The sequence below is a fragment of the Pseudohongiella nitratireducens genome, from assembly GCF_001642735.1.
GTDB classification, from domain to species: Bacteria; Pseudomonadota; Gammaproteobacteria; order Pseudomonadales; family Pseudohongiellaceae; genus Pseudohongiella; species Pseudohongiella nitratireducens.
This window is the reverse complement of record NZ_LWHM01000005.1, coordinates 57,672-110,489: the sequence shown is the minus strand read 5'-3', so window position 1 is coordinate 110,489 and position 52,818 is coordinate 57,672. Positions and strand designations below refer to the sequence as shown.

45 protein-coding genes and 1 tRNA gene (1 of these 46 cut by a window edge) are annotated in these 52,818 nt (G+C 52.0%); 32 read left to right on the top strand and 14 right to left on the bottom strand.

What is annotated here, in order from left to right:
* Positions 1–8 precede the first annotated feature (8 nt).
* Positions 9–1,207 (bottom strand): IS3 family transposase gene (locus PSCS_RS02940; protein WP_106387068.1). Its coding sequence is split into 2 segments (ribosomal slippage): positions 9–937 and positions 937–1,207, totalling 1,200 coding nucleotides; the frame shifts between segments, so codons are not numbered across the junction.
* 55 nt (positions 1,208–1,262) lie between these two features.
* On the opposite strand from PSCS_RS02940, the gene PSCS_RS02930 reads away from it, so the two are divergent.
* Positions 1,263–3,293 carry a prolyl oligopeptidase family serine peptidase gene (locus tag PSCS_RS02930; RefSeq protein ID WP_188619154.1) on the top strand — a complete coding sequence of 677 codons (2,031 nt, stop codon included), beginning with the start codon at positions 1,263–1,265 and terminating at the stop codon, positions 3,291–3,293.
* On the opposite strand, the gene PSCS_RS02925 is transcribed toward PSCS_RS02930, so the two are convergent.
* Both PSCS_RS02925 and PSCS_RS02920 read right to left on the bottom strand, forming a co-directional pair.
* Positions 3,290–4,561 carry a serine hydrolase domain-containing protein gene (locus tag PSCS_RS02925; protein WP_068810306.1) on the bottom strand — a complete coding sequence of 424 codons (1,272 nt, stop codon included), beginning with the start codon at positions 4,559–4,561 and terminating at the stop codon, positions 3,290–3,292. The genes PSCS_RS02930 and PSCS_RS02925 overlap by 4 nt on opposite strands.
* A 107-nt stretch (positions 4,562–4,668) precedes the next feature.
* Positions 4,669–5,325 carry a DsbA family oxidoreductase gene (locus PSCS_RS02920; protein WP_068810305.1) on the bottom strand — a complete coding sequence of 219 codons (657 nt, stop codon included), beginning with the start codon at positions 5,323–5,325 and terminating at the stop codon, positions 4,669–4,671.
* A gap of 473 nt (positions 5,326–5,798) precedes the next feature.
* On the opposite strand from PSCS_RS02920, the gene PSCS_RS16405 reads away from it, so the two are divergent.
* Positions 5,799–6,128, top strand: a complete 330-nt coding sequence (locus PSCS_RS16405) for a Fic family protein (protein ID WP_229694690.1) — start codon at positions 5,799–5,801, stop codon at positions 6,126–6,128.
* A gap of 29 nt (positions 6,129–6,157) precedes the next feature.
* Positions 6,158–6,421, top strand: coding sequence for a hypothetical protein (locus PSCS_RS16045; protein ID WP_068810303.1), 264 nt, complete (start codon positions 6,158–6,160; stop codon positions 6,419–6,421).
* Positions 6,422–6,495: 74 nt separating this feature from the next.
* Here PSCS_RS16045 and PSCS_RS02905 read toward each other — a convergent pair whose 3' ends face one another.
* The 3 genes from PSCS_RS02905 to PSCS_RS02895 form a co-directional block, all read right to left on the bottom strand.
* Positions 6,496–6,849, bottom strand: a complete 354-nt coding sequence (locus tag PSCS_RS02905; RefSeq protein ID WP_068810302.1) for a hypothetical protein — start codon at positions 6,847–6,849, stop codon at positions 6,496–6,498.
* 139 nt (positions 6,850–6,988) lie between these two features.
* Entirely contained in the window at positions 6,989–7,447 is a 459-nt protein-coding gene (locus tag PSCS_RS02900; RefSeq protein WP_068810301.1) for an ATPase, read from the bottom strand.
* Positions 7,448–7,547: 100 nt separating this feature from the next.
* Entirely contained in the window at positions 7,548–8,297 is a 750-nt protein-coding gene (locus tag PSCS_RS02895; RefSeq protein WP_068810300.1) for a cytochrome b/b6 domain-containing protein, read from the bottom strand.
* Positions 8,298–8,525: 228 nt separating this feature from the next.
* Here PSCS_RS02895 and PSCS_RS02890 point away from each other — a divergent pair, with 228 nt between their 5' ends.
* From PSCS_RS02890 to PSCS_RS02810, 17 genes are all read left to right on the top strand, one after another.
* Positions 8,526–9,908 carry a Fic family protein gene (locus PSCS_RS02890; RefSeq protein ID WP_068810299.1) on the top strand — a complete coding sequence of 461 codons (1,383 nt, stop codon included), beginning with the start codon at positions 8,526–8,528 and terminating at the stop codon, positions 9,906–9,908.
* Between the two features lie 158 nt (positions 9,909–10,066).
* Complete coding sequence (locus tag PSCS_RS02885; RefSeq protein ID WP_068810298.1) at positions 10,067–10,405, top strand: helix-turn-helix transcriptional regulator; 339 nt, start codon at positions 10,067–10,069, stop codon at positions 10,403–10,405.
* Positions 10,395–11,678 carry a type II toxin-antitoxin system HipA family toxin gene (locus PSCS_RS02880; RefSeq protein ID WP_068810297.1) on the top strand — a complete coding sequence of 428 codons (1,284 nt, stop codon included), beginning with the start codon at positions 10,395–10,397 and terminating at the stop codon, positions 11,676–11,678. Before PSCS_RS02885 ends, PSCS_RS02880 begins: the two co-directional genes overlap by 11 nt.
* Before the next feature lie 760 nt (positions 11,679–12,438).
* On the top strand, positions 12,439–13,284 hold the full coding sequence (locus tag PSCS_RS02875) for a GIY-YIG nuclease family protein (RefSeq protein ID WP_068810296.1): 846 nt from the start codon (positions 12,439–12,441) through the stop codon (positions 13,282–13,284).
* A gap of 22 nt (positions 13,285–13,306) precedes the next feature.
* Positions 13,307–14,074 carry an endonuclease/exonuclease/phosphatase family protein gene (locus tag PSCS_RS02870; protein WP_068810295.1) on the top strand — a complete coding sequence of 256 codons (768 nt, stop codon included), beginning with the start codon at positions 13,307–13,309 and terminating at the stop codon, positions 14,072–14,074.
* Between the two features lie 181 nt (positions 14,075–14,255).
* The gene (locus tag PSCS_RS02865) at positions 14,256–14,456 is read left to right on the top strand and encodes a hypothetical protein (protein WP_068810294.1); all 201 of its coding nucleotides are present in this window, start codon (positions 14,256–14,258) and stop codon (positions 14,454–14,456) included.
* Between the two features lie 158 nt (positions 14,457–14,614).
* Positions 14,615–15,097 carry a JAB domain-containing protein gene (locus PSCS_RS02860; protein WP_068810293.1) on the top strand — a complete coding sequence of 161 codons (483 nt, stop codon included), beginning with the start codon at positions 14,615–14,617 and terminating at the stop codon, positions 15,095–15,097.
* 44 nt (positions 15,098–15,141) lie between these two features.
* On the top strand, positions 15,142–15,471 hold the full coding sequence (locus PSCS_RS02855; RefSeq protein ID WP_068810292.1) for a hypothetical protein: 330 nt from the start codon (positions 15,142–15,144) through the stop codon (positions 15,469–15,471).
* A gap of 193 nt (positions 15,472–15,664) precedes the next feature.
* A complete protein-coding gene (locus PSCS_RS02850) occupies positions 15,665–17,389 on the top strand; it encodes a type I restriction-modification system subunit M (RefSeq protein ID WP_068810291.1) in 1,725 nt (574 codons plus the stop codon).
* Complete coding sequence (locus PSCS_RS02845) at positions 17,382–18,656, top strand: restriction endonuclease subunit S (RefSeq protein WP_068810290.1); 1,275 nt, start codon at positions 17,382–17,384, stop codon at positions 18,654–18,656. Before PSCS_RS02850 ends, PSCS_RS02845 begins: the two co-directional genes overlap by 8 nt.
* 18 nt (positions 18,657–18,674) lie before the next feature.
* A complete protein-coding gene (locus tag PSCS_RS02840) occupies positions 18,675–21,779 on the top strand; it encodes a type I restriction endonuclease subunit R (protein WP_068810289.1) in 3,105 nt (1,034 codons plus the stop codon).
* A 5-nt stretch (positions 21,780–21,784) separates the two neighbouring features.
* On the top strand, positions 21,785–22,495 hold the full coding sequence (locus PSCS_RS02835) for a M48 family metallopeptidase (RefSeq protein ID WP_068810318.1): 711 nt from the start codon (positions 21,785–21,787) through the stop codon (positions 22,493–22,495).
* A 121-nt stretch (positions 22,496–22,616) separates the two neighbouring features.
* Complete coding sequence (locus PSCS_RS02830; protein WP_068810288.1) at positions 22,617–23,024, top strand: S24 family peptidase; 408 nt, start codon at positions 22,617–22,619, stop codon at positions 23,022–23,024.
* Entirely contained in the window at positions 23,024–24,298 is a 1,275-nt protein-coding gene (locus PSCS_RS02825) for a Y-family DNA polymerase (RefSeq protein WP_068810287.1), read from the top strand. The genes PSCS_RS02830 and PSCS_RS02825 overlap by 1 nt, the downstream gene beginning before the upstream one ends.
* Positions 24,299–25,031: 733 nt before the next feature.
* Complete coding sequence (locus PSCS_RS02820) at positions 25,032–25,466, top strand: hypothetical protein (RefSeq protein WP_068810286.1); 435 nt, start codon at positions 25,032–25,034, stop codon at positions 25,464–25,466.
* A gap of 4 nt (positions 25,467–25,470) precedes the next feature.
* Positions 25,471–25,689 carry an excisionase family protein gene (gene xisR, locus PSCS_RS02815; protein WP_068810285.1) on the top strand — a complete coding sequence of 73 codons (219 nt, stop codon included), beginning with the start codon at positions 25,471–25,473 and terminating at the stop codon, positions 25,687–25,689.
* Positions 25,673–26,926, top strand: a complete 1,254-nt coding sequence (locus PSCS_RS02810) for an Arm DNA-binding domain-containing protein (protein ID WP_068810284.1) — start codon at positions 25,673–25,675, stop codon at positions 26,924–26,926. Before xisR ends, PSCS_RS02810 begins: the two co-directional genes overlap by 17 nt.
* Before the next feature lie 21 nt (positions 26,927–26,947).
* Here the strand turns inward: PSCS_RS02810 and PSCS_RS02805 are convergent.
* Positions 26,948–27,024: transfer RNA gene (locus PSCS_RS02805), tRNA-Arg, on the bottom strand.
* A gap of 311 nt (positions 27,025–27,335) precedes the next feature.
* Positions 27,336–28,931 carry a M48 family metalloprotease gene (locus tag PSCS_RS02800; RefSeq protein WP_158662871.1) on the bottom strand — a complete coding sequence of 532 codons (1,596 nt, stop codon included), beginning with the start codon at positions 28,929–28,931 and terminating at the stop codon, positions 27,336–27,338.
* 322 nt (positions 28,932–29,253) lie between these two features.
* On the opposite strand from PSCS_RS02800, the gene PSCS_RS02795 reads away from it, so the two are divergent.
* The 4 genes from PSCS_RS02795 to PSCS_RS02780 all read left to right on the top strand — a co-directional run bounded on the left by PSCS_RS02795 (position 29,254) and on the right by PSCS_RS02780 (position 34,430).
* A complete protein-coding gene (locus PSCS_RS02795; protein WP_068810282.1) occupies positions 29,254–31,446 on the top strand; it encodes an outer membrane protein assembly factor BamB family protein in 2,193 nt (730 codons plus the stop codon).
* A gap of 726 nt (positions 31,447–32,172) precedes the next feature.
* On the top strand, positions 32,173–32,733 hold the full coding sequence (ectA, locus tag PSCS_RS02790) for a diaminobutyrate acetyltransferase (RefSeq protein ID WP_068810281.1): 561 nt from the start codon (positions 32,173–32,175) through the stop codon (positions 32,731–32,733).
* The gene (gene ectB, locus PSCS_RS02785) at positions 32,730–34,004 is read left to right on the top strand and encodes a diaminobutyrate--2-oxoglutarate transaminase (RefSeq protein WP_082866479.1); all 1,275 of its coding nucleotides are present in this window, start codon (positions 32,730–32,732) and stop codon (positions 34,002–34,004) included. Before ectA ends, ectB begins: the two co-directional genes overlap by 4 nt.
* A gap of 39 nt (positions 34,005–34,043) precedes the next feature.
* Positions 34,044–34,430 carry an ectoine synthase gene (locus tag PSCS_RS02780; protein WP_068810279.1) on the top strand — a complete coding sequence of 129 codons (387 nt, stop codon included), beginning with the start codon at positions 34,044–34,046 and terminating at the stop codon, positions 34,428–34,430.
* Here PSCS_RS02780 and PSCS_RS02775 read toward each other — a convergent pair.
* From PSCS_RS02775 to PSCS_RS02765, 3 genes are all read right to left on the bottom strand, one after another.
* Complete coding sequence (locus tag PSCS_RS02775) at positions 34,427–35,002, bottom strand: hypothetical protein (RefSeq protein WP_068810278.1); 576 nt, start codon at positions 35,000–35,002, stop codon at positions 34,427–34,429. The two genes, PSCS_RS02780 and PSCS_RS02775, sit on opposite strands and share 4 nt — an antisense overlap.
* Position 35,003: 1 nt before the next feature.
* Complete coding sequence (locus tag PSCS_RS02770; RefSeq protein ID WP_068810277.1) at positions 35,004–35,489, bottom strand: hypothetical protein; 486 nt, start codon at positions 35,487–35,489, stop codon at positions 35,004–35,006.
* Between the two features lie 102 nt (positions 35,490–35,591).
* Positions 35,592–36,317 (bottom strand): SDR family oxidoreductase, encoded by a 726-nt coding sequence (locus tag PSCS_RS02765; protein ID WP_068810276.1) that lies wholly within the window; start codon positions 36,315–36,317, stop codon positions 35,592–35,594.
* Positions 36,318–36,585: 268 nt separating this feature from the next.
* On the opposite strand from PSCS_RS02765, the gene PSCS_RS02760 reads away from it, so the two are divergent.
* From PSCS_RS02760 to PSCS_RS02745, 4 genes are all read left to right on the top strand, one after another.
* Entirely contained in the window at positions 36,586–36,945 is a 360-nt protein-coding gene (locus PSCS_RS02760) for a DUF4156 domain-containing protein (protein WP_157885602.1), read from the top strand.
* Positions 36,946–37,019: 74 nt separating this feature from the next.
* On the top strand, positions 37,020–39,749 hold the full coding sequence (locus PSCS_RS02755) for an efflux RND transporter permease subunit (RefSeq protein WP_082866476.1): 2,730 nt from the start codon (positions 37,020–37,022) through the stop codon (positions 39,747–39,749).
* Entirely contained in the window at positions 39,749–40,645 is an 897-nt protein-coding gene (locus PSCS_RS02750) for an outer membrane lipoprotein-sorting protein (protein WP_068810275.1), read from the top strand. Before PSCS_RS02755 ends, PSCS_RS02750 begins: the two co-directional genes overlap by 1 nt.
* Positions 40,646–40,649: 4 nt before the next feature.
* Positions 40,650–42,197 (top strand): DUF1302 family protein, encoded by a 1,548-nt coding sequence (locus PSCS_RS02745; RefSeq protein WP_068810274.1) that lies wholly within the window; start codon positions 40,650–40,652, stop codon positions 42,195–42,197.
* A 112-nt stretch (positions 42,198–42,309) separates the two neighbouring features.
* Here PSCS_RS02745 and PSCS_RS02740 read toward each other — a convergent pair whose 3' ends face one another.
* A complete protein-coding gene (locus PSCS_RS02740) occupies positions 42,310–43,563 on the bottom strand; it encodes a dicarboxylate/amino acid:cation symporter (protein WP_068810315.1) in 1,254 nt (417 codons plus the stop codon).
* 167 nt (positions 43,564–43,730) lie between these two features.
* Here PSCS_RS02740 and PSCS_RS02735 point away from each other — a divergent pair, with 167 nt between their 5' ends.
* The 3 genes from PSCS_RS02735 to PSCS_RS02725 all read left to right on the top strand — a co-directional run bounded on the left by PSCS_RS02735 (position 43,731) and on the right by PSCS_RS02725 (position 47,987).
* Positions 43,731–44,525: a ferredoxin--NADP reductase gene (locus tag PSCS_RS02735; protein ID WP_068810273.1), complete on the top strand. Its 795-nt coding sequence runs from the start codon at positions 43,731–43,733 to the stop codon at positions 44,523–44,525.
* Positions 44,526–44,664: 139 nt separating this feature from the next.
* Complete coding sequence (locus PSCS_RS02730) at positions 44,665–47,682, top strand: M16 family metallopeptidase (protein WP_068810272.1); 3,018 nt, start codon at positions 44,665–44,667, stop codon at positions 47,680–47,682.
* A gap of 77 nt (positions 47,683–47,759) precedes the next feature.
* Complete coding sequence (locus tag PSCS_RS02725; RefSeq protein WP_068810271.1) at positions 47,760–47,987, top strand: hypothetical protein; 228 nt, start codon at positions 47,760–47,762, stop codon at positions 47,985–47,987.
* On the opposite strand, the gene PSCS_RS02720 is transcribed toward PSCS_RS02725, so the two are convergent.
* A complete protein-coding gene (locus PSCS_RS02720) occupies positions 47,984–50,014 on the bottom strand; it encodes an SLC13 family permease (protein ID WP_068810270.1) in 2,031 nt (676 codons plus the stop codon). The two genes, PSCS_RS02725 and PSCS_RS02720, sit on opposite strands and share 4 nt — an antisense overlap.
* A 169-nt stretch (positions 50,015–50,183) precedes the next feature.
* Between PSCS_RS02720 and PSCS_RS02715 the strand changes: the two genes are divergently transcribed.
* Positions 50,184–50,657, top strand: coding sequence for an NIPSNAP family protein (locus PSCS_RS02715; protein ID WP_229694689.1), 474 nt, complete (start codon positions 50,184–50,186; stop codon positions 50,655–50,657).
* 53 nt (positions 50,658–50,710) lie between these two features.
* On the opposite strand, the gene PSCS_RS02710 is transcribed toward PSCS_RS02715, so the two are convergent.
* Positions 50,711–52,818 carry the 3' portion of an SLC13 family permease gene (locus PSCS_RS02710; protein WP_068810269.1) on the bottom strand. It continues 244 nt past the right edge of the window, so only the last 2,108 of its 2,352 coding nucleotides appear in the window; its start codon lies beyond the right edge, outside the window; its stop codon occupies positions 50,711–50,713.

The following is a 52,818-nucleotide window of genomic DNA, read 5'->3' as shown; positions in this document are numbered from 1 at the left end:
TGTAGTGGTCAAGTCATTTTGGCCACGGGTTTATAGCTATCCCAGTACCTCTGTTCTTTCTCATTTGGTGTTAATCCACCGTTGAATGAGTGCGGTCTGAGCTGACTGTAATAGCCATGGATATAATCACCAATACGCTGTTTGGCTTCCGTAAAATACCGGTAACCTGTGACCGGTACCCATTCTGTTTTTAAACTCCTGAAAAACCTTTCCATTGGACTATTGTCCCAACAGTTTCCGCGACGGCTCATACTTTGTTTCATCCGGTATCGCCATACTCTTTGCCTGAATTGACGACTGGTATAATGACTGCCCTGATCGCTGTGGAACATGATGTTCTGCGGCCGCCCGCGACTTTCATAAGCCATTGTCAGGGCCTGACACGTTAAATAGCTGTCCGGTGAATAGCTCATAGCCCAGCCAATTGGCTTTCGGGCAAACAAGTCAATAACAACTGCTAAATATGCCCAACGACTCCCCGCCCAAATAAAACTGACATCACCGCACCACACCTGGTTGGGATGCGAAACGGTAAATTCCCTAGCCAGTAGGTTAGGTATGGCAACATGTTCCTGCGCCGCCTTCTTGTATGCATGTTTGGGCAACTGGCAGCTGACTAAACTGAGTTTTTTCATAATACGCCCGGCACGATATCGAGATAAACTGACTGGGTGCGACTCGTCGTTGGTGACTATATCAGCGATAGTTCTGGCACCAGCTGAGCCTTGACTCAACCGGTGGGCAGTTCGCACTAAACTATGCAATTTGACGGTTTCCGGGTTGATACGTTTATCCCGCTTTTGCCAATACTTGAACGTGCTGCGGTGGACATCCAATACCTCGCACAATATTTTTACCGTATAACGGCGCTTATCGCTCTGACTCAGTCTCTCAACTATCGAGAGTGTTTCATGGAGTCCGACATCAACAGAGCTGAAGCCTTTTTTAAAATATCCTTTTCTAATTCAAGCCGTTCAACCCGTTTCTTTAGCTCTCGTATTTCTCTTTGCTCATCACTGATCGGGGTGCACTGAGCAGTGGTGCCTGAGCGCTCTGCGCGAAGTTGCCTTACCCACTTACCAATCGTTGAGTAACCCACTCCCATCGCATCAGCAGCTTCCTGATGACTGTAACCTTGATCGATAACCAACTGTGCTGTTTCGAGCCTGAATTCAGGGCTGAAATTGGGGCCTTTCTTCTTTGTCATTTTGTCACCTAATTTGCTATGGCTGCTATCATAGCAGCTCTGATTAGGTGGCCAAATTCACTATGCCACTACAGATGACTACCTCTGGCTGGAGGAGGTGGAAAGCCCGGAAGCACTGGCCTGGGTGGAAGAGCAGAATCAGCGCTCCCTCCCACAGCTTACCTCTCATCCCATGTACGAGACGCTGTATGAGAGTTCACTGGAAGTACTGAACAGCGACGCCCGCATTCCTTCTGTGACACGCCGTGGTGACTACCTCTACAACCTCTGGCGCGATGCCGAGCACCCGCGCGGGCTCTATCGTCGTACGACGCTGGACGAATACCGTCAGGACGACCCAGCCTGGGAAACCATTCTGGATCTGGATGAGCTGGCCCAAACTGAGCAGCAGAACTGGACCTGGGGTGAGATCAACTGCCGCTATCCCGACTATGAGCGTTGTCTGGTCAGCTTTTCAGTGGCAGGTTCCGATGCCGTGATGGTGCGTGAGTTCAGCATTCCCGACAAAGCCATTATCCGCGACGGCTTCTCCTTACCGGAAACCAAGTCACGTGTCACCTGGCTGGATGAAGATACCATTGCCGTTGGCACCGACCTGGGCACAGGTAGCATGACGGACTCCGGCTACCCGGCGCAGATGCGCCGCTGGCAACGTGGCCAGCCACTGGAAGACGCCCCGCTGCTCTTCAGTGTGCCTACCGATTCTGTGTCGGTGTTCACCACGATACTACGCGACGAAAGCAACACCTATACCCTGTTTACCGATAGCGTCAGCTTTTACGAGCGCGATCGCGCGGTGCTCCAGAACGGCGAACTGATCGACCTGGATATCCCCAACGACAGCGACATCGTCGGGCTGTTCCAGAATGAAGTATTCATAGAATTGCGCAGTGACTGGGGCGAGTTCTCCCAGGGTGCGATTGTTCACGCGCCCATGCCAGACCTGCTGGCAGGCACGGCAGCGCCTGAACTGTTCGTCGAACCAGGTGATCGAACCGCCATCAACAGCATCCACATCACGGCCAATGCCGTGCTGGTTAACTGGCTGGACAATGTCCGTGGCCGACTGACCCGTTATACACCCAGTGAGAACGGCAATCACATGGGGCGCTGGAATGCTGAGAATGTGGCCTTTGGCAGCAACGGTGCGATTTCCCCACTCAACACGTCTTTTGAGCACGAAGACTTCTTTGTCAGCTACCAGAGTTTCACTGAGCCAACCACGCTCTACCATGTCGGCAGCAACCTGCAGCCCCAAGAACTGAAGCGCCTGCCCGAGATGTTTGATGCGGCAAACCTGGAAACCCTGCAATACTTGGCGACCTCGGCTGATGGCACGCAAGTGCCCTACTTCGTCGTCATGGACAAAGAGGCGCCCCGCAACGGTCAGAACCCGGTCTACCTGTTTGGCTACGGTGGCTTTGAAATCAGCTACGGCCCTTACTACTCACCTGTCATTGGCCGCAACTGGCTGGAACATGGTGGCGTCTACGTGCTGGCCAATATCCGCGGCGGTGGTGAGTTCGGCCCCAGCTGGCACCAGGCTGCCTTGCTAAAGAATCGCCATAAAGCTTATGAGGATTTCGAGGCAGTGGCCGAGGACCTGATTGCCCGCAACATCACCTCCCCCGACCACCTGGGGATTCGTGGAGGCAGTAACGGCGGTCTGCTGGTCGCCGCCTCCGCCATGCGTCGCCCGGAACTGTTCAATGCCGTACTCAGCCAGGTGCCACTGCTCGACATGCAGCGTTACCACTTGCTGCTGGCAGGTGCCAGCTGGATGGGTGAATACGGTAACCCGGACGACCCCGATATGTGGGAATACATGCAGACCTACTCGCCCTATCACAACATCCGCGAAGACGAAGACTATCCCCTGATTTTCTTCACCACCTCCACCCGCGATGATCGGGTCCACCCGGCTCATGCCCGCAAGATGGTGGCCAAAATGCGCGACATGGGCCACGACGTGCTCTATTACGAAAACACCGAGGGCGGGCATTCCGGAGCGGCGAACAATGAACAAAGGGCGCAGTTGAATGCGTTGATGTTTGCGTACATGTGGGATCGGCTTGGATCAAATTAATCCCGGATCGCTTCGTAAACCACCCGCTGCGCGGCGTTGTTATCAAACGGCGCACCGCTCGGCCCACCCCATCTCTGCTCCATGTACAGCAGATAGAAGTCGTTGACCGGATCAACGACAAAGAGTGTACCACCAATACCGCGCCAGCCGAAGTTGTAGGGCCCTTCCGGTTGACTGGCATCTATGGGTTGCAGATGGAAACCCAACCCCCAGTTACCGCTTGAGCCGTAGAAGAAATTCTCACGCGAGACGTTGTCATCGATTTCTGGCACCCGCATCCGTTCCAGGGTGGCTTCGTCAATGATGCGCTGCCCCCGGTATTCTCCACCGTTCAGCAGCATTTGTGCGAATCGGGCATAGTCTTCGGTTGTTGAGTTCAACCCAGCACCTGCTGACAGAAAATCCCTGGCCTCGGTGTTATCGCTCATATCGCCGTGAATCGGCTGGGCAATGCGTGCACGTTTTGCTTCCGGTACATAAAAGGTGGTCTCATCCATGCCCAGTGGATTAAAAATGTGTTCTGCCAGGATGGCATCCAGCGGTTTACCCGCCGCCACTTCCAGCACCGCACCCAGCACGTCAGTGGAGTGACCATAGTGCCAGGCGGTGCCCGGCTCAAACGCCAGGGGTAATTGACCAATGCGCTGCGCGATTTCCAGTGCTGTGGCCGTTGAGGTCAGGTCAGCTTTGACGGGGACATTTTCCTGGTAAGCCGTACCGAGTGGGGTGCCCAGCGCAAAGATGGATTGAATCAGGCCAGACTGATGCGTCAGCAGGTTTTCAATACGCATCTCATTCTGCGCCGGGCGCGTGGTGCCGTCTTCATTCATGACCTGCAGATTGTTGAAGGCAGGAATGTAATCACCGACCGGATCATCCAGACTTAGTAGGCCGTCTTCGATCAGTGACATGGCGGCCACGCTGACAATCGGCTTGGTCATGGAGTAGATACGGAAGATGGTCTCTGCGTTGACCGGTTGCGCGTCACCCGGGCCCTGGGTGCCGATGGTTTCCAGCATCCCCACGCCATCGCTGTTGCCCACCAGCAGCAGTGCGCCAGCGATGTAGTCAGCATCGACGGCCGACTGCATGCCCTGCCGAATATCAGCGATTTCCTGATCGTCGATATTAAAGTGTGAGGCATCAATTCTCTGCAGAGAGCTGCCTGACAGCGCACCTGCCTGCTGTGCATTCTCACTGGCCCCGTGCGTAGCTGAAGCCAGCACAGTCCATGTCAGCGCTACTCCATAAGCGGTGAGCTTGTTCATCGTCATTTCCTTCTTTTTGCTTATTGTGATGACTATATTGAATGGCCTCTTTTTGGATGACCTTTTTTGGATGGCCTTTTGGGGAGGCCCTTTCTTAGGTGGTACCGTCAACCTGCCTGAGGACTCTCAGCACTGATGTCCTGCAATGCCTTAACCAGAGTATCAGGTTCCTGTGCGCCGGAAATCAGGTACTGGTTATTGATGATAAACGCGGGCACAGAAGAGACTCCTGCTCCCTGGTATTTGGCTTCATCTGCCCGCACTTCATCCGTGTACAAATCTGATGCCAAGACTTTCCTGGCCTGCTCTACATCCAGACCTAAACCTTCCACACAGGACAGCAAAATATCCAGATCCGACACATCCAGCCCTTTGCCAAAGTACGTTTCAAACAGCGCCTGCTTCATGGCGGTTTGCTGACCGTGCTCATCCGCCCACTTGACCAGTCTGTGTGCATCAAAGGTGTTACAGGTATAGCGTTCCTGCAATTTCTCAAAGTTGATGCCCAGGTCTTTGGCGATGGCCATCATCTGGCTTTGTCCGGCGCGCATCTCGTCTTCGCTGCGCCCGTATTTTCTGGCCAGTGCCGGCAAGATAGGTTCGCCCTGCCCGTCGTGGCCGGGGTTAAGCTCAAAGGCGTGCCATTGCACGTTGCACTCATAGTCTGACCCAAGCTTTGCCATGGCCTGTTCGAGCCGGGCATAGCCGATGGCACACCAGGGGCAGGCGATGTCGGAGACGATGTCGATTTGCAGTTTATTCATAGTAAAGCCAATGCATCCTAACTATCTAAAAACAACTTATCTAAAAACAACTTATCTAAAAACAACTTATCATTAAACACTAGCGTCAATTTACTTACATTACCAACTATTGAATACATCAAAATGACTGGATTTCTTCAATCAAAGACTTATAACACCTATTTTCGACATTTTTAATTGATTTTCGACATAAGAGAATTAAAGAATAGAATTTCGACATTCATGAAGAATAATCAACAAACGCTATCAACCCAAAGACACCGTCGATGCTCATCTTAACTTTGCCTTTCGCCATGACGTCATTGACCTGTTGGTCATGAAACGTGTTTTTGAAGCGCTGCCAGAAAAAGAGGTTGTCCGCTTTATAACGTCTACCCCTACCGGCTCCACCTCAAGACGTGTCTGGTTTTTCTACGAATTTCTGACCAACAACCAACTACCCATTCCAGACGCTGAACCCGTCACGGCTGTTGATGCACTGGACCCAGACAAGTACTTCACGGTCCCGGGTGAATTATCCAAACGTCATCGCGTTTGGATTTGTCTACATCCACCCCCTTGCAGATGGAAATGGCAGACTGCACCGCTGTTTAATTCACCATGTACTTGCTGAGCGAAAGTTCACTCCTGCGGCTATGGTGTTTCCGGTTTCAACCGTCATGCAGGATCAGATTGAGGACTACCGGGAAACGCTTCAGGCCCACTCGAAACCATTGATGGACTATATCAATTGGCGAGCACGACCCGATAGAAATGTTGAAGTCCTCAATGATACGACTGATCTCTATCAATTCTTTGATTGACCAGTAATGCAGAATTTCTCTATAGGTGTGTGAAAAAAACCGTTGAGAATGACCTGCCTCGGGAAATTGCTTATTTGAAATCTCACGATGAAGCAATGAACAACATTACCGAGATAATCGAAATGCCTGACAGACTGACACAGGACTTGATCATTTTTATCAGACAGAACAAAGGCAAACTACCTGCCAAAAGAAGGAAGAAAGAGTTTGCAAAACTCACAGAGACAGAAGTGGCACAAATAGAAAATATTGTTAATTCTGCTTTTGAAAAACGCAGAGAGTTTGAAATATAAAAACAGCTATCAGGGTGCATCAAAACCCCACTTACAGAAAGTGAGGTCTTGATGCAAAAAGAAAAAGGCGCTTCTTACTTACGTGTCGCCGTGAAGCTGCCTTCCCCCATGCCACCCAGGTCCAAAGTACCCGTTAGCGTGTTGTCATCCTGCTGCTCGCCTGAGTAGGTGATCGCACCCATATCAGTGGTAATCGGAAATGAAAATTCACCGTCATCCACGGTGCCAGTAAAATCGGTATTGCCGAGCTGACCAGCGTATGTGCCCGTCAGTGTACCGTCGTCGCCTTCCTGCATAGTGACGCTGGCGTTACCACCACCGACACCGGGGATCTCAACGGCGAAGTTCCATTCACCACTGACATCAGCCCATGCGGTAGAAACCATCAGACTCATTACGGCCGCACATGCAAACATTTTCTTAAACATTTTTACTCCAGTAATACTTTGAAAGGAATGAATAGTTGGAGTGCATACGTTAGCACGAACAGGTGCTCGATGAATGAGGGAGTCGTCGGTGTTGGGCGTGTTTGCTGTGCAGTTGATCGCAAGTGACCTTCATTGACGCCTATAAATCATCCATTCGCCCTACCTGGTGCACCAGCAACTTGGTTTCATTCAATTCCATATCGAGCAGCATTTGCATCAACTCTTCCACCTCGGGGAGTTCTGCCTTACCCAGCAGGGTGCGGTACAAATCAATGATCTGTTCGTGAAAATCAAAGACCTCGCCACTAATCGCATCGGCATCCAGTTGCGCGTAATGATCATCGCACTCAAGGTGTGTTTTAACAGGTTCATGAGGCATGTGATCATAGACATAGGTTCTGGCCACTTTGGGGTCAGCCTGATGTTCAAAATCGGCCACCATGTTTGCCATCGCTGTTTCAGCAGAAGCAAGGTACTCCAGCAACATCACTGCACGTTCGTGCGGGTGTATTTTGGCGCAATGCGACAGGCACTGGGCCAATTGCGCATGCAGGGAGCGAGACCATTCAATCAGATCAAAAATCGTTTTGACTTCCATGGTTGGCGTTTCCTTAATCTATCATTCGGAACATTTCCGGTATCAGTGATGGATTCGAGAGCAGTGATGTAACGTCCACCACTATACCGTAACAGACACCTTATTCATCTTCCGGTTTTTTATCAAAGTACTTGACCCCACTGAACATCGCTGACACCAGGCCACTGCGTTCACGTATTTCAGTGATCACTACGGCTGCCACATGCAGAATGATCGCCAGTATCAGCAGGTAAAAAATGATCTCGTGGATTTCAATAAACGGGGCACGGAACTCGCGCATGGCCGCATAGCCTTCCGGATCCAGCATCTCTTTCTGGCCAGGTTCCAGGCCCACTAACATGCTGTGATCCTCACCGGCACCGGTTGCCCATTCGGCAAACTCGTGACCGAAGGGCGGAAAGTAGAGATCTGTACCCGCCAGAACCAAGCCGGTCACCATTTGCGCTGACAGTAAAAACAACATAGCTGTCACCATGATTTTACCAAGGGGGTTATGCCCTTTGTAGGCAGGCGCATCTCCGTTTCGAAAGCCTTTTACGTAGTTGGATGTCTTACCCAGGTAGCCTTTGCCGCCCGGCAGAATGGCGCGCCAGCGTGCGTATTTGCCGCCGACGAATCCCCAGATCAGGCGCCAGAGCAGATTCAGCGTAAAGACATAACCCACGTAGGCGTGCAGTATTTTTAGAGAGACTTTACCTTCGGCGCTGACACCCAGTGAATTGGCATTCAAAATCACAGTGCCAATAATAATCAGCAGCAACACGCAGATAACATTGAGCCAGTGAAAAATTCGTGTGGTGCGATCCCAGACGGAATGAGGCTGACGGTTAGCATTGGTTGAAATGTTCATGAACTGTTTCCTGTTGACGAGCAGTCAGTTCACTATACTCCCTGTGTGTGACACCACACCACATGGCAAACGCCAGAACTTTGATACGGCTCAATGATTGTGAAAGATATTGATCGACTCACTATCCGCATATTTGTGTCCATTAAAAACTGTCAATGTCCAAAATATTGTTTGTTTTTGTCCATTAAATGATATAGCTTGATTTAATGGACATTTAGAGAGGTAGCCATGGCATCAGACAGACAAAAAGAAATAGAGGAAATCCTGGCCATTCTGGATAAAAACCCAGAAGGATTGTCTACTAGCAAAATCTCAGAATTGATAAATTTTTCAGTAAATTATAAGACATTGCAGCGCCTCCTTGTCAGCATATCAGACGACGGGCTCATTCTAAAAGTGGGTGAGAAAAAGGCCAGAAAGTACTATCCCGCCAATGTATCCAAAAAAGAATTTATTGGACATTTAACGGACAATGCACACGAGATTTTTAGCCAGGAAAGCCAGAGCATCCTTAAGTATTTGGACACTCCACCCCATGGTCGCCCAAAAATGTCCTATAACCGTGATTTTTTGGACAGCTATGTCTCAAATAAAACAGCGTATGTCCCGGATAAGGTCAGAAAACAGCTGCACAAGGCAGGTAGACGCTTCGACAGGACATTGGCGGCAGGCACCTACGCACGGGAAATTTGCCAGCGGCTACTCATAGACCTGTCCTATAACTCCAGCCGCCTGGAAGGCAACACCTACTCACGGCTGGACACGCAAAAGCTCGTTGAGGAAGGCATCACAGCAGAAGGAAAGGTTCAAGAAGAAACCGTCATGATCATGAACCATAAGGAAGCCATTCTGTTCCTGGTGGAAAACGCGCAAGATATTGAGCTAAACAGCCTGACGATCCGCAACATACACCATTTGCTGTCGCAAGATTTGCTGGCCAACCCAGAGGCTTGCGGCAACATCCGGTCTATTGAAGTGAATATTGGGCAATCGACCTACCAGCCGTTGAACAACCCCCACCTGCTCAAAGAGCTATTCGAGCTGGTTTTACTAAAAGCTCGCAAGATCAAAGACCCGTTTGAGCAAAGTTTCTTTTTGCTGGTGCATCATTCCTACTTACAGGCGTTTGAAGATGTTAACAAGCGCACTTCACGCTTGAGCTGCAACATCCCTTTTATTAAAGAAAATTTATGCCCGCTCAGCTTTACCGATGTTTCGCGGGATGATTACACCGCCGCCTTGCTTGCCATGTATGAGAAAAACAACGTCGAACCCATGCTGGAACTCTATGCCTGGGCCTATCTGCGTTCGTGCGAGCAATATGGTGTCGTCAAAAAATCGCTCGGTGAAATTGATGCGTTCCGCATCCAGTACAGACAACAAAGAAAAGAAGTCATGGGGCTGGTCGTCAAGAACGGCTTGCACGGCAAGAAAGCAGAAGACTATATCGAAAATTTCTGCAAGCAAAATGGCATAGACGAGACTGCAAGATTTACCGCCATGACGCTAGCCGATTTAAGCACATTGCATGCAGGTGCAATCATTGGCTTGGGTATCACTGAAGCGCAGTTTGAAACTTGGTTTGCTAGCAATCCGCCGAAAAGAAATTGAAATTATTTACAATAATTTACATTTAAGCCACAGCGCCATGGTCCACATATAGATCACAAAAACGCATTATGATCCATGTATAGCTCATATAAAGGTTATATGGTTCACATAAAGACCAAAAGAGAGAAACCCAAAGAAAGTAAATAAAGAGCTAAGCCATGTCTAAAGTATCGGCACGCACCTATTCCCGCTACAGCCTTGAGGCGATCAGTCTGCTTGGCAACCTGATCCGTACGGCAAGAAAAGAGCGCAAAATGACCGTGCAAGAGGTTGCCGACCGCGCAGGAATTTCTCGCGGCCTGTTGCAGCGTATAGAAAAAGGTGATCCCAAGTGCGAGCTTGGGGCGACCTTTGAAGTTGCCACCATCGTAGGCATTAAGCTCTTTGATGCCGAAGCGACCACGCTTACCAAACATATTCGCCAAACAGAAGACAAGCTCGCACTTCTACCCAAGTCCGTGCGCAAGAAAGTAAAGGTTGCTGACGATGACTTCTAAGAGTCCTCTTTTGAAAAACAGTGACAAAGAAGCTTTTGTTTGGATATGGCTGCCCGATGCCACTGAACCTGTTGTCGCCGGGAAACTGGAATCTGACGATCAGGGCAGCGTGCAGTTCAATTACGGTAAAAGTTATCTGGATCGCATTCACGCCAACCCTCCGGCCATTTCTATTTATGAGCCGGAATTGCCGCTTAAAAATGGCGTATTACCCCTGCTTGACGGGCTAACCATGCCCGGCTGCATCCGGGATTCGGCACCGGATGCCTGGGGTCGTCGCGTTATCATCAACAAAAAGCTGGGGCGCAAAGGCAAAGATACGGATACCGATGCGCTGGGCGAGCTAACCTATTTGCTGGAATCCGGTTCTGATCGCATTGGCGCACTGGATTTTCAGCGCTCCCCCAGCGAATATGTTCCGCGCACGGCAAACAATGTTCCGCTGGAAGAATTGCTGCAATCTGCTGAACGGGTTGAGCAAGGTGTACCACTCACCCCCGAGCTGGATCAGGCACTGTTCCATGGCAGCTCTATCGGCGGCGCACGTCCCAAAGCCTTGATCGAAGATCGGGGCACGAAATACGTCGCGAAGTTTCCTTCCAGTACTGACCTTTACAATGTAGTGAAGGCAGAATATATCGCCATGCAATTGGCAGCGCTTGCCGGAATAAATGCCGCGCCAGTAAAACTGGTGCGAGCTGCACAAAAAGATATTCTGCTGATTGAGCGATTTGATCGCGAAAAAACGACAAAGGGCTGGATGCGCAAAGCCATGGTCTCCGCACTAACGCTCTTTGGCCTGGATGACATGATGGCGCGGTATGCAAGCTATGAAACTTTCGCTGAAATTATCCGCCATCGTTTCGATGATCCGAAAGAAACGCTCGAAGAGCTTTTTTCTCGTATTGTCTTTAATATCCTGTGCGGCAATACCGATGATCACGCACGAAATCATGCGGCATTCTGGAACGGTAAAACACTACAATTAACGCCAGCATATGATATTTGCCCGCAAGGTAGAACAGGCAGTGAAGCGACTCAAGCCATGCTGATTTCCGGTGACAATAGGCTACGCAAACTTAAATCTTGCCTGGATGCCGCGCCGCATTTTCAGCTCTCGGAAAGTGAGGCCAAAGCAATCTTCGAAAAGCAGCGCGAAGCAATTGAGGCCAATTGGGATAAGGTTTGCGATGAAGCGGGCCTGAGTGTTGTGGATCGTTTTTTTTTGTGGAAACGACAGTTTCTTAATGATTTTGCGTTTGAGGGTTATTAACGAATGTCTGATATCAAGTGTACTTTCGTTTGCTGGGGCATCCGGAGAGATTGATTCACAATCCGCATTGGCGGATTGCTCACCCCTTCGGGGCGGCCTGGCGGCCGTCTAAAACGCGGTGCGTTTTTTACTCGCCTCCTCCATGAGGCTCGCCCTTCGGGTTCTGTACGCTCATGCAAAATTGCTCCAGGCAATTTTGTCGAACTGGGGAGTTCTCATTAACCAGATACCACAAACAAAAATGCCCCACTCTTACGAGCGGGGCATTTGTTGTTTGGCGCACCCGGAGAGATTCGAACTCTATTTCACCGGATTTTGGCAAACCGTCATATACCACCAAAAACCCTCTGAGGCCCTTTATTTAAAGGGCTTTCAGAGATCGGTAGATTTTCTAAAACGGTCTACAATGGTATTTGACGGTCTCCAAATTGGTCACATTTTGGTCACATCCAGCCCCACTCTCAATCCCCCCTACCGATAAAGCATCACAGGGACTACTGAACCGATACATCACCGATACACCTAATTGATCACTTCATTGTAATCAGCAACTGAGAAGCTGTTTACCTGATAGCTACCGATACACTAACCATCAAAAACAATAGCTTACAACCAAGGTACGACCGATATACTATGTCCTGGCTTGAAGCTTACTGAGGTATTAAGATGTCGATCAGGTTGAATTTACGTTTAATGCTACTTGGTCTATATCGAATGCTCAGCTCAACAACCAGTAAAGAGACGAACAAGGAGTAACTCATTGCCTTCAGCTACCCTCAAAACTTTCTTGGTTTACGGTGATCCCAAAAGGCTACGTACAGTCGAGCTGTCCAATTGGACAGGTAAAGCCGTAGCTGGTCCACGAAGTGAATTTGATAAGTTAATTGAGCGCGAGGAGTCACTGAACTCAGGTATCTACTTTCTCACTGGTACCGACCCAGGAACCAATAAAAGCGTCATTTACATTGGCGAAGCTGAGTGTATTCGCGATCGGGTGAAGTCCCACCTCAATAAAGACTACTGGAACAACATAACCTTCTTTATAAGTAAGGATGAGAACCTAACCAAGGCTCATATCCGCTACATTGAGGGGAGACTCATTGATCAGGCCAAAGACGTTGGCCGCTCGGTCGTCATGAATAGCCAAAGCAGCGGGTCCAGACTACCAGAGTCTGATCGTGAAGATATGGAGGTGTTCCTGGAGAAGGTACATCAGATCCTGCCCATGCTTAGTGTCGAGAGCTTCGTCAGGACAGGTGGTAATGAGAAACCAGGTATTGATACCGAACTGCTTACCTGCGCTATTAAAAACGTCATCTCAACTGGTTACCTGACCCCCAATGGCATGGTCGTCTTGGCAGGTTCAACAGCAATCTATGAAGAACGCGCTTCATCAAAGAAGTGGCCAACCGTATTAGCTCACCGAAACAAACTGATCGAGGAAGGCGGACTCATCGACCGAGGTGATAAATGGGAGTTCGCTAAAGATACTGAATTTACCAGCCCAAGTGCAGCTGCAGCCGTTATTCATGGTGGTAGTGCCAATGGCTTAACTGCTTGGCGAGATGTAAGGGGCCGAACACTTAAGGAAGTTGAAGGCGAATAATATCAACTACCTATGCCAACCTATGAGAATCATTACCTGGAACTGCAATGGCGCATTAAGACGAAAGTTGGCTGAAGCTGATAGCCTTAAAGCTGACATTCTCGTCATTCAAGAATGCGAAGACCCCGCTCACTCAACTCAGGCATATAGAAACTGGGCCGGTGACTATCTCTGGATTGGCGAATCCAAGAACAAAGGCATTGGTATTTTCCCGCGCCATGGTCACAAGGTAGAGCAACTCAGCTGGACAGGTGAGCATAGAATTCAGGGATTCACAAACAGTAGCCCAGCTCAAAGCTGGCGCACTGATGAGCTCAAGCTATTCTTACCCTTCATCATAAACCAGCAAATCACTGTATTGGCTGTTTGGACCAAAGCCAGTAATGGGGGTACCTTTAGTTATACTGGCCAACTCTGGAAGTATCTTCAAATTCACCGCAATGATCTCCGTAAACCAGACACTATTATCATAGGAGACTTCAACAGTAACGTCATTTGGGATCGTCCAGACCGTTGGTGGAACTATACCGATGTCCTCGCAGAACTAGACCAGATGGGGTTCCGTAGCCAGTACCATCACTGTTTTAACGAGAAGCCAGGCCAAGAAACCAGACCCACCTTCTTCATGCAGAGAAACTTGCTGAAGCCCTATCACATTGATTATGCCTTCACGTCATCTGACCTCACGGATAGGAGTACCATCCTGATAGCAACCGAAAAGAACTGGTTATCCGTGAGCGACCATGTCCCACTGGTGCTGGACATCTCTATCGAGATAACAGGGTTTTGAGAAATACCTCATCTGCCTACGACCCCAGTATTGGTAATGACAAACCCACAAGAGAAACCTCCCCCCCCCCTACCTTCTGGTTTCCATAAAAATCACTACCCTACCCCACCTTCTCACCGATGCTGACGCATATGAAGTGGCACCTATCGTCCTTACTAAACCAGCAATCAGGAGTACTTACATGGGTAACGCGTGGAACAACATATGGAATGCAGTCGCTATGGTTTTCAGCGCAATCAACCGGTTCGCAAACGCTGCAGATAACATCGGCAAAGTAGCCGAGGTCACATCAGCAGGCTATGCCGAACGCTATGGTATCGAGCAAGAGCAGAAGCTGGCCGAGCTAACTCAATCCATCCCTTCACTTCCAAAACCCTCATGACCATCACGGCATCACCTCAACGGTGGTGCCCTCTTCTTTTGACACATCACACAACACACTGACAAGCCAGTCAGACAGTCCAAAGGCTAACCTGTCATTGACTCTCTTTAAGCGCTAACGCGCATGCGCGGGAAATCCAGCACTACTAAGGAGATTTAATGAACGCACAAACCCACTACCCATCAAACCAGAATCAACAGGACTCTCACAAGGAATCAGTAATCCGCGAAGCTATCGGAATACTGGAGCAGTCTGCCAGGCAGCAAGACGCCATGACTAACTCAGAAAGCGTTAAACGGTACTGTCAACTGAAACTGGCAGATAGACCTGACGAGCACTTCGGTTGTATGTACCTGGACAACCAGCATCGGTTGATTAAGTTCGTGGATCTGTTCAGAGGCACTATTGACGGTGCGGCGGTATACCCAAGAGTGGTCGTCAGAAAGGCCCTGGAGCTAAATGCAGCTGCTGTGATCTTCACCCACAACCATCCATCTGGCTTACCTGAACCCAGTCAGGCTGACATCGCAATTACCAGGCGGCTCAAGGAAGCCTTGGCCACAATCGACATTAGGACTTTGGACCACATCATTGTGGCTACCGAGGGCTGTGTCTCACTGGCTGATCGCGGTCTCCTTTAAACCACTACAACTTCAACAACCAACCAAACCAATAAGGATTAACTATGTCCGTCAAGTTGCTTCCCCTTGATAACTTCTTAAACAGCTTCGGCAACGCCATGCACAACCGCATGGACCTATCACCCTACTACGGTCACTGGTATCAGTGTGCCTGTGGAGGTGAGCACGTCATGGATTCACGTACCTCACTGGTTTTACAAGGGTACTGGAAGGTCATGGCTATCTGTCCAGAAGACCCGACCTACTTCACTAACATCAAGGTTCAGATGTTCATGATGGTGAAGTTCAAGGGCTTTAAGAGCCTTTGTGGGACACGGATCAATACCGCTGAAGATCAACAGCTATTGATGACAGTCGTTGATCAGCTTAAATAACTCACTTCCCCTGTAATGCCAGAGCCCTGGCGTTGCAGGATGTTATTTTTTTGTCTGGCTTATTACCTGGAGGTCTTATTGCCACAGACCAGTCTTGTCGCTAGACTCAAAGCTATTTATCCCCTGATCTGATAAGAAATGGAGTGCCAAGACGCTTCAATGTCGCGGTCGCCTAAACCAATGGAACTGATTGATGAGCCACAATATAACCCTACAGCAACTTGAGTCCTTCCTCTGGGAAGCCGCTGACATCCTGCGCGGCAACATGGATGCTTCTGAGTATAAGGACTACATCTTCGGGATGCTGTTCTTAAAGCGCCTCTCTGATGCTTTTGATGAAGCCAAAGAGCAAGTAGTTGAACATTACCTATCTCAAGGCAAGAGTCAGGAGCAAGCTGAAGCTTTCGCCGATGATGTAGATGAGTACGACAAGACGTTCTACGTACCACCACAGGCCCGCTGGAATGCCTTGAAAGACCTGAAACATGACATCGGCTCTAAACTTAATGAGGCCACTGAAGCCATTGAAGAGTACAACGGCACACTGGAAGGTGTGCTGGTCTCCATCGACTTCAACATTAAAAACAAGCTATCAGATACGAAGCTGCGTGACCTGCTCAGCCACTTCAATAAATATCGCCTCCGAAATGCTGATTTTGAGCGCTCTGACCTGTTAGGTACGGCATACGAGTACCTCATCAAGATGTTTGCCGACAGTGCTGGCAAGAAGGGTGGTGAGTTCTATACCCCTCATGAGGTGGTCCATTTGCTGATTTCTCTGCTCAAGCCACAGGCTGGCATGCGTATCTACGACCCCACAGTAGGCTCCGGCGGTATGCTGGTACAAACACGTAATTACCTGGCTGAGCATGGAGAGAACCCAGCTAACCTGTCCCTGAACGGACAGGAGATGAACCTGAACACTTGGGCCATCTGTAAGATGAACATGTTCCTGCACGGTGTCTACAGTGCCGACATCAAGAAAGGCGATACCTTACGAGAGCCGCAGCACACCCAGGGCGGAGAGTTGGTCACCTTTGATCGCGTTATTGCCAACCCACCCTTCAGCCTCAAGAAATGGGGTAAGGACGAAGCCGACAACGACCCTTATGGTCGCTTCCCCTATGGCACACCACCAAAAGATGCGGGTGATCTGGCTTTCGTCCAGCACATGATTGCCAGCTTAAACCAGGAAGGCATGATGGGCGTAGTCATGCCCCATGGTGTGCTGTTCCGTGGTTCCAGCGAGAAGCGAATTCGCGAAGGCATACTCCAAGATGATTTACTGGAAGCAGTTATTGGCTTACCGGCTGCGTTGTTCTACGGCACAGGAATTCCTGCCTGTTTGCTCATCATCAACAAGAACAAGCCAGCAGAGCGCAAAGACAAGGTTCTGTTTATCAACAGTGAGCTGGAGTACGAAGAAGGCAAAAACCAGAACCGTCTACGTGACCAGGACATTGAGAAGATCGTGGCGACCTTCGAGAACTACGCTGAGATTAAGCGTTATTCCTCTGTCGTTAACCTGGACGACATAGCTGAGAATGACTTCAATCTCAACATTCGGCGCTATGCTGACACTTCGCCACCACCAGAGATCTTTGATGTCAGGGCTGTTTTGCATGGTGGTGTACCGGTCAGAGAGGTTGAGAGCGAATACATCCGGGAAGAGATCCTGGGGGACTTTGATGTTACACGTGTCTTTGTTCAGCGTGATGCTGAGTACTTCGAGTTCAAACCAGAGATTGAAACCAAAGAAGCTATCAGGGAATTAGCTGGCGAAGCGGACAGCCAGGTTATGTCTCAATTAGAGCGCTGGTGGGATAAGTATCGGGTGTCGTTGAAGGAGCTGGACCAGCAGGTTGCTGAAGCTGAGGAAACGATGAAAGGCTACCTCAAGGAGTTGGGGTATGAGTAACTCAATACCTAAAGGGTGGAAAGAATCTTCAATCGGGCAAATAACTGCATCCAAGTCCCTGTTTAGTGACGGAGACTGGGTAGAAAGTAAAGACCAAGATCCATTTGGGAGCAACAGACTGATCCAGCTCGCTGACATCGGCGATGGGACGTTTATTAACAAGTCAGCCCGATTCATGAATGACGAGCAATTTTCTCGACTGAGGTGTACAGCGCTACAAGAACACGACATTCTTATTGCACGGATGCCTGAACCTCTTGGTCGCGCTTGTTTATACCCGGGTAAAGATCGACGTGCGGCAACAGTTGTAGACATAGCAATCATACGGACCACAAACGCCGATCATTACTGGTTAATGTCTGCTATTAACTCTTCTCAGTTCCGCTACCAAATTGACTTGAATGCAAGTGGCACCACTCGTACACGTATCGCTCGAGGCGCATTATCGAAGATTAAAGTGCTCGAACCACCACTCCCCGAACAAAAGAAAATCGCCACCATCCTCTCCTCAGTGGACGAGGTGATTGAGAAAACACGAGCGCAGATCGAAAAGCTGAAAGACCTCAAAACCGGCATGATGCAGGAGCTGTTAACCAAAGGCATTGGGCATACTGAGTTCAAGGATTCGCCTGTGGGGAGGATTCCCTCTGAATGGTGCAGCGCATGTCTAGGTTCACTACTTTCAAAGAAACCTAAATATGGCGCCAATGCTCCTGCTGTGGCATATGAACCAACAAGCCCTAGATACATACGAATTACTGATATTCTTGATAATGGGGAGCTTGACACAACCTCTGCAGTTGGAATTGATCCTCAGGCAGCAGAAGGATATTACTTGTCTAAAGGTGATTTACTAATTGCTCGAACAGGTAATACTGTTGGTAAAAGTTATCTACACCAAGGAGAAATACTTACTGTATTTGCTGGCTACCTAATTAAGTTCGTGATCTCCCCCACAGTAGCCCTTCCCGACTATGTATATTGGTACACCAAATCACACCAATTTGACAACTGGATTAAGAATACTTCCAGAATAGGTGCTCAGCCAAACATCAACGCAACAGAATATTCTGAGATGTTATTACCACTGCCACCACTTAGTGAACAAAAAGCAATCGTTTCAACACTTGACAAAATACACAATACAATTATCCAAACAGACACTAAATTACATCACCTAAAACATTTAAAAGTTGGTCTTATGCAAGACCTACTCACTGGCAAAGTCCGCGTTAACGTAAACCAAGAGGAGGCAGCCACAGCATAGCTGTAGGCTCTGGATGTTATGTTTAAGGACGAGAACGACAAGGTAGAGCAACCCGCACTCCAGCAGCTTCAGAAGCTGGGCTGGACATACGTCTCAGGGGTAGAGCTGGCGCCATTGGCAAGCGCTGAAGACTCACCCAACCGCCGTGACTACTTACGTGATGTCGTTCTGGCAAACCGTCTCGAAGCATCCTTACGTAAACTGAACCCCTGGATTAGCGAAGAGAACCTGCGCAAGGTCATGCGTGAAATTACCCATCCTATCCATGCTGGTTTAATGGAGTACAACCATGCCATTTACCAGAAGTTGGTTAACTACCTGTCAGTGGACCAGGACCTGGGCAAAGGCCGTAAAGCACAGACTGTTCGCATCATCGACTTTGATGAACCCAGCAACAACGACTTCCTTTGCACCAACCAGGTGAAGTATGAGGGCCCTCACCAGAACATCTTCCCTGACATCGTTTGCTATGTGAATGGTTTGCCTTTAGCTGTCATCGAGTGCAAGTCTCCTTATCTCTCTACTGTTCCCGTGGCAGATGGGATAGACCAGCTACGCCGATATGCCAACCTCCGGGATCCAGCCAGTGAAGAAGGCATGAGCAAGCTGTTCTGGTACAACCAGCTAATGGTATCTACATGCAGGGATCAGTGCCGTGTCGGTACGATAAGCTCCTTGTCACAGCACTACAGCGAGTGGAAAGATGCCTGGCCGATGAACGATGAGGATATACTGGCATCACTGACACCTATTGAAACCAACCAGGTCAGTGATCACCCTGCCCCTGAGTACACATCAAATAACAGCCTAAACCAGGCAGAGGCAACAGAACATAAAATAACACCTCAGGCACGCTTGCTGGCAGGTATGTTCTCCCCTGCTACTTTCCTTGACCTCATTCAGAACTTTACTTTGTATGAGGCCGTCGATGGCAGGCTGATCAAAAAAGTTGCTCGTTACCAGCAGTACCGTGCTGTGAACAAAGTCATTGAGCGGCTTCACTCTAAAGAGTCACGCAAGGAGAGGTCCGGTGTTATCTGGCATACCCAAGGTTCTGGTAAGTCACTGACCATGGTGATGCTGGCAGTTAAGATGCGCCGTGACCCAGAGCTTCAGCAGTACAAGCTGGTTTTTATTACCGACCGAAACCAGCTTGATCAGCAGTTATCAGCCACATTCAGGGAAGCTCAAAGCGAAACCATTAAGAATGCCAACTCAGTCAATGAGCTGCGTGAGCTACTGAGGAGCGACACCTCTGACATCGTCACAGCCACGGTACAGAAGTTTCGCGACGCTGAAGCGGAAGCAGCAAGCGAAGATCCCAGCAAGTCATTCACTGACTTGAACACCAGCGACAAAGTCATTGTTCTTGCCGACGAAGCCCACCGCACCCAGTTTGGTAACTTGGCAGCTACTATCACAGCGGCTCTACCTAATGCCCCCAGGATTGGATTTACAGGAACACCTCTGCTTGAAAGTCAGAAGATGGACCAGGCTTTCGGTGGTTACATTGACCAGTACAAGATCAACGAGGCTGTCGATGACGGCGCTACTATTCCCATCATCTACGAAGGCAGGCAGGTAGAAACGGATGTCGTAGGTGATTCCCTGGACGCTCTGTTTGACGAGTACTTTCATGACTACAGTGACGAAGACAAGCGTGAGATCCGCAAGAAGTACGGAGTCGAACGAGCGGTACGAGAAGCACCAGCACGAATCCGTTGGGTATGTATTGACCTATTGAAGCACTACCGCAGCAAGATCCAGCCTGAAGGCTTTAAAGCCATGATCGTTGTCGGCAGCAGACATGCTGCCACCCTGTACAAAAAGACACTCGATGAGTTAGAGGCGCCACCCTCAGAGGTGATAATCTCTGGCAGTCACAACGATATAGCCTATATCGCCCAATACACTGACAAGGCACATCAAACCAAGGTGATAAAGGAATTCACCAAGCCGCTCAGTGAGAACCCCACAACCTTCCTCATTGTCAAAGACATGCTGTTAACTGGTTTCGATGCCCCAATCCTGCAGGTGATGTACATAGATCGAAACCTCAAAGACCATACGCTGATGCAGGCCATTGCCAGGGTTAACCGTACCTACAAAGACAAGCAACGTGGCTATGTCATGGATTACTTTGGGTTATCGACACAGCTCAACGACGCACTGAAAGCCTACAGCAGTGATGACATCGAAGGTGCTTACTACACCTTGAAAGACGAAATCCCGAAACTGAAGGCCGCACATACCCGTGTGGCTGCTTTGTTTTCATCGATAAAGACCCGGTCTGTTGATGACTACGTACTGACGCTCAAAAGCGAAGAACGGCGACAACTATTCGATATGGCTTACAAGCAGTTTGCTCGTCAGATGGAGGTAGTGCTACCTGACATTGCTGCCAAACCCTTTGTGCCTGACCTCACCTTCTGGGGCAAGGTCCAGAACAGCGCCAGAACCATATATCGTGACCCTCAACTTAACCTGAAGGATGTCAGTGAAAAGGTGCGTCGACTGGTTGATGAGCACATCATCAGCACTGGGGTTGACCCTAAGATCCCGCCGATTGACTTGATGGCGCATAACTTCAAGGAGTCACTGGAGAAAGCCAGTTCGCCTGAATCCAAGGCCTCCGAGATCGAAAGTGCTATCAAGCACCACATCACGGTAAACCTGGATGAAGACCCAGAGTACTACAAGTCACTCAGCCTGCGTCTGAAAGAGATTATTGAGCAAACCAACGGCAAGTGGGAGCAACAGGTACAGTTGCTACTGCAATTGCGTGACGGTTTGGAAACAGAGCGAGAACAAGCAGCTGAAGAGCTTGGTTTATCAGACACAGAGTTCTCCTTTTACAACATACTGATGAGTGAGCTGGCGCCTGAAGATGACACCATGATCGCTGAATCTCAGCACACTCAGGTTAAAGCCATCACCCAAGGTTTAGTAAGTTTGTTTGAGGAGGCCACGCATATCGTGGACTTCTTCGCTAAACCAGATGAAGTAAAACGACTTCGCAAAGCGGTAAAGCGAACGTTGATTGAACACCACATGGATGACAGAGCCGTTATTAACTCGGTACAGGACAGGTTCCTGGAGCTGGCGCGGAAGAAGTTCGGTTGAACGTGATGGCTACGAAACCAGAATACAGAGACGGCAATGGCTTCATTGCCGAAGTCATAAGATCCCCCAGAAAGCGTACTGCTGACATTCGCGTCGAAGATGGTGCCGTGTCTGTAGTGGTGCCAACAGAGTTATCTATCGAGCGCATCGACAGCCTGCTGAAAACCAAGCGCAAATGGATCAAAGAGAAGATTGCTCTTCACAGAGAGAAAGCACCTGTCAGTGGCCGTCAGTTCGTCTCTGGCGAAGCTTTTTCCTACCTTGGTCGCAACTACCGGCTAAAGGTCACCAAGGGTAATTTTGCGCCTGTGAAGCTGGTTCAAGGTCGTTTACTGGTTTCAACACCCGAAGGAAGCCAGCAACCTCACATGATACGCAATGCCTTGGTGCGCTGGTATAAACGGCAAGCCATATTAAAACTGACCGACAAAGTCGACCGGTATGCAGAGCGAGTAGGAGTGAAGCCAGCAGCAATAGAGGTCCGAAGCTTCAAGTCACGCTGGGGAAGCTGCACACAACGCGGTGAGCTTCATTTCAACTGGCAGATCATGATGGCTCCAAACCAGCTTGTCGATTACGTTGTAGTGCATGAGCTGTGTCACCTGCTGCGCCATGACCATTCGCCTGGTTTCTGGAAAGAGGTCGAGCGCGTGATGCCAGATTTTATGCAACGGAAAGAACAACTTAAAGAGTACTCAACTCTGCTGACACTTTGACCTGGATAAAAAGCTCTCAAGCACTATCCGTAAGTTGAACTGAATTCTACCTGCCCCAGTATTTACCAAATGCCTAAGCCAGAATATACTGTATATCCATACAGCATTATAACGTTACACCATGATCAAGTTCATCCCAATCGCCGCTCAAGCCGGCATCACTGGTTTCGAATCCCCAGCAGCCGAATACACACAGCTAGGCATGTCACTGGACCAGATACTCATAGATAACCCAACCGCCACCTATCTCGGCTTTGTGGAGGGTGAATCCATGACTGGCGTGGGTATATTCCCTCATGACCTGTTGATCGTCTCAAGGGCTGAGACGGTCAATACAGGTGACGTGATCGTGGCTACGCTCAATGGTGTGTTTGTCTGCAAGATCGCGGATACCAAGAACAAACAGCTGATTTCATACTCCAAACGGCATAAAAAGTACCAGCTCAAAGATGGTGACGAGTTTATTGTCGAAGGCGTGGTGACACGCTCTATCCGGCTACACAGACCTCTTAAAAAGGGTTTTACCTGATGTACGCACTCTGCGACGTCAATTCGATGTATGCCAGTTGTGAGAAGGTCTTTGATCCAACCATACGGAATAAACCAGTAGTGGTGTTGACCAACAATGACGGTTGCATCTGTGCTGCGTGTAACATCGCCAAACGGGCTGGAATCGGTAAAAAGTTCGTCCCCTACTTCCAGGTTAAACAAGAGCTGGAGAAAGCAGGTGCTGTCATCAAAAGCTCGAATTACGAGCTATACGCAGACTTGTCTCAACGCATGATGGAGACCTGTACTCGATTTGCTCCGTACAGCCATATCTACTCGATAGACGAGTGTTTCTTGTTTTATGGCAAAGGTGCATACAAACCACCTGAGGGCTGGTTTGAGCATGCCAGATCAATACGACGGACGGTTTGGCGTGAAGTCAGGTTACCCATCGGAGTCGGAATGGGGTTGACGCCTACTCTGGCAAAGGCAGCAAACCATGCCGCTAAACGCCTGGATGGTTTTCGTGGTGTGGCTGTCATTGAGACTGAGCAAGAACGTAAATCGATACTCAAGCAAATGGCAGTATCTGATGTCTGGGGCATTGGCAGAAGGATTTCCAAGCGACTGAATGACATTGGTATTCACTCAGCCTTAGACCTGGCTAACGCCAGAGCTGACAGCATGCGGAAGATGTTCAGTGTTTTGATAGCCGATACCGTGTTAGAGCTGAATGGTCACGCCAGAATCAGCTGGGATGATGTTCGTTCGCCAAAGAAGCAGATCTTCTCGACACGGTCATTTGGCCAACGCGTGACTGAGAAGCAGGTTTTAAGACAAGCCATCGCCACTCACGCTGCGATCATTGCACGGAAACTGAGAAAGCAGGACAGCCTGGCCGTCTGCGTCATGGTGTTTGCTCACAGCTCAATCCATGCCAAAGAGCCCTACTACCGGAAAGCCATGGTATGTGAGTTCAGTGCCCCGACAAATGACACTCGCGTCATTACAAAAGCCATGTGCTCACAGATAGATGCCATTTATGCTGAAGGCGTCAGGTTTTACAAGTGCGGTGTGGGTGCTTTGGAACTGATAGATACCAGCCACTATCAACCAGATATGTTTGTAGCAAGCCAGGATAACAAGGCGCTAATGGGCTGCCTGGATTTCATCAATAACAAGTACGGCAGAAACACTATGTATCTGGCTGCCCAAGGTATCGAGCAGAAGTTTGCGATGCGCAGAGCTTTCCTGTCCCCGCAATACACGACCCGCCTGGCAGACTTGCCAAAGATCTATTGTAATGACGTTTGAAAGCTAATTGACAGGGGGTACCACCCAACATTCAAGCACTGCAGAATCATGGTGTAACTGCACGTCGACTGAGGGGTATAGTTTGGGTTACTGGTTTCTTCACCAGAGAGAGGGGGAAGCCAGCAAACTCAAATGTGACGCAACAATCTAGCACAGCGCAACCGACACTAAGCCGAGTGCAAACTCATGGCCATCCGATTCCAATAAAGAAACCATTCCTTTTCCCTTCAGAAACCAAGTCAGTCAGCTGCACGGTTTAGGCATTGGGGTATATAAATTATAATAAATATTATACTTGGCTCTATGCCCATGACGCACTCCCGTGCTGGCGTCGGGCCTCGCTTCGCTCACCCTCCTTGCACTGCGTGCTCTATGGACATAGAGCCAAGGGGAAGGGGCGGGGAGAAAAGCCAAAAAGATTCGCATTAAACCAGAAGCAGAAACAGACATAACCTCAGGACAGAAATACCCCAAAAATTCAGAAATTTGAAGTCGCCTCGCCAGAGGAAAAGGAAGCTAAGGAAGTCAATCCAGCGCCCTCCGGGCACTCTTGCGGATTTGGATTGACGCAATTTCTTCTTTCCTTTTCCTCTGGCGAGACTCGGTTTCTTGAGCGCAACGGGAACGATGGTTGCGTGAAAGAGACGCGGGGCGGACAGACGGATCGTCTCGCAGAGTCTCTTATTATATAGGGCCCGTTTATGGCCTTGATTTACAAGGATTTATTTTTAACATGACAACACCAAGAATTGACGATTTTCCGCTTCTGATGAAAAGCCTTGGCGCAGCAAAAACAGACCGGATTCGATACTCACAAAGGGGCACAGGTCGACGTCAAACTGCAGCGAAAAACATAGATAATCCGGTAATGGACAAAATGCAAAGCCTAAGGTATTCGAGCTTGTCAGGCATCGGTGAGTCTGGAGAGATATCAAGAAATGAGGTATGGCGCGTCAACGACATATTAACAGGTGCAGCAAACGCCGCCTCTGGAGGCAATCAACCACTAAACATATCCCGCTTACAAGTTCTGCTTGAGTGCATGCCTATTATCAACACCAGAGAAGTGCGGCTGATGACGAATTTAGACGACAGACAATCTCGCCGCTATGTCGCCGCTGCCCGAATCGCCATCCCTCAACTCCAGAAATTCTTCGAGAGCCACTAATACCATGCAATCCCATGAAATCATCATTTATCCGTTCGCCAAATGGGTGAAATCAACTCTACTCAAGTCCATCAACGGCTACACCCCTGATGCCATCCGCGGCAAGATCCGGAGCGGTCAATGGCGTGAAGGTCGCGAGTGGAAGAAGGCACCTGATGGGAATATCATGGTCAATCCCCGAGCAATCGACGAATGGATAGAGACACATGACTACGTTGCCTAAAGGCGTAGATGTGCCAGGAGGCTTTCTCCGCATCCGCTTCACCTACAAAGGTGTACGATGTGCGGAGATCCTCTCCGGCCTGAAGCCTACAAAACACAACATTGCCCATGCGGCTAATAAGCTGTCTGTCATTAAACTGGAAATCAGAGAGAACCGCTTTAACTACTCTCAGCATTTCCCTAACTCTGCGAGGGCCGCCATGTTTGGCGGCTCCAGCAGCACAACCAAAACTGTGAAAGAAGGTGTACTTCACTGGCTTGAGGTTAAAAAAGCCACGGTTGCCCCTTCTGGATACAACAAGTACGAAAAGGATGCCCACAAGCATGTCATACCGAAATGGGGCGCCAGGAAGTTCAATGACATTACGCGGTCAGAGATACGGCGCTGGCAGACAATAGAGCTACCCACACAGGACCTGGCCAACAAAACCATCAACTGCATTATGACTCCGTTGCGTGGTGCATTTGAGGACGCTCACGCAGACGGCGTTATCCAAGCCAACCCGATGGCAACCATCAAGAACCTGGAGCTTGACACCCAGGGCGAACCAGACCCTTTGTCACTGGAGGAGTTGGAGCGCATTACAGGCCTGGATACTTACCGAGAGCAGGAGATCAATGCCATTGGCTTCAATGCCTGGGCAGGTCTGCGTGAGGGTGAACTGCTGGCGCTGGCTTGGGAAGATATCGATCTGACGAACTGGACAGTACGTGTCACACGCAACCGGGTAAACAATGAGTACAAGTTACCCAAGACCAAAGCCAGTATCAGGGAGTTCGATTTACTGCCAGAAGCTATCGACTTCCTGAAACGGCAGAAGAAGCATACCTTCATGCTGCCTGCGCAGGAAATCGAGGTCAGACAGCGCAACAACCGCAGCTTCGCAAAGGAGCAGGTACGCTTTGTCTTCCACAGCTCTGCTGTACACAAACCCTGGGCAGGTGATTCTTCATTCCGGACAGTCTGGACTGGCTTACTCAAGCAAGCAAAGGTACGCCATAGAGGCCCAAACCAACTGAGGCATACCTTTATCAGTCAGATGCTCACGCAGTACATTCCACCAGAATGGATTGCTCCGATGTGTGGAACCAGCGTGGAGATGATCAAGAAGCACTACGGGAAGTTTATCCGGGAGGATAGACCAAACTTAGGGGAAGCAATCGCTAAGATCCGAGATCGTGGCGATGAAAAACGGTCACAAAATGGTCACGCCAATCACCGCCACAACTCTAACTAACTGATATTGTTAGTTTTTGTATGGCGCACCCGGAGAGATTCGAACTCCCGACCAAGTGGTTCGAAGCCACCTACTCTATCCAGCTGAGCTACGGGTGCATAAACTGTCTGGTGATTTGTTTAATGGCACTGTTCACCTTCGGTGCCTGCCCGCGACCCGGGGCGGAATACTGTGGCGGTTTGTTGTTATGGCACTGCCACCTTCAGTGCGTTGGCCGGCGCTACGGCTGCCTGGCCCATCGGGACGTTTTAGCTGGGCCGCTAGTCTATCCATACTGCCGTCCCGAATCGAGGGCGCGATTATACAGTAGTCTTGGCACCCGTGACAAAACTCTTTTTTTTGCCTCTAAATCCTCACTCTTAACAGAGTGCACAACCCCAGGAGCGTCAGCGACGATGGTAGCTCCTGGTTAATTTGCTACAACTGCTTGCTGAACAATTACCTGGGCATTCGTCAGTTGCTGACTTCCGTCTGCTGCCAGTTGCACACCAGTATTAAAGTCCTGGGTCTGGCCGGCTGCCAGATTCTGGATCGTGGCCGGCTGGCTGACAGCTTCGCCATTCAGGATACCCTGCATCTGCACGGTGACCTGGCTCAGGTTGACAGGGCTGGCGTTTCTCAGCCGCAGAATGACACGTCCCTGGTCGTCAACGTAGACACCACCTTGCACGGCGCTTCCCGGGTTGTCCTGGATTTCCAGGCGGTAATAGGCCTGCTGGGCGTTTTGACCAATCTGGCCTGGTGCGCTAGCGGCCTGTTCGAAATAGCTTTTGGCGGCACTGCGATCATTGGCGGCCAGTGCCAGACCACCGAGTTCATTACTGGCCAGTGCCGTTGGCAGCAGGTCATTACTGGCCTGCAGGTCGGCACGGGCCTGACGATCGTTGCCACGCTCGTTATAGGCCAGACCGCGCCCCAGGTAATACTCATAGTACCCATCGTCTCGGGCAATGGCGCTGTTATACAAATCAATGGCCTCGCCATAATCACGGCGATTCAGGGCGATATTGCCTTTCAGGCCGTAAAAGCGGGCTTCGCGAGAAAACATGCGAATGGCTTCATCGACCTGCGCTTCCGCCTCATCCAGTTGACCTTCTGACGCCAGGCGCTGGGCTTCATCAAAGGCATCATAGGCCGGTTTGGTCTCGCGCAGGGTTTGTGTCATCTGCTGATATCGCTCACGGCCCTGTTCACCGTTAGTGAAGCCCTCACTTCGCAGCTGAGCCACGAGTTGCCTGTTATTGGCGACTCGCTCTTGCGATGGCGGATGACTGGCAAAAAGGCCATCCAGCCAACCCGCCTGCCTGCCTTCGGACAAACGAACAAAGGTCTCCTGCAAACTGACAGCGGCCTGGGGATCGTATCCCGCCTGGGCCATATACCGGGTGCCGTACAAATCTGATTCACGTTCAGCGTCACGGCCATACTGCTGGCTGATCAGCTGTGCGCCAACCTGGGCACCACCGACAATATAGCCCGCATAATCCGAGTTGGAGGCGGCAATGGTGGTAGCCATCAGGGCGCCTTGCAGCAACATGCCGCGTTCCATGGATTGGGCTCCGTGACGGGCGGCAGCGTGTACGGCCTCATGGCCCAGTACCGCAGCCAGCTCGGCCTCGGTTTCCAGCTCATAAAGCAGACCGCGGTTGATGGCCATTTTGCCGCCGGGCAATGCCCAGGCATTGGGCACGGAATTGTTCAGCACGACAAACTCGTAGGGCAGATCAATCGGTGCATAGGCTGCTACCCGTTGACCGACCTCATTGACGTAACGAGTCAGTTCGGCGTCCACCTTATATTGTCCACCCTGGCTTTGCTGGGTGGGTACGTAGTTCTGCTCGCCAATGGCGATCTGTTCATGGGTGGAGATCAGGTTCAGTTCACGATCCCCGGTAACCGGGTTGGTCGCGCAGCCTGCCAGTACGGCGAGCAGGGAAACGGTGGTGATAGTAGCAGGGAAATTAATACTCTTGCGCGAAGTGAATGCTGACAATCTTGCAGACACCACGCTTCCAAATACCCCGCCAGACATCCCTCCAGAACCCCTTCCAGACACCAACCCTCTTGTCATGTCTTTAATCACGAACCACCCTCCTGGTTAAGCCAAGGTTAATCTGAATACCTTAATCTGTCGTATAAACACTATAACGAATTTTGTTGGTGATTTATTGCATCAAGAAATTGTCACGCACTGTAACAGCGATACGCTTCCTTGATGCCTGCAAACGCTGTACTATCGTCGACCGGACTTCCCCCTGAAACAGATTGTCACTTCTAACAACTACAAGCAATCCGGGATAACTTCATATAAAAAGAGGAGAAATCACGTGATCAGAGTATTGCTGTTCATGTTGCTGCCCTTGTTGACGACTGTTGGTGCGCATGCGCAAAACGCGTCTGCAGAACGGGGTGCTGAGTTATTTCAATCAGAGTGTGCGCGTTGTCACGTCCGTGCTGACATCGAAATGCGGATAACCAATGACTGGCTCGGTGAGTCAGCTTTCGATCTGTATCAGCGCATCATGGCAACCATGCCAGCTGAAACCCCCGGATCACTGACCCCGGATCAATACCTGGATCTGACAGCACACGTGCTGAACATGGGTCGTGCTACCACGCCTGTTGAAGGCAGTAATGTCGCACGCCTGGCCAACCTGGAAATTGAACAGGCAGCCGCCAGCGACGGTATCGACTACTACCCATGGCCGACCATGAACGGTGGCATGCACTCCAATCGTTATGCGCCGCTGGATCAGATCAATGCTGATAATGTGGCAGACTTGGAATTGGCCTGGCGGTGGAAGGCCGAAAACTACGGCCCACGCCCTGAAGGTCTGAACGTCACCAACCCCATTATGGTCAACGGTGTTCTGTACGCCACTGCCGGCACTACACGTAACGTAGTGGCTATCGATGCTGGCACAGGACAGACACTGTGGATGTGGCGTCCTCAGGAAGGTGATCGCTTTGACAGCTCCCCACGTAAGAACTCCGGCAAAGGTGTTGCTTACTGGACTGACGGTGAAGGCAAAGAAGTGATTTTTGTCGTTACACCGGGTTACCACCTGGCCGCGCTGGACGCCAAAACTGGCCGCCTGGTCGAATCTTTTGCCGATGGCGGTATCCGTGACCTGGTCGACGGTCTGCGTATGAGCCCGGTCCGAGATGATCTTGACGTCACGCTGACCTTCCCGCCACTGGTGATCGATGACATTCTGGTCGTCGGTGCTTCACACCAGGTGAGCTACCGTCCACCTCACGCCGATAACATCAAAGGCGATGTGCGTGCCTTTGATATTCACACTGGTGAACTGCTGTGGACTCACCGCAACATTCCATTGCCGGGTGAAGAAGGCGCAGAGACCTGGTTTGAAGGCTCTGAAACAGTAAACGGTAACGGCGGTGTTTGGTCGTCCATGTCTGCGGACACCGAGCTTGGACTAGTGTACCTGCCGGTTGAATCAGCCACGGGTGACCGTTACGGCGGTGACCGCCCAGGTGATAACCTGTTCACCAGCTCTGTGGTTGCAGTTGACTACCGCACGGGTGAGCGCCAATGGTACTTCCAGCACGTTCGTCATGACATCTGGGACTACGACACACCTTCTGCGCCAATCTTGGCAGACCTCCCAAATGGCCGAAAAGTACTGGTTCAGCTAAGTAAAGAAGCCTTTGCTTATGTGCTGGATCGCGAAACAGGCGAGCCAATCTGGGAAATGGAAGAGCGCGCCGTGCCTCAGACAGACGTGCCTGGTGAGTGGACAGCTGAAAAACAGATCTTCCCGACCCAGCCACCGGCCTACGACAACCAGGGTTTCACTGAAGAAGACCTGGTGGACTTTACGCCGGAAATTCTGGAAATGGCCAAAGAGGCTATCAAGCCTTACCGCCTGGGTCCTTTGTACACCCCACCATCACTGGCCAATGCCGCTGATGGCACTATCGGCACCCTGAGCCTGCCTGGCACGCTGGGAGGCACTAACTGGGAAGGCGGTGCTTATGACCCGGAAACCGGCAAGCTATATATTGGCTCCTTCACTATGCCATCTGTACTGTCACTAGTACCGGGCGCTGAGTTTTCTACCGTGGACTATATCCAGGGTGCAGCACGTACGCCAACGGTTGAAGGTATTCCGATTACTAAACCACCTTATGGCCGTATCAGTGCCATGGACCTGGTTGAAGGTGATATCGACTGGTATATCGCTAACGCGGACACACCTGAGCGACTGAAGAACCACCCGCTGCTGGAAGGCGTCGATATACCGCGCACCGGTATTCCGACCCGCGCAGGCCTGCTGGTGACCAAGTCCCTGCTGTTTGCCGGCGAAGGTACCGGTGGCAGCAGCATCTTCCGTGCGGTCGACAAAGCCACTGGTGAGATCATCGCCGAGATTGACCTGCCTGCCTCTCAGACAGGTCAGCCAATGACATATATGCACAATGGCAAGCAGTACATTGTCATGGCCGTCAGCGGCAACGGCCCAGCCGAAATCGTAGCCCTGGCCCTGCCAGACTGATCAACGCCGAAACTCTGGTCAGTCACCGTTAAACACTGACCAGTGACAACAAACCGACAAACAAAGCGGCTATCCTTCACACAAGGGATAGCCGCTTTTTTTACAGCTGGCAAAAAGCCGACACACTACATCCAATAGCACAAGGCCAGAGCACCATGCTCCTACGTTCAGACAATCAGACCACGCCAAGCCCAGCGTATGATGCTCGAAAAAGCGGGCGGACTGTCTGAAGCCGTCAGGCTGAGTTTCCGCACGCCGAGCAGCATGCGCTGGGCTGTGGTCGTCTGAACGTAGGAGCATGGTGATCTGGCCGCTGCTCACCGATCGAATAAGTGGCCGGATTGTCCGAAGCCTCCAGGCTGAGTTTCCGGCCGCCGAGCGGCGCCCGATGGGCTGTGGTCGTCTGAGCTCATGGATCATGATGCTCTGGCCGCTCACCTTAAAGAACCAAACTTGGCAAAAAAAGACTCCCTGCCGACGACTTAGACATCGCTGGATCGTTTTGTTATACTTATCACCGTCAAAAAAACGATAACCAAAAATTATCGAAGTGACGGTATCCAAAGACACACCGGATGCCGCAAAATAACAAGAGCCAGCACAAGCTGACCGGCAAGACAGCTAGACCAATACTTTCACGCTCTCGCCTGTCCAACGCTTTATACAGATTGATGGATAGCACGAGCATTCACTTATCGAGAAAATGGAAGCTGAAAACAGACTGTTATGAATACTTTTCAAGAAGCGCCAGCGCTTCAAGAAAGACCTGACACAAAACAAGACATCCATTTACGACCACCCGAATCAACGGACGGTGCCCCCGTTCACAACCTCATCCGAAAGAGTGCCTTTCTGGACGATAACTCCCTGTACTGCTACCTGGCGATCTGTACGCATTTTGCGAACACATCCGTTGTGGCCACTATGGGTGATGATCTGGTTGGTGTGGTCACAGCGTATATTCCACCTGAGCAGCCCGACACACTTTGGGTCTGGCAGGTTGCCGTCGACAAGGCCGCCCAAAAGCGTGGCCTGGCCAGCAAAATGCTGGATGAGATACTGAGCCGCCCTGCCTGCAAGGCAGTGACTCATGTGGAAACCACTGTTACTGCGGATAATGGCGCTTCACGTGCCATGTTTGACGCCCTGTCGCGTCGCCGCGATTGCGGGATAGAGGAAACGGTCATGTTTGACCGCGAAGATCATTTCCTTAACCTGCACGATACTGAATACAAACTTAGAATCGGCCCGATGAAACCGGCCGACAACCAGGGAGAAAAATCATGACTGATATTTTCAATGAAATTGAATCAGAGGTTCAAAGTTACGCGCGCGCTTTCCCGGTTGTTTTTGAGCGCGCCAAAGGCTCTTATCTGTATGACACAGATGGCAAAGCCTACCTGGACTTTCTGGCCGGTGCCGGCACACTGAACTACGGTCATAATAATCCGGCCCTTAAAGAAGCCTTGCTGGAATACATCGGTAACGATGGTATTGCCCATGGCCTGGACATGCACACAGCAGCCAAACAGAAGTTTCTGGAAACGCTGAACGAGCGCATCTTCAAACCACGTGACCTGGATTACATGGTTCAGTTTACTGGCCCGACCGGTACTAACGCCGTGGAAGCGGCCATGAAAATTGCCCGCAACGTGACAGGCCGTCATAACATTGTCGCCTTCACGAACGGTTTCCACGGTGTATCACTGGGTGCCATGGCAGCAACTGGTAACTCTCACCACCGTGATGCGTCCGGCATACCTCTGTCTGGTGTTTCTCATGTCCCTTACGCTGGATACATGGGTGACGACCTGGATACGGTCAAACTGCTGGAAAGCATGCTGGAAGACTCTTCCAGCGGCCTGGACAAGCCAGCCGCCATCATGCTGGAAACTATCCAGGGTGAAGGTGGTCTGAACGTGGCCAGCAACGAATGGCTGCAAGCCGTTGAAAAACTGTGCCGCAAGCACGACATCATCCTGATTGTTGATGACATTCAGGCCGGTTGTGGTCGCTCAGGCCGTTTCTTCAGCTTTGAAGAGTCCGGTATCAAGCCTGACCTGGTAACGCTGTCTAAATCACTGAGTGGTTTCGGCCTGCCGTTCGCGGTCACGCTGATCAAGCCAGAGTACGATACCTGGAAGCCAGGCGAGCACAACGGTACGTTCCGTGGTAACAACCACGCATTCGTCACCGCAGCTGCTGCCATGGAAACTTTCTGGAGTGACGACAAGTTCCAGAACGAAGTACAGGAAAAAGTGGAGCACCTGTCTACGCGTCTGCGTGATATCGCTTCGGGCTATGATCGTAAACTGATCAAGGCCAAAGGCCGTGGCTTCATGCAGGGCCTGGAGTGCCGTGACGGTGAACTGGCCAGCAAAATCTGTGCTTTGTCCTTTAAAGACGGTCTGATTATCGAGACCAGTGGCGCGGACAGCCAGGTAGTTAAATTCCTCTGCCCGCTGACAATCTCTGTGGAAGAGCTGAACAAAGGCCTGGATATCGTAGAGAAAGCGGTCAAGACAACGTTACAGGAAGAAATCAAGAAAGCTTCCTAACCTAAACCTAATTCATTCATTACGAATCAGGACAACATTATGATCGTTAGACAATTGCAGGATTGCGAAAAAACCGAGCGCTTGGTGAAATCAAAAACCTGGCAGAGCGTGCGCATGTTGCTGGCCGATGACAACATGGGATATTCGTTCCATATCACCACCATCTTTGCCAACACAGAGACTCACATGCAGTACAAGAACCACCTTGAGTCGGTTTACTGCATCTCAGGCACAGGCTCTATTGTGGATCTGGCGAAAGACGAGACTCACCAGATTACCCCCGGAACCTTGTATAACCTGAACGAGCATGACAAGCACATCCTGTATGCCAACGACGAAGATCTGGTACTGGCCTGTGTGTTCAACCCACCGGTCACTGGACGCGAAGTGCACGATGCTGATGGCTCCTACCCGGCAGCCAGCTAGAATCCAGTCAGGCCTCTGACCGGCAGCGAGAATGATATGTAACCCAGAAACAACAGGTTACCAATCATGAACGCATAATGAAGGCGTCGATTGTTGGTGAATAACAGCACAGCAATCGACGCAATTATTATCACCGCCCCCCACAACCTCGACTCCCAGGTCTCGTCGTAATCAGGCAGCAGCGGATCTGATGCTCTGGAGAGCAGCAGAAAAACGACCGCCATGGCAAAGAACCAGTTCTTCGCGGAAAAGAAGTGCTCCTCCAGGTCGATTTCCTGAAAATGCCGTAAATCCGGTGTCACCACGAACGTCAACAGCACCATCATGATAGGCGCCGCCATAAACAGCAGCATCGGCCCTACCCGGGTGAAGTCATAGACCTGGTACTCCCAAAACCCCAGATAGTGGTAGGTCATAATCATCAACAGCCAGATTGACCAGCCTCCCAACAGAAAAGGATGCCGAACGCGTTCGCGGGCGCGAATCAATCGTCCCCACCCCATCAGCAGCTCGGACATGGCAAAGGCCACCACGACCGAGACAAACATCATGATGAACTCAAACTTGGACAATTCAGTCCTCCTCGAGACCCTGCCTGAAAGCCTCCCATGCCTCACGGTTAAGCGACGCAGCGGCATCTTTCTTTAACAGCTGTTCGAGAATGACCACAAGCTGTGCTTCAAAGTCATCCGCGTGCAGATACGCACAAACCTGCCCCTGCTCTGGGTCAAGCGCCCGGCGCTGCAGATCTTCCCGGTGGTCTTCTGTAATGATAATCACCGGCATAGGTCGGCGAAACGGACTGCGTTTTTCTTTTTCACGCAATTTAAACAGCAACTGTTCACGCGGGCGCAGGTGATTGTTCCAGCCGGTAATCAGACATGCCAGCTGGTTACTGAAAAAACCAAAGCCCTGATCATACTGGCGGATCGCATCCTGGGCATGACTTTCGTTATAGGTATTAATGGTTGTGTACTGACCTGTGTTCCCTACCTGGACAGCCACACGATCGACCAGTGTATGATCCAGGTCGTAAACCAGAATGACGGGTTTACTCATAGTTCCCTCTGAATTTCCTCATACGTTTTTATTGTTATTACGTCGTTTTTATTAAATATTTATCGTCGTCCGCGGCCTGATCGGTATGGGTTACCGAGCATATCAGCTCAGCAACTGCCCACCGTCGACATCTACGGTTGTGCCGGTCGCATAACCGTTTTGCATCAGATAGATCACGGCGCTGGCGACTTCCTGCGGTTTGCCAATGCGCGGCACCAACTGCCCCTGGGTCATGGCTGCCACCCGCTCATCTTTCTCTTCGCCCATCCAGTCAAACAGGGCGGTATCAATAATGCCGGGGGAAACCACATTGACGCGCTTTGGCGCCAGTTCCACAGCCAGGCAGCGTACCATGTTTTCAACGGCACCACCGACGCAGCTCAAGGCTGACATATTTGCTTTGTGACGTCGCGCCGGAGCACCACTGACAAATGTAATGGAGCCTGTTTCAGGTACGTAAGCGGCACCAAGACGCGCCACCTTGGCGTAGCCCCAAAGTTTGCCGAACGCCGCCTGGAACTGCTCTTCAGTTTGCTCAACAAAGGGCGCCAGCGTGCGTGTGCCACCCGTAGCGGCTGAAACCAGATGATCAACGGTACCGATAGATTCGAACAGCGCCTTCAAGCCTTCATCATCATGCGTGTCGAGTTGCGTCAGGGTGATGTTCTCCTGACCTTCAGCAATTTTGCCGGCTTTTTCCAAATGCTCCTGTGACCGACCGGCAGCCCAGACTTTCGCGCCCTGTTCAGCAGCAGCCAGTGCTGTTGCCAGTCCGATACCCGAAGTGCCACCTATAACGACGACATTCTTTCCTTGCAAACTTGTCATAAACTGAGTCTCCTCGCATTCGGTTTTGCTGGCGATAATAGCACATGTCCTCCGCCCCCTCATGGAATAGGCCGCGACTTTGAGTAAACGTGACCGATCGCACATCAGGTCGAACGATTTCAGTTGCGCCTGAACCGAAACCGTTGATAATACGTACTGTTGAACCAATTACGTTTCAAACATAATAATTATCACTGAATTATCACTGAATTATCAAGGACATGAATACACTGGCTTGATCACAGTGATAGCCATGCCGGGGTCTGTTATGCAATTCATACCACTACACACCAATTTCGTCCGTGGGCGATCATTCATACAAGCCGCATTGATCAGCGCTTCGCTGGGGTTGATGAGTGCATGCACCTGGGTTCAGCTTAGCCCTGAAGCCGCAGAGGTTTACCTAAGAACCACCAGCCAGGTCAGTGAGTGTGACCGTGTAGGAACCGCCAATGTCAATGCACTGTCACAGATTGGTTTCATCGATCGCAGTGCCGCCCGGCTCCAGGACGAACTTGTCGACCTGGCCAAAAATGAAGCAGCCCGCCTGGGCGGGGACAGCGTTGTCCCGGAGTCTACAATTGATGACGGAAAACAGACCTTTGGTGTCTTTCTCTGTGGTCGCTAGTTGGTAACGAAAGCCGGCACGGAATCAGCAACAGGATGTACTGAATTTCGTGCTTCTCCCCCGGAGCATACGACATGGAAAACCGCTTATTAAACGTAAGCCGTCAGTTTGCCAAACTGCCCGATACTGTACATCAGCACCGTCACTGGCTCTGGGTCCTGATCACCCTGGTCAGCCTGGTCTGCGCCTATGGCGTAATCACCAAAACCCGCATGGATATGCGGATTGACAGCTTTTTTGATCAGCAGGATCCGGCTATAGCCGCCCTCAATAATTTCCGCAGCCAGTTTGGCAGTGATGACTCCGTGTACCTGGTCTACGAAGCCGCAGACGGTGATGTATTCTCCCGGGCTTCGCTGGAAGCTGTCGCGGCTCTGACCGAGCAACTGGAACAGGCCTCCCGGGGCCAGTTAGACGATGCCGGTTTAACCGAAGGCCAGCGCCAGGAACTGATGCAGATTCGACGCGTGCAATCGCCCAGCAACCTGCGCATACAGACGGCCGAAGGTGATACATTGCTGGCCGAACGGCTGCTGCCCTCACCATTACCCGAATCGCCAGGGGCGTTACAAACCGTTCGGGAAACGGCATTGGCAGAACCGGATTTCGTCAACGCCTTTTATTCCGACGATAGCCGCTATGGCGCCTTGATGATCAGCACCACACTCGGCGCCCAGCCCGTTGATGATTATGAGCCAGCCGTCAACTCGGAGGACATTCAGCTCGATGACATGTTCAGTGATTTTGGCAACGCCAGTGACAGCTTCGAATTAAGTTTTAGTGAAAGCGCAACGGTTGAAGATGTTGAATTTGAGCCTGTGGACATCAATCATTACGCCGCTTTTCACGATGCGCTGCGCCAGGTGTACCAACCTTTTGACCAGACCCTGAACTTTTACGCAACCGGCAACCCGCCATTACAGGCCTGGGTTGCCGATATCCTGCAGCAGATGATCTGGCTGGCGCTGGCCATGATCGCCGTATTTATCTGCCTGCTGCGTATGCTGTTCCGCTCTTTCAGTGCTGTGATCTGGCCAATTGTCACAATAGCCATCAGCCTGCTCTGGACCTGGGGCATTACTGCCTGGCTGGGAGCCACGCTGTCCACCATGATTTCGCTGACGGTGATGCTGGTGTTTGCCGTCGGTCTGGCTGATTGCATTCATGTTATGACGGCCTATTACCAGGCTAAACGACATGGCCAGGAACACCAGGCTGCACTGAGCACAGCCTATGAGAAAACCGGTCTGGCTATTTTGCTGACCACACTGACCACCATGGTGGGTGTCCTGGCGTTGACGTTTTCCGACATGCTACCCATACGTGTCTTTGCCATGATGTCCGCACTGGGTGTGTTACTGGCTTTTGTGTTCAGTGTCGTACTGCTGCCATTGTTACTGTCTCTGTGGCACCCGCCTGCCGAAAGAAACACCATTGAGACCCTGCCTGCCTCATCACTGCTTGGCCGCTCCGGGTGGGTACTGGCGGGACTGGCATTGATCACTGCCGTACTTGCCCTGCTGGTGGATGTCTTATTGTCAGTTTACCTGCTGGCTCTGGTGGGATTCGCCTGGTTGGTGCTGGTTTATCAGGATGTCATCCTCTCCCGCTGTCTGGCACTGTCGGCCCGTTTCCCGAAGGCTATCCTGGCCGCCTTCATTGGTTTTTTTATCCTCGCCGCTTATGGCACCTCTCAAATGCAGATCGACAGCAACATCGCTGAACTGACCAGCGAGGACAGTGAGCCACGTATTGCCTATGACATTGTCGACCAGCACATGGCAGGGGCGCAGACCTTGTCGGTCATGATTGATACCGGTGAAAGTGACGGGGTCATGCAACCGGAGCTGCTAAACGCCATGGATCAGTTTCAGCAACATGTCGAAAATACTTACGCGGGCCAGGTCTCACGCACTTATTCTCTGGCCAATATCGTCAAAGACACCTATCAGGTCATGAACCAGGATGATCCGGCCTGGCATCGCCTGCCGGAAGATTTTGTGACGGTTTCCCAGCTGCTCTACCTGTTTGGCAGCGCCGATCCGGAAGAAAAACGCAACCTGGTTTCCGACGATTACAGCCGGACGCACATTACCATGAACGCCTATAACGCAGGTTCTTATGAGTACCAGCAGTTTTTCCGGCAACTGGAAAATGATATTGATCAGTACTTTGCCCCGGCCTACGACCGCCTGCCAGAGATGGACATCAGTGTGACCGGTTCGGTGCCACTGATGATGCGCGCCATGGACTCCATCGCCCGCTCCCAGTACAGCAGCCTGATGCTGGCCCTGGGCGTGATTACCCTGATGATGTGTCTGACACTGGGCTCCTGGCAGGCAGGGTTGGTGGCGGCTGTACCGAACCTGCTACCTGCGGTGACCACGTTCGGCATCATGGGGTTGCTGGATATACCACTGGACACCGACACGTTGCTGATTGCCCCGATGATTATCGGCATTGCGGTAGACGATACTATCCACTTTCTGACCCATTACCGGCTGGCACTGGCTGAGACGCAGGATATGAACGCCGCACTGACCAGTACCGTCAAACGTGTTGGCCGGGCAGTGATGTTTACCACACTGGTGCTCAGCCTGGGCTTTATTGTGCTGAGTTTCTCTGACTATCTTGGTGTTGCAAAAATAGGGATATTTGGCGCGCTTGCTATCGTTGTCGCACTGCTCTGCGATCTGCTTTTGCTACCCGCGTTACTGCGCTGTATCAAGCCCAGGTTAGGTCTCAAACTGCCCGTCAGTGATTTTGCCAAACCAGATTATTCATCCACACCACAGGAGGCTTAATGCAACTGCTTTCGCGACAAATGCCGGCCCTGATGTTCACCATACTGTTTAGCGCCTGGACACTGGCTGCCAATGAGCCGCAGGACGGCAGAGCCATTCTTGAACGCGTCGAAGAGACACAACGTGCCGTATCGGATGCCGCCTTTAACCGGGTACAGTTGTCGAGCTGTCAGTTTGGTGTGCAGGACAACCAGATCACCTGTGCCGAGCGGCCTCGGGTCAAGGCGCTGGAGTCAGTATCCATCAATACCGGCGAGCAGCAGCTGGATACCAAAATGATCTCCATTGTGCGCGAACCGGCAGCAGAGCGGGGTATCGGCATGCTGAGCTATACCTATGACTCGCCTGAAACTGACAATGAAACATGGCTGTATCTGTCAGCACTGGGCCAGGTCAAGCGCATTGCCAGTGGCAACTCGGACGACAACTCAGAACCGGCATCGATCTTCGGCTCGGAGTTCACCACAGAAGACCAGGACACGGGTAAGCTGGATGAATACGAAATCCGGGTACTGCGCGAAGATAATGTCAATGGCCGTGAAGTCTGGGTCATCGAATCGGTACCCAATGCAGAACGAGCCAGGAAGACGCGTTATGCGCGCACCGTACATTATGTCGACAAGGCCCGCTTTGTGGTGCTGCGTTCTGACATGTATGACAGACAGGGGCGGGAAATCAAGCGCCTGATGGCGTCTCGCATTGAGCAGGTCAACGGTAACTGGACGGCACGTTCATTAACCATGATGAACCTGATTGCCAACCGCCTGTCCAACATGGCCATCCTGGAAATCCACAATGATCTGGATATTCCGGAAGCATTCCTGACGCCGCGCACACTGACAGATGTCGCGTTCCGCGAAGCAGAACTGAATAAACTCCGGGAGCAGGTTGACTGACAGCATGTCGCGCATTGTTATTCGTCAGACAGCATTGTGTTTGCTCACAATACCGCTTTTCCCGATTCCGCTGGCTCAGGCTCAGGCTCAGGCTCAGGCTCAGGCTCAGGCTCAGGCTCAGTCAGATGATGCGCTTGCCACTGGCGACTTCAACAGCGCAGACTTTGACAGCGCCGATTTTGACAGTGCTGCATTCGATGAGCTGCAATTTGACGACTCGATGCTTGCCGGTGATGAGCTGTTTGACGCGGATTCGGAAGATACTGGCAACAGCAGTGCCTTTCGCTACCAGTTGACCCAGCAGTGGGTCGGCCACCTAAACCGCCACAGTTTTGCACCCATAGATGATGCCTCAGCAGCGGCACCGGGCCATCGTCCCCACCAGACGGAAGTCAACCGGCTGGCTGGTCATATCCGCTACCAGGATGCCTTCGCTGGCGGCTGGCTGGCCCAGGCCAGTGCCTGGGGACGCCTGTACCTGGACGGCGATTACGAGCATGACAACCCCGATCGTCAGAATACCGAATGGCGCCTGAATGAACTGTTCCTGCAGTACAGCGGCGACGTCGACAGCATCACGGCCGGTCGGCAAACAGTCGTCTGGGGCGAGACCATTGGCCTGTCCGTACTGGATGTGGTCAATACCACAGAGTACCGTGACCTGACCGTGATTGACCTGGAAGATGCTCGCCTGAATCAGTGGATGCTGAGCTGGGACCGCTTTTCTGATTCGGGCAACCTGAGCAGTTTTATTAACGTTTACCCGGAATTTAATCCCTTGCCTGTGGACGGCAGCCCATTGTTTCCCGGCGCACCATTACGACTGTCCAGTTACCACAGGGACGAAGCCATCTTTGAAATCGGCACTCGCTGGCAACGCCACTTTACCGGCAGTGACCTTTCCCTGATGGCAGCCCGACTGTATGAGAACAACCTGCTGCACCTGCCCGACCCGGCCACACCTGGACACAGTGATCCTGTTGTTAACGATTACCTGCTGCTGGGCGGCAGTATCAACCGTGCCATTGATACCTTGTTACTGACCCTGGATATTGCCTGGTCGCATCAGGTTCAGGTGGCAGGCTACACACCCCGCACTGAGTCGAAAAAAGTGCCCCCGCTGGGAGAGCCGCAATTACCGGCTAATATGGCCACGCTGCATCGTGAGTACGCAAACCTGCTGGGCATATCTGCCGGGTTTGAATATGCGATAACGCCGTTACGGCAAATCAGCGTCGGGCTTCGGGCAGAAAAGCTGTATGACCTGCCACAGGGAGATGTCATTGTGGTGGACGACCGTGAAGATCTGCGCGCTGATATGTTGCTGCGTTACAGTCACGTGGTCTGGCAGGAAGTGCTTTCACTGGCGCTAACAGCGCAGGCTGACCTGAAAGGCAACGCCAGCCTGGTGAACCTCAGCGCCGAATATCAGTGGAATGACAACCTCAGTACCACGGCCCAGCTCATCGCCACACGGGGTGAGCCGGGCAGTAACTTTGGTTTTCTGGATGAAGACCTGCGCCTGGGCCTGACCATGACGCTGTCTTTCTGATTTTTACCCTGCCGCTCGACCACGAGCCTCTCAGTCCTCGAGCCTCTCAGCCCTAAAGTCCTGGTCAGTGCCTTAGTCCGAGCCACAGTACCTTACTCAAACCGACTCAAACCTACTCAACATGCCCGCGATCAAAAATTTCCTGATCGAACTCATTCTCCCAGCGAGCGACTGCTGTCGCCACAACAAGGTCACCGGTCACGTTGACACTGGTTCGCAACATATCCAGCGGACGATCAAATGGCAGGATAAAACCGATCACCAATGCAATCTGTCCTGGTGCCAGACCGATGGTGTCCATCACGGCTGACATCAGGAAAATAGAAGCGCCTGGTACCGCGGCGGTGCCGACCGACACCATGGTGGTACTACCGGCAATCAGCACATAATCCATGAAACTGAGATCAACACCGAAGACCTGGGCAGCAAAAACCGACACGATACCCACATAAAGCGCCGTACCGTCCATATTGATGGTGGCACCCAGCGGTAACACGGTGGAAGCAACAACCGGTCGAATACCCAGATTCGACTCTGCAACTGACATACTCACTGGCAACGTGGCTGAACTGGAAGACGTTGAGAAAGCGACCAGCATGGCGTTTTTAGCACCCCGGAAAAAATGCAGCGGGTTCAACTTCAGGCCACTTTTGACGAATATCCCATACGTGAAACAGACGTGCATGACACAGGCGGCCAACACGGTCAGCGCCAGCGCTACAACCTGCAACAGCGCACTGACACCTTGCGTACCTGCAACCCAGGCAATCAGGGCGAATACACCAAAAGGTGCAACTTCCATGACCCAGTGCGTCAGCTTCAGCATGACATGCGTGCCACCATCCATCAGGTCAGCAATCGGCTTGGCTTTCTGGCCAACCATCAGGATACCGATACCAAACAGTATGGCGAAGAAAATGATCGACAGAATATTGCCATCGGCCAGCGCTGCTACCGGGTTGGTGGGAATGATACTGAGGAGGCGCTCACTAAGCGGCATGGGTTCATTGACCACACCCGGTGTCGCACCGCTGATATCGACGCCTTCACCCGGCTGTACCAGGAAGGCAATAAGCAAACCAATACTGATTGCCATCGCCGTGGTCAGCATGTACACCGCCAGTGTCTTGATCCCCAGCGAACCCAGCTTCTGTGGATCACCCATGGCGACCAGGCCGGACACAATGGTGATGAACACCAGCGGTACAACCACCATCTGAATCAGCCGAATGAAAACATCTCCCATCCAGCGGATTGACTGGGCTCCTTCACCCCAAATTGCGCCAACAATGACGCCCAGTACCAGCGCCAGCAAAATACGCTTCCATAATGGAACCGCAAACCACTTCTGCAACCCTTCTTTCATATGGCAGCCCTGCTCGTTTTTATCTGTATTGTTATCTGTGTCGTTATTTGTTGTATTGATGTCTGGAAAGTCTGTGCTCAAAGACTATATGAAAGCCAGTGCAAGTGCCAATCCTCTCTGTCTGTGCGACAATACGCGATCGTATTGAACAGATCAGGCAGGTGTGAATGAGTAAGTGGGTCAACGGTGTGGTGGTAGCCAATACACACTGGACGGAAAATCTTTTTTCGCTTCGTATAGAAGCCGATGTCGCCCCTTTTCTACCCGGTCAGTACACCGAACTGGCCATTCGGCGTGAAGACGGCAGCCGTCATTCCCAGCCTTATTCCATCTTGAGTGCTCCCACTGCCTCCGGATCTCAAGCGCTTGAGCCAAAGGCTGGCAAGACGGGCAACCCGCAAACGCTGGAATTCTTCCTGTATACCCACCTGGAAGGTGAACTGTCCTGTGAGCTCTCCAGACTGAAGCCCGGCGACTCGCTGGAAGTTGGCGCTGAACCGGCAGGCACACTGACACTCTCTCATATCAAGGACACCGCCACTTTGTGCCTGATGGCGACCGGTACAGGTGTTGCACCCTTTATCTCCATGATTCAAAGCGATACCCCCTGGCAGCGTTTCGACAATGTCGTGCTGGTCTATGGCGTTCGCGAAGAAGCCGACCTTTGCTACCGGCCTTTATTGGACTCACTGGCGGAACAGTATCCGGGACGCTTCAGTTTTGTTCCGGTTATCAGCCGGGAAGCCGTAACAGGCGCCTTGCGTGGCCGCATCCCGGCATTGCTCGACAGTGGTGAATTGGAGCAGGCCCTGGGGTGGCAGCTGAGCGCAGAAAATGCCCACATCATGCTCTGTGGCAACCCGGGCATGGTGCAGGATAGCGCGGCTGTACTCACCGACCGGGGCTTCAGCGTGCACTCGCCAGAACACCCCGGCCAGGTCAGTTTTGAAGCCTACTGGTAGTTTATTTGCGCCACTGACACCAACCCGCAGCAGCGAATCATCGCAATTTAACCGCGACTGGCCGCAACAGTAGGATTTCCGCAGGATTTTAGATACATTACCTAGTAATGCACTAACGCTTTTGCGGAGATATTTCACCATGAAGACGAGCACCTCCTGGCTTACCGGCCTGTCCGAAGGATGGCGTCTGGGCCTCAGCGCCCTGGCCATGACAGCAATACTGACCGCCTGCGGTGGCGATACGGCAAGCACCAGTGGCAGCGAAACAGGCAATAATGCTGCAATGAACGCCGGTGCGGGCGCTGACAGCGGCCCGTCCTATGAGTTGATTTATCCCCCGAACCCGGAAGACCCCCTTGAAGCTCAAGTCTACGAGCTGGACAACGGCCTGCAGGTTTATCTAAGCAGCAACCCCGCCGAGCCACGCTTCTATGCGGAAATTGCGGTTCGCGCTGGCAGTGAACAGGACCCGGCTGATGCCACTGGCCTGGCTCATTACCTGGAGCATTTACTGTTCAAGGGCAACCAGCACCTGGGCACACTCGATTATGAGGCTGAACTGCCTTATCTGGAACAGATCACCGACCTGTACGAAGAGCACTTCCGGGAGACCGACCCGGAGCGACGGGCCGAGATCTACTCTGAGATCAATCGTCTGTCTCAGGAAGCGGCCGCTTATGCCGTCCCCAACGAGATCGACAAACTGTACAGTGTCATGGGTGCCACCGGCCTTAATGCCCATACCTGGCACGAGGAGACAGTCTATAAGGTGGGTCTGCCCTCCAACCGCCTGGAGCAGTGGGCCGAGATTGAGTCAGACCGCTTCATCGATCCGGTGTTCCGCCTCTTCCACACGGAACTGGAAGTGGTTTATGAAGAGAAAAACCGCACCCTGGACAATCGCGACCGCCTTTCTTACTACGCACTGGCAGACTTGCTGTACAAGAATCACCCTTACGGCCAGCAAAGTACCATTGGCGATTCAGAGCACCTGAAAAACCCCTCGCTGGTCTACATCCAGGAGTATTACGACACCTGGTACGTGCCAAATAACATGGCCATTTTTATCAGTGGCGATATCAACATTGAAGACACTATCGAGCTGGTTGCCGAGAAATTCTCACGCTGGGAAAGCAAACCACTGCCACAACGCCAGAGCTGGGATGAGGCTCCGATTGAAGCAGTCGAACGCGTCGAAGTGACTTATCCCGGTCAGGAAGAAGTGCAGATGGCCTTCCGCACCGTGCCCAATGGTCACCCTGACCAGGAAGCGCTGATGCTGCTGGACATGATTCTGGACAACAACACAGCCGGCCTGATTAACCTCAACCTCAACCAGCGCCAGCTGGTGCAGGCTGCCGGCAGCTCACCGGAATTTCTCAATGACTACGGTTCACAGCGCCTCTGGGGGGTGCCTCGTGATGGTCAGACGCTGGAGGAAGTGGAACAACTGCTGCTGGACCAGCTGGAACTGATCAAGAATGGCGAGTTCGAAGACTCGATTCTGACCGCTATCGTTAACGATTTCAAACGCATGGAGAAACGCTCTCTGGAATCCAATACCGCCCGCGTTTCCATGATGCGTCAGGCTTTCCTCAGCGAAACTGAGTGGCCGGTTGCCACAGAACAGATCGCACGACTTGAGCAGGTCAGTAAAGACGATGTTGTGGAAGTGGCCAACAAGTATTTCTCTACCAGCAACTATGTAGCGGTGCATCGGCTGGATGGCCCGGCAGATATTCCGGAAGTGGAAAAGCCACAGATTGATCCGGTCAACATTGACCCCAGCCGTCAATCGGCATTTGCCGCTGAAATTCTATCCATGCCGTATGATGAAATCGAGCCCAGTTACCTGGTCGAAGGTGAGGATTATCAGATCACCAGTTTTGCCGACGGTGTGCCACTTTACTACGCCCATAACGAACTGAATGACCTGTTCACCTTCAGCATCACTATCGATGTAGGCACGGAAACGGACGACCGGCTCAGCCTGGCATCCTCACTGATGCCTCGCGTTGGCACCGTTGATTACCCGGCCGAAGAACTGCAGAAACAGTGGTACCGACTGGGCAGCGACTTCAGTTTCAGTACGTCAGAAAATCAGACCAGTATTGCGATTTCAGGAATGGACCCTCAGTTTGCAGAGACCCTGGAACTGATGCTGTCACTGATTAATGATCCGCAATCAGATGAACAGACCCTGGAGCAACTGAAAGCACGTATTCTGCAAGCCCGCGCTGATCAGCGCGAAGATCCGCAGGCCATCAGCCGTGCCTTGTACCTGTATAACCGCTACGGTGAAGAATCACCCATGCTGCAGGCAATGACTTCCGATCAGATTCAGGCCGTTGCGCTGGACGAACTGCTGACCCTGATCAGCGGTCTGACCGACTATGAACACACTATCAGCTACACCGGTTCCATGTCGGTGGAAGAGCTGACGGATATCCTCAATGACCATCATATGGCCGGTGAGGACCTGCGCACACCTCCGCCTTATCAGCACCGCTATACGCGCGTCTTTGATGAGAACGAAATCTACCTGATTCACCGTGAAACAGCCCAGGCGCAAGTGCGTATGGAATTCCCGGATGAGCGCTATGACGAATCACTGGTCGTACCGGCATCGTTGTACAACAACTACTTTGGTTCCGGCATGTCCTCTGTGGTCTTCCAGGAACTGCGCGAAGCCCGTGCCCTGGCCTACTCTGCCGCGGCACGTTACGCTCAAGGCTCACGCCAGGAAAGTGAAACCCTGATGCTGGGTGTGATCGGTACGCAGAATGACAAAGCCGTGGATGCCACTGCCGCCTTTGTCGACCTGATCGACAACCTGCCACAGTCCGGTGAGCGTTTCCAGGATGCCCAGGGATCGCTGATCAACCTGTATCGTACCTCGACACTCAGTGCCCGTCAGATACCCGGCACTGTTCGAGGCTGGCAGGAACTGGGACTGAACGGTGATCCTCGCCCTGAGCGTTTCCTGCAATTGCAGAACGCCAGCATTGAAGACATGGTCGAGTTCCATCAGCAGCACGTCAGCGGCGCCCCCAAGTTGATCTCCATTGTTGGCGATACCAGCCGCATGGATCTGGACGCACTGGCAGAAATGGGCACCATCAAAGAACTGACCGTGGATGATGTGTTTGTTGAATAATCCTGGCTGACAATGATCATTCCGGTAAGGCAACGTGTTACCGGAATGATCAGCAAGGCCTGCAATGAGGCCGCAAGATGAAGAAAACCATCTGGTTAACTTTGTTCATCGCACTGATCGTGGTGAACGCGCTGGCAATGGCCGCTGAAGCTTATGGCGACCTCGTTATCCCTATCCCTTATCGTCTGGCCATTGTGCTGGCCATCAGCCTGGTCACACTGGTGTTTTGCGGTGCCTGGCAGTTGATGCGTGGCGCCGAATCTGAAGTCCCTGCTTCGCACGACAAGACAACAAAGGACAGTTAAAGCGGCCAGGCCCACAACAGGACGGGCAGGCCTATGGCGACCACCACAATTTCCACCGGCAAGCCCAGCCGCCAGTAATCACCGAACTTGAATCCACTGGGGCCCAGGATCAATGTGTTGTTCTGATGCCCGATCGGCGTCAGGAACGCACAGGAGCCGCCAACCGCAACCGACATCAGAAAGGCGTCAGGATTGACACCCAGCTGGCTGGCAATACTGATGGCCAGCGGACACATGACAGCCACAGTGGCGGCATTGTTCATGAAGTCTGACAGCGTCATGGTGATGATTAGCACCAGTGCCAGCGCAACCACCGGGTTACCCTGTGCCACCCAGTCAAGCATCGCCTGCGCCAGCACATCGGCTGTACCCGTCGAAGCCATGGCTCCTGCCACTGGCAGCAAGGCACCAAGCAGGACAATCACCGGCCAGTCAATCGCGGTATAAACAGAACGGGGAGGCACGATCTTCAAGGCCATATAGGCCAGTACCGCCATGCCAAAACAGATCGCGACCGGCAATACCCCTGTTGCTGTCAGCGCAATGGCAATCAGGAAAATACTGCCAGCCAGTACTGCCTGACCTTTTACCGGTACTCGAATATCGCGCTCAGCCAACGGCACACAACGATAGTCATTGGCAAATCCGGATACCGCTTCAGGCACACCTTGCATGAGCAGCACATCGCCACCTTGCACCGGAGTAGAACGCAGACGCTTTACGGAGCGTCGCCCCTGGCGTGACACTGCAAGCAAATTGATACCGTAACGGGTGCGTAACTCAATATCAGACGCAGTCCGGTTCAGCATCGGCGAATCAGGCATCACAACCAACTCCTGGATAACCAGTTCATCGTGTTTGCTTGGCCCTTTTGACTCCTCCGCCTCTTTGCCACTGTCAGTGTCTTTGCCATCTCCTGAGCCATCTGTCTTGCCAGTTGATTTCTTAGCCGTTTGCTCACCCGTACGAGCCAGCACACTGGGCGGCGTGCGCTCAGGTTTGACCGCAACCGGCCGTCCGCGCCGGTTCATGCGCGTGGTGCTTTTACCGGCGGCCTTTTTCGTCACCTTATCAGCAGCTTCATTAGCGGGCTTGTCAGCCTCTGCTTCCACTGGCTCATCAGGCATATTCTCAGCCATGACTTCGGCTTCCAGCTTCAGACCAACGGTAGCCAGTGCTGCGCCCAGTGATTCCGGCTCGGCCTCGATCACCAGAATATCGTCGGCACGCAGCAAGCGCCGGGAGTAAGGTGCGATCACCCGCATTTCACCACGAACCATACCTACTATCTGCGCATCTTCTTTTTCCAGCTTGGCTTCGACTTCCCGCAAGGTCATCCCAGCAGCCTTGCTATCAGCCATCACACGGACTTCGGTCAGGTAGGTGCCTGTTTCAAAGCTGGCAGTGTCCGCCTGCTTTCTTGCCGGCACCAGGCGCCATCCCAGCAGACCGACAAACACTACCCCGGCCAGGGTGATGGACACGCCGACCGGCATAAAATCAAACATGCCAAACGCACCCATCCCGGCCTGGTCACGAAAGCCGGAAACAATCAGGTTGGGCGGGGTGCCAATCAGTGTCATGGTGCCACCGAGAATGGAGCCAAAAGCCAGTGGCATCAGCACCCGCCCCGGTGGCAGGCCCTGATTGACGGCAATCTGAATGGCAACAGGCATCAACAAGGCCAGTGCACCGACATTGTTCATGAAGCCTGATAACACCGCAGCCAGTGCTGTCAGTGCAAAAATACTGAGAGTGGGGCCCGCAGAGGAAGGCAGCAGACGTTGGGTCAGCACATCAACGGCACCGGTTTGTTGCAGGCCATAACTGATCACCAGCACGCAGGCGACGGTGATCACCGCAGGATGGGAAAATCCGCTGAAGGCATCTTCCGGCGTCACCAGCCCGGTCAGGATACAGGCCAGCAATGAAGCTCCGGCAACCATGTCATGACGCCAGCGCCCCCAGATGAACATGCCCATACTAAAGGCCAGTATAGCGATGATAATTAATTGATCCTGAGCCATAACTACAAACATCCTGTCCTGCTACACCTGATTGACTGCCATTACACACCATGGCTGTTCCCCTCACAACCATCTCGTGAGTAATCTCAATTCCACTTGTCCTTGCTGTAAACGCTTTGCTAATCTGCCAGCACGACGACAATAAAAATGCCCTTTGGAGGGACTGTTAATGAAGACGTTTGCCATGCGACCCAATCACTTACTACGCCACTTACAACGCTACATGCCGCGTCACTTGCTGACTATCGCACTACTGAGCCTGTCCTGCCTCACTTTGCCCGGACTGGCTCAGGCACAGATGGACGATGGCCCGGTTTACGAGCTTCGTACTTACACATCAACCCCCGGTAACCTGGACAACCTGCTGACGCGCTTTCGTGATCACACCATGCGTATTTTTGAAAAACACGGCATGACGAACGTCGCATATTGGGTGCCTCTGGATCCGGAACTGGCGGACGACACGCTCATCTATATTCTCAAGCATGACAGCATGGCAGCAGCACAGGCATCCTGGCAGGCATTCGGGGCCGACCCTGAGTGGCATGAAGTCAATGAAGCCTCGAACCGAAACGGCCCGATACTGGATAGTGTGGTTCGCCAATACATGACCATGACTGATTTTTCACCCATGCTGGAATAATCGTCCTCAGGGCTTCCATCAATCACAGCGAAACGTATTCAGCGCACTGAAAATTACAGTGGCCATACAATGGGCATGACGATGGCGCCCACCAGAAAGACCAAAACCGTTAATGGCAGTCCCAGTTTCATAAAGTCGATAAAACGGTAACCACCCGGACCCATCACCAGCACATTGGTGGGATGGGCCACCGGGCTGGCGACACTGGCAGATGCTGCCAGGGCGATGGCCATCACCGCAGCGTGCGGATCAACCCCCATCCCGAGACTGATAGAAACAGCAATAGGCGCCATCAGTACAACCAGCACAATCACCGGAATAATTAACGTCCCCAGCACGCACAGGAAGTAAAGCAGTGCGATGGTCAGCCAGGGGTTCCAGTGCCCGGTCCATTGCAACAAACTTTCCGAGATAAAAGTGGCCGTACCACTACCCTGCATGGCGGCACCCAGTGGCAGCATGCCCACCAGCAACACGATCGAGCGCCAGTGTATGGCCTTGTAGGCCTGTTCCATACTGAGGCATCGTCCCAACACCATTAACGTGGCACCTATCAGGGCGGCAATATAGATTGGCATCCAGCCCAGCAGACTCAGTAACACCACCAGCAACATGCTGCTGACGGCAACCGGTGCGCGGCGCTTGTCGATTTGCGGAGCGGATACCGGGTTCAGGATGATAAGGTCTTTGTTCTTGTTCAGTTCCGCCAGCCGTTGCATCGGCGCCACCAGCAATAAAGCGTCACCCCGGGTAAGAATCATGTCTTTCAGCCCTGAGCGGTAAGGGCGACCTTCACGCCACAGTGCCGCGACTTCAACTTCCCAGGCTTCACGCAGTTTCAGGTCAGCAACGCGCTTGTTGGCAATCCACTTATGCGGATGCATGATGGCCTCAACCATGCCCAGCTTGCCGCGTTCAAACACCTTCAGATAAGGGGTCGCGTCATCCAGAATATGGACCTGCTGCAGGCCACGCAACATATCAAAGTCCTGGGCTCGCCCCTGCACCAGCAACAGGTCGCCAGAGGCAAGTTCCAGTGATGCCGGTAATGGCCGGGTGAATTCCCCCTCACGAAATAGTGCCATTAGCCGCAGGTCGAAAGCCTTACCCAGCTTGATGTCCGCTACCTGCTTACCGGCCAGCTCCGCTGAGTCTGGCACTTTTAGCACAAACAGACGTTCATCCAGTTGATAGCGGCTTTGCACATGCTCTTTGTCCAGCGTTTTGGTTTCACTGAATTCATAGCGCGACTCTATGACTTTTCTGGCACGCTCATCACCCTGCATCAGCAACTTGTCACCGGCTCGCAGCTCATAGTCAGACAGGTGCGTCCGACGCACCGTATCACCACGCAGGACAGCCAGCAGCCAGCCACCGGTCAATTTATGAAACTCGCCTGGACTCAGCGGCTTCTCCACCAGCGGATTGCCTTCCGCCAGCTCTGCTTCAAACAGCGCAGCATCTTCCAGCAGCCGATCGTGCATGACCGGCGCTTCGCGCACAATGCTCAGCTCACTCCACTGTCGCAGGCGCTTGAACCGATCCAGACGCCCCTGGGCGAGCAGCACATCTCCAGCCTGCAGCCGGGTGACCGAAGATGGCAGAGCCTGGGTCTGATTGTTGCGATTCAGGGCAATAATCATCAGACCCGCCGCGGCGGTCAGCCCGGTCTCACCCAGGCGCTTGCCAACCAGCAGGGAGTCTTCGGGCACTTCAACGGCAAAGACCCGTTCCTGCAGGCTGTACATGTCATGCAGGTCACCGGCGGCGTGACCGGTTTCGGCAACCGGGTCACGGGCAGGCAGCCAGTGGCGACCAACCAGCGCAACGAAGGCAGTACCGGCCAGCAGCACAGGCACAGCAACGGGTGTGAAATCAAAAAAATGGAAACCTTCATAACCGGCTTCTTCCAGTGTGGCAGACACCAGCAGGTTAGGAGGGGTACCGATTAACGTGAGAGCGCCACCAAGCAGGCAGCCAAATGCCATGGGCATCAGCAGGCGTGAGGGCGTCAGCCCGGTCTGGCGGGCCACGCTGACCACAACGGGCAGCAATAATGCCGTCACGCCGATGTTATTCATAAAGCCGGACATGGCACCGGCAAGCAGCATAAAAGTAGCGACCTGTTTAACTTCGCTATGTCCGGCCACCCGGATGACAC

Coding starts and splice junctions, on each gene's coding strand:
- PSCS_RS02820 (WP_068810286.1), top strand. CDS start 25,032: ATGACAACACCAAGAATTGACGATTTTCCGCTTCTGATGAAAAGCCTT.
- PSCS_RS02725 (WP_068810271.1), top strand. CDS start 47,760: ATGAAGAAAACCATCTGGTTAACTTTGTTCATCGCACTGATCGTGGTG.
- PSCS_RS02810 (WP_068810284.1), top strand. CDS start 25,673: ATGACTACGTTGCCTAAAGGCGTAGATGTGCCAGGAGGCTTTCTCCGC.
- PSCS_RS02845 (WP_068810290.1), top strand. CDS start 17,382: ATGAGTAACTCAATACCTAAAGGGTGGAAAGAATCTTCAATCGGGCAA.
- PSCS_RS02860 (WP_068810293.1), top strand. CDS start 14,615: ATGAACGCACAAACCCACTACCCATCAAACCAGAATCAACAGGACTCT.
- PSCS_RS02825 (WP_068810287.1), top strand. CDS start 23,024: ATGTACGCACTCTGCGACGTCAATTCGATGTATGCCAGTTGTGAGAAG.
- PSCS_RS02780 (WP_068810279.1), top strand. CDS start 34,044: ATGATCGTTAGACAATTGCAGGATTGCGAAAAAACCGAGCGCTTGGTG.
- PSCS_RS02760 (WP_157885602.1), top strand. CDS start 36,586: ATGCAATTCATACCACTACACACCAATTTCGTCCGTGGGCGATCATTC.
- PSCS_RS02855 (WP_068810292.1), top strand. CDS start 15,142: ATGTCCGTCAAGTTGCTTCCCCTTGATAACTTCTTAAACAGCTTCGGC.
- PSCS_RS02890 (WP_068810299.1), top strand. CDS start 8,526: ATGGCATCAGACAGACAAAAAGAAATAGAGGAAATCCTGGCCATTCTG.
- ectA (WP_068810281.1), top strand. CDS start 32,173: ATGAATACTTTTCAAGAAGCGCCAGCGCTTCAAGAAAGACCTGACACA.
- PSCS_RS02920 (WP_068810305.1), bottom strand. CDS start 5,325: ATGAATAAACTGCAAATCGACATCGTCTCCGACATCGCCTGCCCCTGG.
- PSCS_RS02715 (WP_229694689.1), top strand. CDS start 50,184: ATGAAGACGTTTGCCATGCGACCCAATCACTTACTACGCCACTTACAA.
- PSCS_RS02750 (WP_068810275.1), top strand. CDS start 39,749: ATGCAACTGCTTTCGCGACAAATGCCGGCCCTGATGTTCACCATACTG.
- PSCS_RS02740 (WP_068810315.1), bottom strand. CDS start 43,563: ATGAAAGAAGGGTTGCAGAAGTGGTTTGCGGTTCCATTATGGAAGCGT.
- PSCS_RS02770 (WP_068810277.1), bottom strand. CDS start 35,489: ATGAGTAAACCCGTCATTCTGGTTTACGACCTGGATCATACACTGGTC.
- ectB (WP_082866479.1), top strand. CDS start 32,730: ATGACTGATATTTTCAATGAAATTGAATCAGAGGTTCAAAGTTACGCG.
- PSCS_RS02900 (WP_068810301.1), bottom strand. CDS start 7,447: ATGGAAGTCAAAACGATTTTTGATCTGATTGAATGGTCTCGCTCCCTG.
- PSCS_RS02850 (WP_068810291.1), top strand. CDS start 15,665: ATGAGCCACAATATAACCCTACAGCAACTTGAGTCCTTCCTCTGGGAA.
- PSCS_RS02765 (WP_068810276.1), bottom strand. CDS start 36,317: ATGACAAGTTTGCAAGGAAAGAATGTCGTCGTTATAGGTGGCACTTCG.
- PSCS_RS02885 (WP_068810298.1), top strand. CDS start 10,067: ATGTCTAAAGTATCGGCACGCACCTATTCCCGCTACAGCCTTGAGGCG.
- PSCS_RS02870 (WP_068810295.1), top strand. CDS start 13,307: ATGAGAATCATTACCTGGAACTGCAATGGCGCATTAAGACGAAAGTTG.
- PSCS_RS02840 (WP_068810289.1), top strand. CDS start 18,675: ATGTTTAAGGACGAGAACGACAAGGTAGAGCAACCCGCACTCCAGCAG.
- PSCS_RS02865 (WP_068810294.1), top strand. CDS start 14,256: ATGGGTAACGCGTGGAACAACATATGGAATGCAGTCGCTATGGTTTTC.
- PSCS_RS02730 (WP_068810272.1), top strand. CDS start 44,665: ATGAAGACGAGCACCTCCTGGCTTACCGGCCTGTCCGAAGGATGGCGT.
- PSCS_RS02720 (WP_068810270.1), bottom strand. CDS start 50,014: ATGGCTCAGGATCAATTAATTATCATCGCTATACTGGCCTTTAGTATG.
- xisR (WP_068810285.1), top strand. CDS start 25,471: ATGCAATCCCATGAAATCATCATTTATCCGTTCGCCAAATGGGTGAAA.
- PSCS_RS02895 (WP_068810300.1), bottom strand. CDS start 8,297: ATGAACATTTCAACCAATGCTAACCGTCAGCCTCATTCCGTCTGGGAT.
- PSCS_RS02925 (WP_068810306.1), bottom strand. CDS start 4,561: ATGAACAAGCTCACCGCTTATGGAGTAGCGCTGACATGGACTGTGCTG.
- PSCS_RS02830 (WP_068810288.1), top strand. CDS start 22,617: ATGATCAAGTTCATCCCAATCGCCGCTCAAGCCGGCATCACTGGTTTC.
- PSCS_RS02755 (WP_082866476.1), top strand. CDS start 37,020: ATGGAAAACCGCTTATTAAACGTAAGCCGTCAGTTTGCCAAACTGCCC.
- PSCS_RS02835 (WP_068810318.1), top strand. CDS start 21,785: ATGGCTACGAAACCAGAATACAGAGACGGCAATGGCTTCATTGCCGAA.
- PSCS_RS02905 (WP_068810302.1), bottom strand. CDS start 6,849: ATGTTTAAGAAAATGTTTGCATGTGCGGCCGTAATGAGTCTGATGGTT.
- PSCS_RS16405 (WP_229694690.1), top strand. CDS start 5,799: ATGCACTGGACCCAGACAAGTACTTCACGGTCCCGGGTGAATTATCCA.
- PSCS_RS02745 (WP_068810274.1), top strand. CDS start 40,650: ATGTCGCGCATTGTTATTCGTCAGACAGCATTGTGTTTGCTCACAATA.
- PSCS_RS02880 (WP_068810297.1), top strand. CDS start 10,395: ATGACTTCTAAGAGTCCTCTTTTGAAAAACAGTGACAAAGAAGCTTTT.
- PSCS_RS02735 (WP_068810273.1), top strand. CDS start 43,731: ATGAGTAAGTGGGTCAACGGTGTGGTGGTAGCCAATACACACTGGACG.